This is a genomic window from Pediococcus acidilactici DSM 20284 (assembly GCF_000146325.1).
GTDB classification, from domain to species: domain Bacteria; phylum Bacillota; class Bacilli; order Lactobacillales; family Lactobacillaceae; genus Pediococcus; species Pediococcus acidilactici.
Genome location: NZ_GL397067.1, coordinates 1,691,874 through 1,749,544 on the forward strand (window position 1 = coordinate 1,691,874; position 57,671 = coordinate 1,749,544).

Genomic DNA, 57,671 nt, shown 5'->3' on the forward strand with positions numbered 1-57,671 from the left:
TTTTTGTGCAACAAGAGCTTCCGATTTCGCAACGGATCGTGATTAAACTGATTACCTTGCAAGTATTCACTAATTTGCACGTTCATCAAAATTGCTTCACCATGGCGAATTTGCACAAACCCGTCTCTGAGGGTGATCCGGCGTTCCCGAACTGATTTGATTTCCGTGCCGGTTAACGCAATTCCCGCTTCCATCGTGCTTAAAATGGAATAATCATGGCGAGCCTTTTTATTTTGGGCTAAAGCTTGATCCTTTACCTGTGGTTTTTTAGCCATACGAAACCCTCCTCTTTATTTTTTGTGAGAAGTATTCTTAGAAAAGCGTTTGACGTTTTTATCTTTGTAGAATGGTTTGTTGTTGGAATTATTCGAACGCTGCCCGTTTTGTCGGCGATTTCGGTTACCATTCCGTTGACCGCCCTTGTTACGGTTAAAGGATTGGCGTGGTGGCAACTTAATTTCGCTAGTTGGCGTCTTTTCCGGATGCAACAACTCGAAGTCCACTTCAGCCTGGTCCTTTTCTACCCGCATTAACTTCACCGCAACTGGTAAACCAATTTGGAAGGTCCGGTGGGTGTTACGGCCCACTAGCGCCATTTGATTTTCCACGTATTCGTAGTAATCGTCCTTCATGGTACTAATATGGATTAAGCCTTCAATGGTGTTTTCCAATTCAACAAAAAGTCCGAACTTCATTACGGAACTAACCATGGCGTTAAATTGTTCACCAATGTGGTCGCCCATGTATTCAGCCTTCTTCATACTGTCAACATCGCGTTCCGTATCGATTGCGCGTCGTTCAAGTTGGGAAGTATGTTCCGCAATTTCCGGAATAATGTCCGCGTACTTTTTTTGAGCGTCTTTTCCAGTACCATCTTCCGCATAATGGCGAATCAGCCGGTGAACAAACAAGTCGGGATACCGCCGAATTGGCGAAGTAAAGTGGGTATAGTACTTAGCTGCTAACCCAAAGTGACCTAATGATCTAGCATCGTACTTCGCTTGGCGCATGCTCCGCAGTAACATAACCGAAATCATGGCTTCTTCGCGAGTTCCCGCAACTTTCTTGAGGACGCTTTGCAACATCTTTGGTTTAAGATCCTTAGTGCTTCCCTTAACCACGTGGCCAAAGGTTGATAAGAATTCGAAGAAGGTTAACATCCGTTCGCTATCTGGGGTTTCATGAACCCGGTATAGGAACGGTACGTGGGCGTCGTAGTAATGCTCTGCCACCGTTTCATTAGCAGCCAACATGAAGGATTCAATCATCCGTTCTGAGGTTCCGCGTTCCCGCACCTTAATATCAATTGGGTGCCCATTTTCGTCGACAATGATTTGTGCTTCGTTGTCGTCAAATTCAATGGCTCCGCGTTGTTTACGGCGCTTCAACAGCAGCTTGTGCAACTTGCCCATCATTTCAAACATTGGCACTAAATCTTGGTAACGCTCGATGGTTTTCTTATCGCGTGCTTCCAAGATTTTGTTAACGTCGTTATAAGTCATCCGGGCGTTAGACTCAATGACACTTGGGTAGATTTTATGGCTTAACACTTCGCCATCCGGACTGATTTCCATTTCACAAGTCATCGCTAGCCGTTCTACGTTAGGGTTTAAGGAACAAATCCCGTTAGAAAGCTTCCGCGGTAACATTGGAATTACCCGGTCCGTCAAATAAACACTGGTACTGCGCCGGTATGCTTCCTTATCAAGCGGGGAGCCTTCCTTAACGTAGTGGGAAACGTCCGCGATGTTAACTAGCAAGCGGTAGTTACCGTTGTCTAACTTTTGTAAGCCAACCGCATCGTCAAAGTCTTTTGAATCGTCGCCGTCAATGGTAACCACTACTTCGTTAGTTAAGTCCACGCGACCTTGTTTTTCGGCTTCAGTAACGTAGTCTGGAATTTGAGCAATTTCTTCTTTAACGTCATCCGGAAATTCAGTTGGTAACTCATGTTGGTAAACAACTTCCAGAATATCTACTCCCGGATCGTCGCGGTACCCAATCGTCTTTTCCGCAACCCCTGCAATTAACTTAGGGGCGTTGGGTTTTGGATACTGGGTAACCTGAGCAGTAATCACCGCTCCGTCTTCAGGGTGAATACCGCCTTCTAGCACGTCAAACTCGTAGTTAGACATCTTTTTATCTTTTAGATTAATGTGCCCGAGCACGTTATGAGCAGGGTCTGGAGCAAATTCAAACACTCCCACTGCTTGGGTGAGATGCCGTTTGGTAATTTTCTTAACAATTCCTTCCGGACCCCGGTCGTCGCCTTTTTTAGACGGACGCACGATTTTTACATCGACTTCGTCCAAATTAAGTGCGTAGGCGGTGTGTTCTTCACTGATATAAATATCAGGAATTTCATCGTCTTCTACCGCTACAAAACCAAAGCCGCGATCATTTGCCCGAAAGGTTCCATGAACGAGCAATTGGTTTTGGGGGCGGGCAATTTTAAACTTGTCATCCGCCGTGATTTCTACTTTGTGGGACCGTTCCAACGAAGTTAATTCTTTGACCAATTCGTTGAATACGGACGCCTTTTCTAAACTAAGACCCTTAAACAATTCTTCCGCGGTGAATTTTTGTGTAGGCCGTCGCTCCAAATAATTAATAATTGAAGCTTGAAGTTTACTTGATTCCATTACTTACCTCTATAAATTCATAGTATTAAATAAAAAAGCTAAAGACAAAACCATGCTCGATTTTGTCTTTAGCCATTCCTAATCCGTCCCAAAAATGCCTTAGGACTTCGCTAAATGCAATTTTTTTGTTAGATACGATCGCTTTTAATGGGCCGATACGTAAACCATTGCAATGGTGATAGCAAAAAACAAGAAAAGCAAGACTGCCGTTACTCTTTGCATGAACGCTTCAAATCCACGTGACTTTTGCTTTGAGAATAGGTCACCAGCCCCACCTGTCAATGAAGACATCGCATTATCAGTCTTTGCCGGTTGCATCATAACCGCAATGATTATGACCACTGACAGAATCAATAGAATTGTCATCAGAAGTGAGTACACAAGATGACCTCCTTTGTATTCTAAATAAGTTCTAGTATTAATTTAACATACTTACGGGTGAATTCCAATTTAAACAATAAAAAAAGGATGGACAAAATGTCCATCCTTCTTTTAGATCACTCGAAATGAATTACTTGTTTGTAATATCTTCGCGTGCTTGTGCACTAAGGTTGTAGAATGAGTGGATACCCTTGTATTCTGCAACACCTTCGAGTTGGTCTTCGATCCGCATTAATTGGTTGTACTTAGCAATGCGGTCTGTACGACTCATTGAACCAGTCTTAATTTGACCAGCGTTTGTAGCAACAACCAAGTCAGCGATTGTTGTATCTTCTGTTTCGCCTGAACGGTGAGATACGATAGCTGTGTAACCAGCTTCCTTAGCCATTTCGATAGCTTCCATTGTTTCTGTAAGTGTACCGATTTGGTTAACCTTGATAAGGATTGAGTTAGCAGCACCCATCTTGATACCTTTTGCAAGGTATTCAGTGTTTGTAACGAAGAAGTCGTCACCAACAAGTTGAACTTTCTTGCCAAGTTCTTTTGTGATGCTTGCCCAGTCTTCCCAGTTGTTTTCATCAATTGGGTCTTCAATTGAAATGATTGGGTATTTGTTTACTAAGCCTTCAAGGTACTTAACGAATTCTTCAGTAGTGAATTCTTCACCAGTTGACCAGCGAAGCTTGTACTTCTTGTCATCGTCGTTCCAAAGTTCTGAAGCAGCAACGTCAACAGCGATTGCTACGTCTTTACCTGGCTTGTAACCAGCTTTTTCGATCGCTTTGATCAAGTATTGAAGAGGTTCTTCGTTGTTAGCAAAGTCAGGAGCGAAACCACCTTCGTCACCAACTGAAGTAGCTTTGCCGTCAGCAGCTAAAAGACTCTTCAATGCGTGGAATGTTTCTGAACCCATCCGGATAGCTTCCTTAACAGAAGGAGCACCAACAGGCATAATCATGAATTCTTGGAAGTCCACTTTGTTATCTGAGTGAGCGCCACCGTTGATAACGTTCATCATTGGTGTAGGAAGAACGTGTGCGTTTGATCCGCCAATGTAGTTGTAAAGTGGAATTTGGAGTTCGTCAGCAGCAGCACGAGCAACCGCTAAAGAAACACCTAAGATAGCGTTAGCACCTAACTTACCTTTGTTAGGAGTACCGTCTAACTTGATCATTGCCTTGTCAATTGCGATTTGGTCAGTTACTTCAAAACCAACAATTTCCTTAGCAATTGGGCCGTTAACGTTAGCAACAGCCTTTTCAACACCCTTGCCTTCGTAACGGTTCTTGTCGCCGTCACGAAGTTCAACAGCTTCGTGTTCACCAGTTGAAGCACCTGAAGGAACGATTCCGCGTCCAAAGCCGCCGTCTTCTGTGTAAACTTCAACTTCAACAGTTGGGTTACCACGTGAGTCTAAGACTTCGCGTGCATAAATATCAGTAATAAGTGACATTTTAATATCTCCTCACATTTTATAATCTGCTTATGCAGTTACCATTATATTATATTTCTAGAATTAAATTAACCCTGGTAGTTAACTAATTGTAGGAATGATTCTGGATCGAGTGAAGCACCACCAACAAGGCCACCATCGATGTCTTCTTTGCTCATCAATTCAGCGATGTTTGCAGGCTTAACACTACCACCATATTGGATACGAACTTTGTCAGCAACGGTTTGGTCGTATAACTTAGCAACCGTTTCACGGATTACGTGGCAAACTTCTTGTGCTTGGTCACTTGAAGCAGTCTTACCAGTACCGATTGCCCAGATTGGTTCGTAAGCAATTACGGTATTAGCAACTTGTTCAGCAGACAAGTCTTTAAGAGCGTTAGTAACTTGGCCAGCAACCCATTCGTTAGTTTCGCCAGCTTCGCGTTGTTCAAGCGTTTCACCACAGCAGATGATTGGCTTCATGTTGTTCTTGAAGATTGCCTTAGCCTTCTTGTTGATGTCTTCGTCAGTTTCTTTGAAGTATTGACGACGTTCTGAGTGACCGATAACTACGTAGTTAACGCCCATTTCAGACAATGCTTTTGGACTAGTTTCACCAGTAAAAGCACCTTCATCTTCGAAGTAGCAGTTTTCAGCAGCAGTCTTTAGTTGTTCATCTTTAGAGAATTGTACTAAAGTGTTTAAATCAATTGCAGGAGCAGCGATTACTGATTCTACAACTGAAGCATCTGGTAATTTGCCCTTGATACCTTCCAAGAATTCTTGTGTTTCTTGGGGGTTCTTATTCATTTTCCAGTTTCCAGCAATAATTGGAGTACGCAAAATAAAACATCCTTTCTTAATCACAAAATATGTAACCGAACGGGATTAGCAATCTCCGTGGATTTCCGACCCCATTCAAGTTAATTATTTGTTAGAAATTGCAGCGATACCTGGAAGTTCTTTACCTTCAAGGTATTCAAGTGATGCGCCACCACCAGTTGAGATGTGTGTCAATTGGTCGCCAACGCCTAATTGCTTAACAGCGGCAGTTGAGTCACCACCACCAACGATGGTTGTTGCGTCTGATAGAGTTCCTAAGAACTTACCAACTTCAAGAGTACCCTTAGCGTAGTTGCTCATTTCGAATACACCCATTGGTCCGTTCCATACAACGGTCTTAGCGTCTTTAAGAACGTCCTTGAATTCAGCAACTGACTTAGGTCCAATATCAAGGGCCATGTAACCGTCAGGAATGTCACCTTCAACAACTTTGTGAGGAACATCGTTGTCAAATTTTTCAGCAACAACACTGTCTACAGGAAGAACGATCTTGTCGCCACCCTTAGCAAGGATTTCTTTAGCAACGTCAATCTTGTCAGCTTCAACAAGGGAGTTACCAATGCTCATGCCTTTTGCAGCGTAGAATGTGTATGTCATACCACCGCCGATGATAACTTTGTCAGCTTTGTCAAGTAAGTGGTCGATAACACCAATCTTGTCAGAAACCTTAGCACCACCTAAGATTGCAACGAATGGGTGCTTAGGATCGTCAACAGCTTCACCTAAGAACTTGATTTCCTTTTCCATTAAGAAACCAGCAGCAACTTTCTTGCCTTCTGCCTTCATTGCTGTAGCAACACCAACGTTTGATGCGTGTGAACGGTGTGCTGTACCAAATGCATCGTTAACGAACATGTCGCCAAGTGATGCCCAGTACTTACCTAATTCAGGATCGTTGCCACTTTCCTTCTTGCCGTCAAGGTCTTCGAAACGAGTGTTTTCGAATAACAATACGTCGCCGTCGTTCAAGCCGTTAACTGCGTCTTCTAATTGTGCACCGCGAGTTACGGGAACAAAAGTAACTGGCTTGCCAAGCAAGTCTGAAAGACGTTGAGCAACTGGACGAAGAGTCAATTCTTTCTTGTCTTCTTCCTTCTTGATCCGACCTAAGTGAGAGAAGAGGATTGCCTTTCCACCATTTTCAATGATGTATTTGATGGTTGGTAGTGCGGCTACGATACGGTTATCGTCACCGATCACACCATTTTTAACTGGCACGTTGAAGTCAACGCGCATCAAAACTTTCTTGCCTTTAACATCTAAATCTGAAACTGTTAATTTAGCCAAGATAATTCCTCCTTTTAAGTGAGCAATAAATTATTTTTTCTTAAAAAAAGAGACGGAGGAAGTGACCTCCCTCCGTCTCCAAGACCGATTAGACGGTTTGAAATCTACAAATATTTAAGAATTTAATCTTAAAGAGTAGCAAATTTCAATAAAGTACGTACCATTTGGCAAGTGAAGCCGTATTCGTTGTCGTACCAAGCAACAGTCTTAACTAATTGCTTGTCGCCAGCCTTTGTAACTTCTGTTTGTGTTGGGTCGAAGATTGAACCGTAAGTTGTACCAATGATGTCGCTTGATACAATTTCGTCTTCGTTCCAACCAAATGATTCGTTGCCTTCTGTATGCTTCTTGATTGCAGCATTAACTTCTTCAGCTGTAACATCCTTGTCAAGAATTGAAACAAGTTCTGTTAATGAACCGTCAACAACAGGAACACGTTGTGCATGTCCTTGTAATTTACCGTTCAATTCTGGGATAACAAGGCCGATAGCCTTAGCAGCACCAGTTGAGTGAGGAATTGTGTTAGCAGCAGCAGTACGTGCAGCACGGAAGTTTCCACCACGAACAGGGCCGTCAAGGATCATTTGTGTACTTGTGTAAGCATGGATAGTTGTCATTGTACCAACTTCAACACCAAATTCTTTGTTCAAGAAGTATGCCATTGGTGCCAAGCAGTTTGTTGTACATGAACCAGCTGAAACGATGCGGTCGTCAGCAGTTAAAACATCATCGTTTACGTTGTAAACAACTGTCTTAAGGTCTGAACCAGCAGGAGCTGAGATCAATACACGTTTTGCACCAGCGTCTAAGTGAGCTTGTGACTTTTCTTTTGATGTGTAGAAACCTGTACATTCAAGTACGAAGTCTACGCCGTCTTCCTTAACCCAAGGAATGTTTTGAGCTTGAGGTTCTGCGTAAACGTGGTACTTCTTACCATCAACAACGATAGCGTCATCTGTTGCGCTAACTTCGCCAGGGAAAGTACCATGTGTTGAATCATATTTGAGCAAGTGTGCTAATAATGCAGGACTTGTCAAATCGTTGATAGCAACTACTTCGATATCATTTGACTTTGCACCCAATTCGTGGATACGACGGAATGCCAAACGACCGATACGTCCAAAACCATTAATACCAATCTTTACAGTCATACTAAGATTTCCTCCTTTAGGAATCTAAAAAAATAATTTATTTTAAAAAGTTCAGTCACAATTGGCCTCACTTTTTTAAAATCACGTTTGCGGCACCTTCATCAGTAATTAAAATTGTCTGATGCGGTGCAATTTTCATGTACGACTCAATCGCTTGAGCCTTGTCATGACCACCGGCCACGGCAAATACATGATTGAAATGCTGGACATCCTGTAATTGGAGTCCAATGCGATGAACCTGATATAAGATCCGACCTTCCTTATTATAGAAAGAGCCGAACGCTTCTCCCACGGCCCGCGCCTTCCGCAAATAACTCTTGATTTCGGAGTTAACTCCTCGTCTTTGAGCCATCGCATCTGCTCGGCCAATCCCGTGGATGGCAACCCCGGCATGCACGATTAGGTCCAACACCGGTCTCACCGTTGGTTCATTTAGTAGCGGGTGATATGTGCTTTCACTGAGTTGCTCCGGAATATATAATGACTTAGCTTCCCCTGCGGTCTGCTTGGCCATCGTAGCGGCAACTGAATTAGCTTGCTTAGAAACTGATTCGCCAATGCCGCCCCTTCCAGGAACAAAAATCAACTGGCGGTGCTGTGAGAGCTCTGGTTTAAGCCTCGTCGCTACCGACGCCATCGTCGATCCGCCCATCACCACTATAGTATTATTACCCTCCGGCAATAATTTTGCAAGTGCGTCATTTAAGACAATTCCTAGTTGCTTGGAAACGACCGGGCTCTCCGCTTGATCACCGCGAACAATGAAGCACCGTTCGATATTTAACCGTTCCGCTAATTGCTTTTCTTGGCTAGTTAAGCCCAAGAATCTATTAGCCACCGGTTCCAATCCGTTCATAACCCGACGACCTTCATCCGATAACGACATCCCCGCTGGCGAAGTCTTTAGCAACCCTTGAGACTTTAACACGTCCGTCTGGGACCGTAAAACCCGCTCGCTTAGATGTAGGTGTTCGGATAAAACTCGTCTACCAACTGGAGCCAACAAGTCGATTGATTTTAAAATATCAAATCTTTGTAGAAACTCGCTGATTAAACCCGGGACAACAGACTCTAATAAATCCATTTCATTATCATCCATGTTATCTCCTATATGGGACCTTATTTGTCCAGCTGTGTCATAAAACGACCCAACAACTTAAAAATAAATGGCACACAACCATAAGAACTACTTCTTGTTGCATACCTCACTTACAAATCAAATTATAACAAGCTCCCCATTATTTTGCAAATTTGCCTGCCTAAATATTCTATTTAATTTTAAGCTTATTTTTCCAGATAGCGTTTTCGTTTTGATGACGACGGGATTCCCAACGCTTCCCGATACTTAGCGACCGTTCTGCGGGAGATCGTGACCCCCTGCGCCTTTAGCTGCTTTTCAATTTTAGCGTCTGAAATGGGTTTTTCCTTATCTTCTTGATCGATAATTTCCTTAATCTTTAGCTTGGCCGCATCGGCGGAGACGTCACTAGTCTGGTTAACCGCATTGCTGAAGAAAGAACGTAATTCGAAGGTTCCAAAGGGCGTTGCAATATACTTGCCATTAACTGCACGTGAAACCGTCGATTCGTGTAAATGTAATTTATTGGCCACGTCTCGTAGCATCAACGGACTTAATTCTTTACTCTTCTGAAGGAAAAAGTCTTGTTGCCGCTCAAAAATTATCTTGCCCACCCTTAAAATGGTATCTTGGCGTTGCGTCAAGCTTTTGGCAATCCAATCGTATTCGCGTTTTTTCTCATTTACGTAGCTGCTTACTTCATCGTCAGCCTTTTTACGTAATTGTTCAAAGTATTCCTGTGAAAAACTGACCCGTGGTCGCGAAGCTTTCGATTGGATTAGTCGGGGTTCGCCATTTTCCAACTTAAAAATTAAATCTGGCGTAATGTATCCGCGATCTTGCTTACCAAAGCCCGCTCCTGGATTCGGGGTTAAAGTGCGCACGTAGTCGAAAACTTCTTGAACCTCAGCCAATGTAATGTCGTACCGCTGAGCAATCTTTTCCCAATTACGGTCAACTAAGTCGTCAAACGACTCTTCTAAGACCATATAAGCGATCTCAGGCGAACCCTCGTCATTTTCAGTTTGGAGCATTAATGATTCTTGCAGAGTTCGGGCACCGACCCCGGGCGGATCCAATTGCTGCAAAAGCGTGATCGCATCCATGATGGCAATGTCATCAGCCTGCGTTTTTTGCTTAATTTCGTCTTTCGTGATCCGTAAATAACCATTCTGGTCAACGTAATCCAATAGGAAAAGAACCAACTTCCTTAGTGGCGTATCCCGCATGGTTAGATGGACTTGATCCAGTAAATAATCAAATAATGATTGTTCCGTATCGCTAGCAATTTGATTCATAAAGGTCTCATGCGTGTCGGAATTTTTCGATACCTTGCTTAAAGGCCGTTCTTCAGCTACTTCAACGGTAATTAAGGGGTTGTCCATTTCCTTTTGTTTCAAGAAATTTTGCAACTCTTCAGCATTGTATTGCAGCATTTGAATTGACTGCTGTAGTGTTTGCGTCATTGCCAAACGTTGCACTTGCTTCTGCTGTTGCGTTTGGTTTTGCGTAAATCCTTGCTTCATTACCATAAAATTTTTCTCCATAATTCTATTATTTTTAGCTTGTTTTTTTTGCCAACATAATGTAAAATTTATTTTGTTAAGCGCCGTTAGTGTAATGGATAGCACGTGAGATTCCGGTTCTCAAGATCGGGGTTCGACTCCCCGATGGCGCATTTTTTTATATTCTGAAACGTGAAAGTACTGAGATGGCGAGTAATCGTCATCATCAGTTCCTGATATCTGTTATTAGTAATTTAATAATTGCTGATGACAGATATTTTTTTATAAACAACTTACCATTTTGATAAGCCCTTCTTTAACGTCGATTATATACTAGTAATAGCGCTTTATCCATGATAAACCCGTATTTAGTGTTCCAGCACAGGTTTTAACAAGTATTTTAATTTCTTTCCCCCATCCTTCCTTCCCTATCAGAGCTAGATCGTGCTTTTGAAGCATTAATTTTAATGAATGAGCAAAAACATTTGACCTTTTTTGACCAATGAGATAAACTAAAGCCATGGTTAGTAATTAATACTAAATCTTTATCCGAAAAGGAGGCTACTAAGTTATGAACTTGGTTCCAACCGTTATTGAACAATCATCACGTGGCGAACGTGCTTATGATATTTACTCACGACTATTAAAAGATCGGATTATTATGTTATCAGGTCCAATTGACGATGATTTGGCTAACTCAATCATTTCTCAATTACTATTCCTTGATGCACAAGACTCTGAAAAAGACATTTACCTTTACATCAACTCTCCAGGTGGCGTAGTTACTGCTGGATTGGCAATCTACGACACGATGAACTTTATTAAAGCTGACGTACAAACCATCGTAATGGGAATGGCTGCTTCGATGGCCAGTGTTTTAGCTTCTTCTGGTACAAAGGGCAAACGTTTTGCATTGCCTCATTCAGAAGTTATGATTCATCAACCTTCTGGTGGTGCTCAAGGTCAACAAACCGAAATTGAAATTGCTGCTGAACAAATTTTGAAGACTCGGAAAGAGTTAAACAAAATTTTGGCAGAAAATTCTGGTCAACCGCTAGAAAAAATCAATCTTGATACGGAACGGGATAACTACCTCTCTGCGCAAGACGCAGTTGATTATGGTTTGATCGACGGTATCATGGAAAAGAACGCAAGCCTTAAGTAAGCAATCTTACTGATACTTGCAAAGCAAAAGAGCTTGGAAATCGTTTTTGATTTCCAAGCTCTTTTTTATCTATAGTTTAATTTCCTAAACCGCTAACCATCACTTTGTACCGAAATTCATACCATTCTTCGGCCATTCGGGCTTCCCCTTCAATTTCTTCTTCCAAAGCAGAGAAGCGCCGTTCTACATCGGCATTTGGGAAAATGTAATGTTCGGGATCTTCCTTGCTTTTCATTTCTAGCCAACCCCAGAAATTATCTTCAATTAAATAGCCGCCACTGGACAGCGTCTTAATAATTGTACCCATCCGGCCATCCCATAGCTGAACAAATTGATATTCTTTATACTTCACTTTTGCTCATCCCCCATCACTCACTTATTAAAGAAGAGACTGTAACATTACGTTCCAGCCTCTTCTGCTTATACACCTATATTAAATTTTATCTACAGAAATTACAACGAAATTGCTGAGTTCAAGCCATCTAATTTGTAGAATCCATAGTTATTAATGCAATTAACAATGCTGCTTACGTAAGTAGGTGCCGTTGCGTAACCGCCAGCTTTGATTGCTTTAACTGATTCAACGTAGTTGTGCGCATGGTTAGAAAATGCATTTGCGTATTGTGGACGTGATTCTAATTTCTTAGCGTAGTCCGCAATCGAATCCTTGAATGAATCGTATTTTCTGAACGCAGCTGAAATAGTTACTACCCGACCGTTAATAACTTCTTGAGTATTCTTGGTATAGGTTGCACCATGCCATGTGCTGTCTGCCTTAATTCCAAAGAGGTTGTGTGCTTCTTGAGCCAAAGTTGAAGCACCATAAGCACTTTCTACAACGGCTTGTGCCATTGCAACGGAAGCGTATAAATGATTGTTTTGGCAAACGTTCATTACGTCTGCTGCAATGCTGTTAACAAAGTTAGTTTGAGCAGCCGTCCAGTTTTGGTTGGTAAAGTGGTAATTGATACCGTTGTTGTTGTGGTTATTATTGCTGTTGCTATTGTTATTATTGGATGAACCTGGAACGTATACGTCACCCTTATTAATCCAACTAATAACCTTATCTAACAAGAGGCGGTTACCGTTCATTTGGATAACTTTGTAAGTCTTACCCTTTACACCGTAGTAGATGTTTTGGCCGGTTGCCCAACGTTTAGCAGACGGCTTGATGGTTACGTTTGTACCAACCCGGATCGTACCATCGTTATTATTAGCGTGGTTATTATTGTTGTTATTGTTATTTTGCGAACCGTTTGAACCAGGAAGGTGAACATCACCCTTGTTGATCCAGCTGATTACCTTATCCAACAATAGCCGGCTACCGTTCATTTGAATAACCGTGTAAGTCTTACCCTTTACACCGCTATAAATATTTTGACCAGTTGCCCAACGCTTAGCATTGTTATTGATGGTAACTTTTGAGCCAACGTGGATTGATTCTGTATTACCGTTATTATTGTGGTTATTGCCATTATTATGGTTTTGGTTGCCAGAGTTATTGTTATTCGAGTTCGAACCAGGAACGTGAACGTCGCCCTTGTTAATCCAGCTAATTACCTTATCCAATAAAAGACGATTTCCGTTAGTTTGGATAACCTTGTAGCTCTTGCCCTTTACACCACTGTAGATGCTTTGACCAGTTGCCCAGTGGCTAGCATTGTTGTTAATGGTAACCACGGTACCAACCTTAATGTCCGCATTGTTAGTAGTGTGATTATTATTATGATTGTTTGACGAACCGGAATTAGAACCCGCCTTGTAAACATCACCGTCGTTAATCCAGCTGATTACTTGATCTAACAACAACTTGTGACCATTAGTTTGGATAATCTTGTAAGTATGACCCTTAACCCCATTGTAAATGGATTGACCAGTTGCCCAGTGAGAAGCACTGTTCTTGATGGTAACCTTGTCGCCTACATGGTAGCTTTGGTTATTTTGGTTGCCATGGTTATTTGAAGAGTCATTTTGGTGGTTATTATTTTGGTTGTTTTGATTATCATTTTGGTGATTATCATTTTGATTATTGTTTTGGTTGTCGTTAGCAGCATCATTATCGAAACCATATGCCAAATCATGCGCAAACTGTTCCTTGGTAATTCCATGAGTACCTAAGTAACCGTATGGGTCAACGTGATTTCCCCAAACATGTTCGGTAACCCAAACATGTGACTTGATTCCAGTGTATTCATCACTATCCAAAGTTGTTGGAATATTCCACTTCTTTGCGGAATCACGGAGTAAGTTAACGTAAGTTTGGTAGTCCTTCTTGAATTGGCTATCCGAGTAAGTTTGTGCTAATTCAACTTGAACGGGAGCATTTTCGTTAGCCCATTTACCAGCACCCCAAGCAACGTACCCTTCTTCTCCAACGGCGTATACCCGTCCACCATCTCCAACGATGTATTGAACGTAGGTTTCACTACTATCCCATTCCCGCTTTTCGTAGATAGCAACGTCGCGAGCAGATGAGTATTGTCCAACGGCATGGGCAACGATAATTTTATTGTTAGTCTTTTGATCGCTACCTTCGTTATCAGCTAACCGATATGTATTATCAATCGTGTAGTCCTTCGATGAGTTATCGGTCTTCTTTTCTGCAGTTTTTTCCGCTTTAGCGTCTTTTTGGGCAGCTTCAGAAACCGCACTTGAATTAACCGAAGTTTTAGCTGCGGCTGAACTTGATTTCACGTTAGCTGCTGAAGATACGGCTTCCTTAGCTACGCTGTCCTTAACGGCTGCTGAAGTAACCGTCTTGCTTGCTGCCGAGCTTGGAGCTGCAGGACTAGCTACACTAGTACTTACCTTTTTAGCTGCACTAGAAGCTGGGGCTGCTTTAACTGCATTAGCTGAAGCGGCTTCCTTAGCTGGTTTTACTGCTGAAGAAGTAGTTGCTTTGGTTCCAACTTTTGCTGCAGCAGAATGTTGGTCAGCCTTTGCAGTACTATCCGCGTTAACCTTTGCTGCAGATTGAGCAGCACTAGGAGCTGGGGCTGCAGATTGTGCTGTAACGGCAGCTGAACTAGCTTTGACAGTCGCTGGCTTAGCTAACGTAACTTGCTTTTCGTTAACCGGAGCCGTCTTGGTCTGTTGATCAAGTTGACTTGCAGAATTAGTGTTAGCTTGCGCATCGCTATCCGCATGTGCTTTTTCAGCATTAGTATTGAGTGCTACCAAACCCAAACTAGCTGTAGCGATACTTGCGAATGCCCACTTCTTCCCTGACTTAAACATTTTGTAATGCTTTTTGATTTCCATATATTAACTACTCTCCTATATCCAAACCTTTTCGGCGTTGATTTATATATCCCCTTAAGGATAGCACATCTGTTTATTAAAACGTTTTACATTATAGTTACAAAGTCCGTAGTGTAGCGCTTTTGGCACATTTTACTTGCAAAATAAAAATACGCGAAGTTAACAGCATTCCTGTCCATCCCCGCGTATTTTAGATAAATTTATATTCATTGCTCTTATATTAACTAATGCAAAAGTTTTTAAGAAATATTTTTTATCGTAAAAACCTTTAAGCGCGCAACTTCTCTGCATACTGATTAATCTTTCTTAACCGGTGGTTAACCCCCGATTTAGAAATTGGCCCACCCGGCACTAGTTCGCCAAGCTCTTTCAAACTAACTTCCCGGTGTGCTAACCGTGTCTTCGCGATGTCGCGTAGCTTAGGCGGCAACTCGTCGAGTCCCACCACTTCATCAATGTACTGGATGTTATTAATCTGCTTCATCGAAGCGTTGGCAACTTTATTCATATTAGCATTTTCGCAATTTACCAACCGATTAACCGAATTACGCATATCCCGCATAATTCGAACATCTTCGAATTTTAACATTGAATTGGTTGCACCAATTAGTTGAAGAAAATCTGCGATGTGTTCGGCTTCCTTCAGGTAAACAATATAGCCGCTTCGGCGCTCCGTTGTCCGGGCGTTGAGGTGGTACTGATTGATCCAATCCGCAATCATTTGATTATGGGCTTCGTAAAGCGAATAGATTTCCAAATGATAGCGACTAGTTTCGGGATTATTAACTGAACCTCCCGCTAAGAAGGCCCCCCTTAAATACGAGCGTAGCTCCGATTCAGTTGATAGGAGCCCCTCCGGAACGGTTTCGTTAATTTGAAAATCGTCCTTTAAAATTGATAAATCGTTAAGTAGTTGCTGAGCGCCCGTCCGCAAACGCACAATGTAAAGGTTGTTTTTCTTCAGCTTCATCTTACGACGCACACTTAACTCTGCTTCTAAGTGGTAGAAGTTTTTTAGTAGCGAGTAAATTCGCCGTGCAATCGCCGGATTTTCCGTCTGAGTATTTAACACTAACTGCCGATTATTAATTCCAATTGAACCGTTCATCCGGATCAACGCCATCAATTCGGCCTTTGCGTTATGTTCGTGGACTTCCAAGTTAGTCAGCTCTTTTTTTACTTCACTGGCATAAGACACGACCACACCTCCTATGCTTGTTTCTTAATTGGGTTGCTACAGATGTGCATTAGCTCATCGACCACTTTTTCACCATCATGGAAAGCACCGCCGTCACGCAGTTTCAAAAAGTTGTCCGAAATTACTCGTACCCCTTGCTCGCGGAGTCCTTTAAAATTATGAATTACTTGTTTGGAAACTTCGTCATAACGGTTAAAATCCATGTACGATTCAGGAACTTTTTCGGTATTAACCAGCACGGTATCCACAAAGTTCCGACCTAGATGTTGGTTTAAAACGTGCACGTGGTCGGCATCGGTAAAGCCGATTGTTTCGCCTTTTTGAGTCATAATGTTGCAAATGTAAACAATTTCCGCTTGGGTCGCTAAAACGGCCTTGCGAATGTCTTCAATCATTAGGTTTGGCAAAATACTAGTGAATAGACTTCCTGGGCCTAAGATAATTTCGTCAGCTGCTTCAATAGCTTCTAGGGCTTCTGGAACGGCCCGCGGCTTTTTATGCTCACTCCAGGGATTGTTTTCGACCCACACCTGTTTAACATCCTTGTGGGCCGCGGTAATTTCTGATTCACCTGCTAAGCTCGTGCCATCCGTAAACTTAGCGTGCAACACTAGCGGTTCAGCACTTGCCGGATAAATATGTCCTTCAATTTGAAGCATTCGCGATAATTCTCGGATTGCAGGGTCAATTCCGCCCCGCATTTCAGAAAGTGCGGCGATAATTAAATTACCAATCGCATGTCCGGCAAGAAAGTTATCTTCACTTTTAAAGCGGTATTGGAAAATGTCCTTGAGTTCGGGCGGCATGTCCGACAAAGCCACCATGACGTTCCGAATATCCCCTGGCGGAACCACGTTAACGTAGTCTCGAATGATTCCCGAAGAACCTCCGTCATCTGCCACCGTAACGATGGCGGTCACGTCTGCATTGCGTTTGTGTAGCTCGTTTAAGATAACTGGAAGGCCGGTCCCGCCCCCGATTACCACAATTTTAGGTCCCTTGATTTTACTCATGAGCGATTTACCGTTTCCTTTCGCTTATTTACATCTCGGTGAGAAATGTGAGTAACGTAGTGCTTAGCTAAATCATTTCCTAACCGCTCCGCAATCGCTACTGAACGATGTTGCCCACCGGTACAGCCAATCGCGATCGTCAAATTCGACTTTCCCTCTTGTTGGTACCCCGGCATAATATCCATCAACAGCTTTAAATAAGCTTGGTAAAATTTTTCCGTAGCCGGCTGGTTCATTACGTAATCGTACACCGGTTGATCGGTTCCCACCTGATTTTTTAGTTCCGGCACGTAGTATGGGTTAGGCAAAAAACGCACGTCCATAGTGATGTCTGCGTCAATCGGTAACCCGTATTTGTAGCCAAACGAAACTACTTCAATATGGAATTTAGGAACCGTTTTGTTGGTTGAAAATTGGTTAAAAATTTTACTTCTTAATTCGCGAGGCGTTAAATTGCTAGTGTCAATCACCAGCTGGGCCTCCGACTTGATTGGGGCAAGCAGTTCGCGTTCTTTGCGAATTCCGTCCGCTACCCGACCGTCCATCGCTAGCGGATGTGCCCGTCGAGTTTCCTTGTAACGCGCAATTAATTCCTCATTAGTTGCATCCAGGAACAAGATGTCACGATTAATTCCCGAAAGTGCTTGGGTATCAGTCAGCATCGTGACGACTTGTTCGTAAAATGCATCCGAACGTAAATCAACTGCTAAGGCAACTTTGGTGATGTTGCCATTTTCTTTAATTAATTCCCAAAATTTTGGTAACAGTGCTAACGGCATGTTATCAACGCAAAAGAAGCCCATGTCTTCGAAACTTTGCATTGCGACAGTTTTTCCGGCACCGCTCATTCCCGTTACCACTACCAATTTCAATGATTCGTTCATAATGATTCCCCCATTCCAAGGTAACAACTTCTCCAGTATAACACATCCGGGCGTGTCATTTTTTAAATGATACCACGAAAACTTGGCGACCACCAAAAGTCATCGCCAAAAATCCCCGCGGTACTACAAAAAAGCGGAAATCTAACCAATCTAATGGTCTAATTTCCGCTTAAGATTTGATAAAATTACTTTTTCTGTAGCTTGCGATCTCGTTCTAAAACAGGTTTCAAATATTGACCCGTATAGCTTTCGGCCACTTCCGCAATTTCTTCGGGGGTTCCGGTAGCCACGATTTGTCCGCCACCGTCGCCGCCTTCTGGTCCTAAATCAATTAGGTGATCTGCTGTTTTAATAACGTCTAAATTATGTTCAATTACCAAAACAGTGTTGCCATTATCCACTAGGCGTTGTAAAACATCTAACAACCGCTTAATGTCATCAGTATGCAACCCGGTAGTTGGTTCGTCTAAAATATAGAAGTTTTTTCCGTTAGCTTTTTTATGCAATTCAGCAGCTAACTTCATCCGTTGCGCTTCGCCTCCGGATAGGGTAGTTGCGGATTGCCCTAAATGCACGTATCCTAACCCAACGTCAATGATGGTTTGAAGCTTGCGGGCAATTTTAGGAATTGGCGCAAAGAACTTAGCAGCTTCTTCAACGGTCATATCCAAAACTTCCGCGATGTTCTTCCCCTTATACTTAACTTCTAAAGTTTCAGAATTGTACCGGGTGCCATGACACACTTCACAAGGAACGTAAACGTCCGGCAGGAAATTCATTTCAATCTTCAGAATTCCGTCACCCTTACATGCTTCACAACGACCGCCCTTTACGTTAAAGCTAAAGCGGCCCTTTGTGTATCCACGTAGCTTAGCTTCGTTAGTTTGCGCAAACAGTCCGCGAATATCATCAAACACGCTCGTGTAAGTTGCCGGATTACTCCGGGGGGTTCGTCCAATTGGGGTTTGGTCAATGTTAATAACCTTTTCAATGTTCTTGATTCCGCTGACCGACTTATACTTACCAGGCTTTTCCGAATTCCGGTTAAGCTTTTGTGCCAAAACTCGTTTCAACACCATGTTTACCAGGGTAGACTTGCCAGATCCCGAAACCCCGGTAACGGCAATAAACTTTCCTAATGGGAACTTCACGTCAATGTTTTTCAAGTTGTTTTCTTGAACGCCCTTTAGTTGGATTGCCAAGCCGTTACCATCCCGCCGTTCAGTAGGGACTGGAATCGACTTCTTACCAGCTAAATATTGTCCGGTAAGCGATTTACGACTGCGTTCAACCTGTTTGGGAGTCCCCGCGGCCATTACTTCGCCACCATTTTCTCCGGCGCCTGGACCAATATCAATCAAATAGTCTGCTGCCCGCATGGTATCCTCGTCATGTTCTACGACAATCAAGGTGTTGCCGAGATCACGCATCTTTTTCAAGGAACTAATCAAGCGATCGTTATCCCGTTGATGCAACCCAATCGAAGGTTCATCCAGGATATATAGTACTCCAGATAAGTTCGAACCAATTTGGGTAGCTAACCGAATCCGTTGCGCTTCGCCTCCGGAGAGGGTCCGTGCCGACCGACTTAAGGTCAGGTATTCCAACCCCACGTTCCGTAAGAAGTTCAACCGGTCCCGGATTTCCTTCAAAATTGGCGTTGCAATGACGGTGTCTTGTTCCGAAAAATTAAGTTTTTCAAAAAAGGCCGTACAACGATCGATCGGTAATTCAGAAACCTCACCAATGTGTTGACCAGCAATCTTAACCGCCCGCGCCTTCCGATTAAGGCGATAACCGTGACAAGTTTGACAAGTTAACTCCCGCATGTATGACCGCATTTGGTCACGCGTGAAGTCACTGTTAGTTTCTTGATAACGGCGGTTGACATTATTAATGACCCCTTCAAATTCGGTATCGACATCCCGCACTCCTCCAAAGTCATTTTCGTAATGAAAATGGAATTGCTTTCCCTTGGATCCGTATAAAATTAGTTGCCGTGCATCCTTCGATAGGTCCTTGAACGGCGTGTCCATATCGATGCCAAAACTTTCCGCCGCCTGTTCCAGTAATTTTGGATAATACTGGGAGCTAATTGGATTCCAAGGAGCCAAAGCCCCTTCCCGCAACGTTTTATCCTGATCAGGAACTACTAAGTCCATATCAACTTCCAGTTTAACCCCGAGCCCGTCACAATCTGGGCAGGCACCAAATGGAGCGTTAAATGAAAACAACCGGGGTTCCAACTCTCCCACCGTAAATCCACAAATTGGGCAAGCATAGTGTTCTGAAAATAGAATGGGGTCTCCGCCAATCACATCGGCGGTCGCGTATCCTTTACTTAATCGTAAAGCCGCTTCAAATGAGTCAAAGAGTCGGGAATGAATCCCCTCCTTAACCACAATGCGGTCAATGACAACGTCGATGGAATGGGCCTTGCTCTTTTCTAATTCCGGAACTTCTTCAACATCCATGGTTTCACCATCAACCCGAACCCGCACAAAACCTTCCCGCTTGATGCTGGCAAACACCTTTTTATGTTGCCCTTTTTTAGCGCGCACGATTGGGGAGATAATTTGTACTTTAGTTCGTTCGGGAAGTTCCATAACCCGATCCACCATTTGTTCAACCGTTTGGCTAGTAATGATCGTTCCATCGTTTGGACAGACGGGAGTTCCCACCCGCGCCCAGAGTAAGCGCAGGTAATCGTTAATTTCCGTAACGGTTCCCACCGTGGACCGGGGGTTCTTCGAAGTAGTTTTTTGGTCAATTGAAATTGCCGGGCTCAACCCGTCAATCGAGTCCACGTCGGGTTTGTCCATCTGGCCTAAAAATTGCCGAGCGTATGCCGATAAACTTTCCACGTAACGACGTTGCCCCTCCGCGTATAGCGTATCGAAAGCAAGCGAACTTTTCCCTGAACCAGATAAACCAGTTACCACCACTAATTTATTTTTCGGAATGGTAACGTCAATATTTTTTAAGTTATGTGCTCGCGCACCGTGAATGATAATCTTATCATTTACCAAACGGAATTCCTCCTAATCAATCTGGGCTTTTAATTCCAATACCGTATCACGCAGATTAGCAGCCCTTTCGAAATCAAGTTCTTTAGCTGCCGCGCGCATTTGGTCTTCCAGACTTTCAATCATTTCTTTTTGGTCTTTACGATCCATATCCGCGAAGTCCACATCCAAAAAGTCGTCCTTTTCACCAGTGTCTTCCGTCTCCGTGGTAGCTGAGATTAGCGAACGGATATCTTTCTTAATCGTGTGCGGGGTAATCCCGTGTTCCTTATTGTATGCTTCCTGAATCGAGCGCCGCCGCGCGGTTTCATCGATGGTTTCCTTCATGGATTGGGTAACGTGGTCGGCATACATAATTACGTGTCCGTGTTCGTTACGCGCCGCCCGTCCAGCCACCTGAATCATGGAACGGGTGTTACGTAAGAAGCCTTCCTTATCGGCATCTAAAATTGCCACCAGCGAAACTTCCGGAACGTCAATTCCTTCCCTAAGCAGGTTAATTCCGACCAAGACGTCGTACTTGCCCAGTCGTAAATCACGAATAATGCGAGTTCGCTCCAGCGTCTTTACGTCACTATGCAGGTAGGCCACTTTAATCCCCATATCCTTTAGATAATCGGTTAAGTCTTCGGCCATCTTCTTCGTCAAGGTAGTTACAAAGACCCGTTCGTCTTTTTCTACCCGTTGGTTAATTTCGCCAAGCAAATCATCCATTTGGCCCATAATTGGCCGCACTTCAATAGTCGGATCCAATAATCCCGTTGGCCGAATGATTTGTTGTACCACGTGGTCCGTCCTAGCAGTCTCGTAGTCCCCGGGAGTTGCGGACATGTAAACCACTTGATGAACGTGTTTTTCAAACTCCTCAAGCTTCAACGGCCGGTTATCTAACGCACTTGGTAACCGGAACCCGTAGTCAATTAATTGTTGCTTCCGGGCCCGGTCCCCGTTATACATCCCGCGAACTTGCGGCATGGTAACGTGGGATTCGTCAACTACCAGTAGGAAATCGTCTGGGAAGAAGTCCAGCAGCGTGTACGGCGGTTCGCCGGGTTTGCGCCCGTCCATGTGCCGGGAATAGTTTTCAATTCCGTTGGTATAACCCATTTCTCGCAACATTTCGATATCGTAAGTGGTCCGTTGCTTCAGTCGTTGGGCTTCCAATAACTTACCCTGGCCTTCTAACTCTGCAAGCCGGTCCTTTAATTCCGCTTCAATTCCTTCGATAGCGTGTTCCATCCGGTCTTCGTTAGTCATAAAGTGGGTTGCCGGGAAAATGGTGATGTGATCGCGATCACCAATAATTTCTCCAGTTAAAGCGTCCATCTCACGCATCCGGTCAATCTCATCGCCAAAGAATTCCACCCGGATCGAGTGGGCTTCGTTAGCGGCCGGGAAGATTTCCACCACGTCGCCGTGCACTCGGAAACGCCCCCGTTGAAAATCAATGTCATTTCTTTCATATTGAATGTCGACTAATTCTCGGAGTAATTGATTACGGTCAATCTCTTGCCCCACGCGTAGTGATAAGGCTTGGTCGCGATATTCGCGCGGGTCCCCTAAACCAAAGATACTCGAAACTGAGGCCACCACAATCACGTCGTTCCGTTCCAATAGCGAGCTCGTCGCCGAATGCCGCAGCTCATCGATTTCGTCGTTAATGGACGAATCTTTTTCAATATAAGTGTCACTAGAAGGCACGTATGCTTCGGGTTGGTAATAGTCGTAATAACTAACAAAATACTCAACTGCGTTATTTGGGAAAAATTGTTTGAATTCACCATACAATTGTCCAGCGAGCGTCTTGTTATGTGATAAAATCAGCGTCGGCTTGTTGACCTGCTGAATTACGTTTGAAATGGTAAAAGTCTTTCCAGTTCCGGTCGCACCCAAAAGAATCTGTTCTTTTTCACCCTTCTGGATCCCATCAACTAGTTGTTTAATCGCCGTCGGTTGGTCTCCGGTAGGCTGGTACTTAGAAACTAGTTCGAACTGCCGATTTTCCTCGCGTTCAATCATTATTTTTCCCCCATTCACACAAAAAAACTGAGATGAACCCCGTTAGGTTCTGGCTCTCAGCCATTTGATTATTAACGTTTGAGTTACTGCCACTATTCTATCACACCGAACATACTTTCGCTATTTTTTTGCTATTGAATAATTGTGCGACTAATTTTTTCTAATTTTAGTTGGTCCGTAAACTCTTCATTTAACAATTCGGGTAAAACTTTTTCGAGGAAGTATTGCACACTCGGCATGTCCTTATATTTAACAATCGTGGTTAAGCTCTCCTTATAAATGTCAGTATAAACGTCTTCCGGATTTCCCTTTTGGATTTCACCAAACGATTCGTAAAGCAAGTCAATCTTATCCGCTACCGCTAAAATTTGGCCTTCGATCGTGTCATCCTTGCCCTCTGACAAACGCCGTTCGTAAGCAGCTTGGAATTCAGCAGGAATTTCATTTTTAATGAAGTTATCCTTCATTGAATCTTCTACATTCGCCAGCATCTTCCGCAAGTCGGCCGTGGCATACTTAACCGGCGTCTTGATGTCGCCGATAAACCGTTCGTTATAGTCGTGATTAAGGGATTTTTCATAAAGTAAACGCCAATTAATTTGGTTTCCTGCATGTTCTTCCACGTCGCCTAAAAATTGAGCGATTTCCGCCACTTTGAAGGAATGTTCCGCGACCGAGTGCTTTTGGTACTTAAAAAAGCCCGGTGCCCGATAGATCGTTTCTAAATTGCTTAAACTCTTAAAAAATTGATGCATCCCCATAAAAAATTCCCCCTAAATAAATTTAAATTGTTAACATACTATCACAAATAAACTGGAATGTGAAAGTTTTCCGCCGAGGAACAAACTTGGCTTAGCACCCCCTTTTAAAACAGCTGGAAACTAAAAAAGATCCGGCCGTTAGCCGAATCTTTGCTTATTGAGTTATCAAATTGATGGATAAGTTTAAACGTGCTCCGGTACCTAGCTTTCTCCGGTTAACCAAATTTTAGGTTCGATCGCTCAAACCGCGATCAAACCTAACATCTAGTTAAACTTGCGCTTCACTGCTATATAGCCGAAACGTGCTCCGGTACCCAGTTTTCTCCGGTTAACCAAATATCGGGACCAATCGCTCAAACCGCGATTAGTCCCGATATTCAGTTAATCCTCAAAATCTACCCGGGTCCCTGCGCACTCTAGTTTATCAACCCATCAATTGCCTTTTCATAGTTTTCGATCTTCTTCAAGGTTGCTTCTTCACTTTCGCCTACCGCTCCGATATAGAACTTAATCTTTGGTTCCGTTCCGGATGGGCGGATCGCAATCCATGAGCCATCTGCCAACTTAAACTTCAAAACGTCCGCCTTTGGCAATTCGATTGGCGAAGTTTCGCCATTATCTGCGTACTTAGTTTGACTTAAGAAGTCTTGGGTTTCAACCACCGCAACGTCGTCAAAATGGTCTGGGCGTTCTTCACGAACCTTTTCCATGATTGCTGCCATCTTCGCTTTACCATCCACACCAGGGAAATCTTTTGAAATGGTTTTTTCTTCATGGTAGCCATACGTTGTGAAGAGGTTTTGCACCCCATCATAAAGGGTTTGACCCTTACTCCGGTAATAAGCGGCAATTTCCGCCAATAGTACAATCCCTTGAATGGCATCCTTATCCCGAACAAATGGCCGAACAAGGTAGCCGTAACTTTCTTCAAAGCCAAACATAAAGGTGTGTTCGTTGGTTTCTTCATAATGTTTGATTTGATCGGCAATGTACTTGAATCCGGTCAAAACGTCAATCATTTCTACGCCGTGAGCTTCCGCAATCCGGGTTGCTAATTCACTAGAAACGATTGATTTTACGGCTGCAGCGTTCTTTGGTAAGTCTCCAGCTTCATCGTGGGCGGTTAAAATGTACTCTAACATTACCGCCGCAATTTGGTTTCCGGTCAATAACTTGTAATCGCCATTTGGTAAACGAACGGCCGCACCTAGCCGATCCGCGTCAGGGTCCGTCGCAATCAAGAGGTCTGCTTGCTGCTTTTTACCTAACTCAATCGCCAAATCAAAAGTTTGGGCAAATTCCGGATTGGGGAATGGTGTTGTGCCAAACTCAGGATCCGCAATGGCTTGCTTTGGTACCATCGTGTAATCTTTGAAACCGGCATTTTCAAGGGCACGGCCGCCGACTACCTTTCCGGTTCCGTGAAGTGGCGAATAGATCAACTTCATATCTGCGCCATATTTTTTAATAAGGTCGTGGTTGATGGAAACCGTCTTTACTTGTGCAAGATATTTCTGGTCAATATCTTCGCCGATCAAGGTCATTAAGCCCTTTTCACGGAGTTGGCCTTGCGTCAAAGCTTTTACGCCAAAAATATCGGTGACCTTCCGAATGTATTCAGTAATCCGGTCCGATTCCATTGGTGGCATTTGTCCGCCATCCGGACCGTAAATTTTATACCCGTTATATTGTTTAGGGTTGTGGCTAGCCGTAATCATAATACCAGCGTAGGTATCGAGTTCACGAACCGTAAAAGAAAGTTCGGGAGTAGGCCGCATACTATCAAACACGAACGTTGGAATGTTGTGGTTGCCTAAAACACCCGCAGCTTCTAAAGCAAATTCTTGCGAATGGTAACGGGAGTCAAAACTAATTGCTACTCCCCGTTGCTTGTCTTCGGGAGTTAGCGTGTCCATGAAGTTAGCTAAACCTTCCGTTGCCTGACGAACCGTGTAAATGTTCATCCGGTTGATTCCCGGACCCATTACCCCCCGCATTCCTGCAGTTCCAAATTCCATCGGTGCATAAAAAGCTTCTTTTAGCGCTTGTGGATCCTTTGCTAATTCTTTTAATTCTTGCTTTAAGTTAAAATCTAAATCGGCAAAATCTTGCCATTCTTTAACTGAATCTTCCCAGTTCATTAAAAAATTCCTCCTCGGTGTGAGTAACTTAATTTTTATTATACAATACGATTAGTCACTCAGAAAGCGTTTTACCCAAAAATCACACTCTGCCATTACCTATAATTATAAAGTACAGCTAATCCATAAAAAAGTTTTTAATTATTAAACCACTCCAGTTCACCAAAAAAGCCTCCAGAAACCAAGGTCTTCCCTGGCTTCTGGAGGCTTCATAATTTTCTTAAATGGTTAATGACTTCACACTTTTAGGATAACGATTGAATGTACTCGTAAGCTTGTTGTCCCGCCGTGCCGCCTTCTCCAACTGCCGTAGCAACCTGGCGAAGGTTTTTCTTCCGTACGTCACCGACTGCAAAAATTCCCGGAACCTTGGTGTGCATTAGGTTATCGGTTGGAATCCAGCCGTTTTCATCTAAAATGCCCAAGTCCTTAAACGGAGCGGTCATTGGCTTTACCCCAACGTAGATAAATACTCCCGCAGCTTCAATAAAAGAATCTTCGCCAGTTTGGTTATTTTTAACCTTTACGCCGGTAACTTTATCATCGCCCACAATCTCGGTTACGTTGCTGTTCCAAATAAATTCCATCTTGGGGTTAGCAAACGCCCGGTCTTGGCTGATTTTTTGTGCCCGAAGTTGGTCCCGCCGGTGAATAACAGTAACTTTCGATGCCAATTGAGTCAGGTAAATACCTTCTTCAATCGCTGAGTCACCACCGCCGACCACGATTAAGTGCATTCCCTTAAAGAAAGCACCATCACATACCGCACAGTAGGAAACTCCCCGGCCACTAAAGTCTTCTTCACCAGGCACGCCCAGCTTCTTGTATTCTGAGCCGGTCCCAATGATGATGGCCTTGCCGATAAATTCTTCACCCATATCGGTCTTCACTAACTTAGTGGTTCCATCGTCACGAATTGATTCGACGCTTCCGTAAGCGTACTCTGCGCCAAACTGAGTGGAGCTTTCATACATTTCTTTTGCTAAATCTGGTCCCAGGATGGACTTAAATCCCGGATAATTTTCGATGGCTGCCGTATTATTCATCTGACCGCCATAAATTCCGCGATCAAGCATCAGCACCGACAAATTAGCACGCGATGCATACAAAGCCGCAGTCATTCCAGCCGGCCCCGCACCGATTACTATCACATCATATTGCTTTGCCATAATAATCCTCCATATCTGATAATGAATCCACTATACACTTACTTTTAATAACTGTCCATGATTCTGTATTATAATCACTAATTTAAAAATTGCATTTTTAATGCTTAGCAAGTTACCAAGTAACTTAGAAAATAAATAAGGGAGCCCGGGACCAAAAGTCCGAGTCTCCCTTAAATAGCTATCGTTAATTTTTATTTGAGCGTTTTAGCCAATTCCTTGATGTAGGCCTTAAGTTCATCCTTCGTTTCTGGATGTTTCAAACCATATTCAATGTTGGTCTTTAAGAAACCAAACTTGTTACCCACGTCGTAACGTTCACCGTTAAATACTTTCGCAAACACCCGTTGCTTCTTGTTTAACGTATCGATTGCGTCAGTTAATTGGATTTCGTTACCTTCACCAGGTTTTTGATTTTCGAGAATGTTAAAGATTTCTGGAGTAAGTACGTAACGACCAATGATTGCTAAGTTACTTGGTGCTTCATCAACTGCTGGTTTTTCCACAAACTTAGAAACGTTGTACAAGCCTTTTTCCACTTCTTCAGATGGATCAATAACCCCGTACTTCGAAACTTCTTCGTGAGGAACCGGTAAAACAGCTAATGTAGAAGCACCAGTATCTTCGAACGAATCAACCAGTTGCTTAGTTAGGGGAACCTTGTCTTCCATCAAATCGTCACCTAACATAACGACAAATGGTTCGTTACCAACGAATGTCTTCGCAGTTAAAACCGCGTCCCCTAAACCACGGGGATGACTTTGCCGCTTGAAGTACATGTTCAGACCGGTGGTTTCTTCAACCATCTTTAACATTTGCTTCTTGCCCTTTGCCTTTAAGTTAGCTTCCAATTCAGGAACCGCGTCAAAATGGTCTTCAATTGCCCGCTTACCTTTTCCGGTAATGATCAAAATATCTTCAATTCCAGACTTCCGTGCTTCTTCGACGATATATTGAATCGTAGGCTTGTCCACGATTGGTAACATTTCCTTAGGCGAAGCCTTAGTTACTGGTAAGAATCGGGTTCCTAATCCCGCTGCTGGTATGATTGCTTTACGTACTTTTGTCATAAAAACTCAAACCTCCAAATATTTACTCTAATTCTGATTTTCCATCCCGGTGCATAAGGTCATCAATGACTTCTTTAACACCTTTATCATTATACAACACATCGTAGATGGCTTCAGTAATTGGCATCTCGATATGTTTTTGTTGGGCTAATTCGTAAGCTGCCTTGGTAGAAGGAATCCCTTCGATGACCATCCCCATCGTATCGATAACTTCTTGCAGCTGCATCCCTTGGCCAAGTTCGTTACCAGCCCGCCAGTTTCGAGAATGAACACTAGTGGCCGTAACAATTAAATCACCAACCCCGGATAAACCAATAAAGGTCAGTGGTTTGGCGCCAAAGGCAACTCCTAAACGAGATATTTCAGCTAATCCCCGGGTAATGAGGGCTGCTTTAGCATCGTCCCCGTATCCCAGGCCGTGTAAAGCACCGGCGCCAATCGCAATGACGTTCTTCAACGCCGCTCCCATCTCTACGCCGATGATGTCGTCATTGGTGTAAACGCGGAAATAGTGGTTCATAAATAATTTTTGGACCATTTCAGCACTTGCTAAATCCGTGCTTGCCGCCGTTACCAACGTCAAGTCTTGTTTAGCAACTTCTTCAGCATGACTTGGGCCAGACAAGACTACGATAGCCTTTCGGTACTGGCTTGGAATTTCTTCTTCCAATACTTCAGAAAGGCGTTTGTGCGTTCCTAACTCAAGTCCCTTACTTGCATGAATAATCACTGGTTGTTGCTTTGTTTTTTCTAAAACGGCAACCATTTGTTGAGCAACTAAGCGCATTACCTTAGTAGGAACAACGAATAACACCGCATCAACGTCTTTCAACGCAAATTCTAGATCCGTCGTTGCTACTAAACGTTCATCATATTTGAAACCTGGCACGTAATGCTCGTTAGTGTGTTGGTCGTTAAGCTCTTGAGCTTGCGCCTCCATGTTTGTCCAAGCAACTACATCATTGCCATTTTGAACCAACATGTTTGCTAAAATACTGCCCCATGAACCGGCTCCTAACACTGCAACTTTTTTTGCCATTATTAATCCCCTTACAATCTATAAAATATAATTATTTAAAAATATGTACCCTCTCATTATCATATATAAAGGTACTTTACTCAAGGTCTTTTGGTGCGAACTGGTTTCCATCCAGGTAGTCGGGAACCGGATTTTGGACCCGTGTCCGGCGCCAAATCAACAGGCCAATCGCGCCCATAAATAACACTACCGACAACCATTGGGAGACCCGAATCCCCAATAACATAAGGCTATCCGTTCGCATTCCTTCCACGAAGAACCGGCCGAAAGAATACCAAATCACGTAGCTCAAAAAGATTTCACCTTGTTTAAAAAGTTTCGGTACGTGACGTAAACTCATTAACACAATAAAGCCTAAAATGTCCCATACGGATTCATACAGGAAGGTTGGTTGACGAAATGCACCGTTGATCCACATCTGCTGAATAATAAAATGCGGCAGGTGTAAACTTTGCAGAAAAGCTAGGCTGGTCACCCGCCCAAAGGCTTCCTGATTCATAAAGTTACCCCACCGGCCAATTCCTTGAGCCATGATCAGCACCGGAGCAATGATATCCAACATCAACCAAACCGGAATCCAGTAGTATCGACAAAATAGGTAAACTACGATTCCTGCACCAATCAACGCACCGTAAATCGCAATTCCACCGTCCCAAACCCGAATGATTTCGGAAAGGTGGTTTTGGTAGTAACCCCATTCAAAAATCACGTAGTAGGCGCGAGCACTAATAATGGCCACCGGCAGCGACCATAAAATCAAATCATAGATGCGATCGGGATCCACGCGCCGGCGTCGCGCTTCCCGAACCGCTAGAATGGTTGCCAGGACCACGGCAGAGGCAATGATAATTCCATACCAGTGCACCTGGAGGCTCCCCCACGAAAATGCAATCGGATTTAAAGCTCCGACACTAAAATTCACTAAATCCACTTCCTATGCTTGTGAGTTATCTTTAATCAACGCGTTAAGGTTTTGGTCAAAAACCTTTGTAGCGTCGTAACCCATATTTTTAGCCCTAAAGTTCATTGCGGCGGCTTCGATGATGTCCCCGAGGTTCCGTCCAACACGAACCGGAATTGTAATTTTGGGGATGTCTAAATCAAAGAAATGCCGGGTTTGTTCACCATTACCGAGCCGATCAAAATGGGTTTCCTTATCCCAATTTTGTAAGTGGACGATTAGGTTAATATCGGTACTGTTCTTAACCGAACTAGCCCCGAATAAATTCATCACGTCGATAATTCCGACTCCCCGGATCTCTAACAAATGCCGGAGAATTTGGGGAGCTTCCCCAATTAAGGTCTGTTCATCTTGTTGGTAAATATCGACTCGGTCATCCGCAATCAGCCGGTGCCCGCGTTTAATAAGGTCTAGAGCAGTTTCACTCTTCCCGATTCCGGAATCACCGGTGATCAGTACCCCTAGTCCGTAAATTTCCACAAGTTCCCCGTGAACCGAATCCCGTTCAGCTAAACGGTCTTCTAGGTAGTTAGTCATGTTACTTAATAACCGGGAAGTCGGGAGGGTCGACGTTAAAATCGGCACTCCGTTATCCTTTGCCGCCTTAATTAACTCCTTAGGCACCGGAAGTCCACGTGAAATTACGAAGGCGGGCGTTTGCTTATCTGCCATTTGACTGTAGACAACCGTGCGATCCGCGCTCGTCATGCTATCCTTTGCGTACGAAATTTCGGTTTGACCAAACAACTGAATTCGCTCGCGGGGGTAAAATTTAAAGTAATTGGTTAATTCTAATCCCGGCCGGGAAATGTCACTAACCGTAACCTGCTTTTTATCTAACAGGTCTTCCCCATAAAATACGTCGAGCCTAATTTTTTTAACTAATTCTGTAATTGAAACACTATCGGCCATTACGATGGGCCTCCTTTAATAACGATTGGAAAAATGATTCGAAATAATCATGTTACAAATCGACAAAATCACCGAGATCAACATCGTCATCCCGAATGACGAAAAATAGAAGTTAGCGGGACCAACCAGCGCCGACGTGAACGTCAGCATTAACGCGTTAATCACGATGCTGAAAAATCCTAAGGTCAATAACGTGATTGGTAGCGAAATAATTTGTAAAACTGGTCGCACGCTAGCATTTAAAATCGCCAAGACGAGGCTCGCCGCTAACGCAATCCAAATGTTAGAAACGTAGAAATTTCCGCTATTTTGGAAAAATCCCGTTAAAGCGACAAATAAAATTCCATTCACTAATACTCGTTGCCAAAAGCGCATTTGCATTCTCCTAATCTTTTATTCATCGACGTCGTGTACTTCGGCGTCCTTAATTTCTTTTCTTTGCCGTGATTGCTTTTGTCCGGGAGCTTTTCCCGAAAAACCAGTCCAGTTGGCAAATTGCTGAAAGAATCCCGTATTTTGACTTGGCATGTACCAAGCTAAAATAAAATATGGAATCAACAACAACCCGTGTGATAGTAAAATTAGTACTAACGCAATGATTCGGGTAAGGGACTTATCCCAGCCAAAATGTTCTGCAATGCCACCGCATACTCCAGCAACAAAACGGTCGTTAGACTTTGTAAACTTTGATTTGGAACCTGATTTCAAACATTTCACCTCTAAGCTTTTTAATTATCTGTAATTTTACAGCTTTTCACTTTCGATTAGCAAACTTTATCCCCATAAAAAGTACGGGTATTACCAAAATTTTAAATTAATCCCCTAAAAGGCAGCAAACATTGCGCTATTTTCCATAATAAAAATAAACGGGTGGAAATTCCTAGCGCAAAATTCCCCCCGTTTATTTTTAATTGTCTCCGGATAACTCCGTAATCTTTCCAGTCTGGTTGTACATGATCCACTCCACCACGTTAATTACGTGGTCGCCAATCCGTTCCAAATAGCTAGCAACCATTAAATATCCAGTTCCTCCAGTAACCACTTTGGCATCGTTTTTCATTTTACTGGCAATGCTTTGTCGAATTTTTTTAAAACTGGTTTCGATTTGGTGGTTGGCATCGATAATTTCTTTTGCAAGCCGGCCGTCATCCTTGACGTAAGCGTCAATCGTTGCGTCGAGCATTCCCCGAATCAAATGAGTCATTTCAGCAATTTCTGCTTCAATTATCGCATCCCGCTGGTGCCCCTTAATTCGGATCGTTTCCTTGGCAATCCCCACCGCGTGGTCACCGATCCGTTCCAGTTCCGAACTCGCCTTTAAAACTACGATCACCTGTCGAAAATCATTAGCCACTGGTTGTTGCAGCGCCATCAAATTAATTGCCTGATCTTCTAACCGCACTTCGGCAACGTTGACCTTTTCATCATGTTCGATCACGGACTGAGCTAGCTCACGATCGTGGTCAATAAAAGATTTGGTTGCCTGATAAATTTGTTCCCCCACGTCCAGTCCCATTTCCGTGAACCGTTCTAATAGCCGTTTAAGCTCTTCCTTAAAAATTCCTTGCATACCAATTCCCCCTTAACCAAATTTACCATTCAAGTAATCACTCGTTGCCGTCTGATCCGGATTTAAAAATAGTTTAGCAGTTGGACCCGCTTCTATTAACTGACCATTTAAAAAGAACGCCGTCTGATCCGAAATTCGAGAGGCCTGTTGCATATTGTGAGTCACTACCGCTAATGTGTAATTCTCTTTCAAAGCCACCAAACTTTCTTCCACCTTCCCCGCCGAGATCGGGTCTAGCGCACTAGTTGGTTCATCTAAAAGAATAATTTCCGGTTGAACCGCTAACACCCGGGCAATGCAGATCCGCTGTTGCTGCCCGCCCGAAAAAGAAAGGGCGTTGCTTTTTAAATGATCTTTAGTTTCTTGCCAAACCGCGGCCTGTTTCAGACTCGTTTCCACCCGTTCTGCTAAGACTTGGGGGTCGGTGATTCCCGCAAGGCGGAGTCCGTAGGTGACGTTGTCATAAACCGAAAACGGAAAGGGGTTGGGTTGTTGGAAAACCATGCCGACCCGCCGTCTTAAATCCGCTTCGTCAGTTTGAGCATCGTAAATGTCCTGCCCCGCAACCCGAATCGTTCCGGTCACCCGCACTTCCGGAATTAAATCGTTCATCCGGTTCAAACAACGCAAAAAGGTTGATTTACCACTACCCGAAGGTCCAATCAAAGCCGTAATTTGGTTTTGTGGCAAGTTAAGGTTAATCCCGTGTAAAGCCTCCGTTTCCCCATAAGATAAGCGCACGTCTTCTGCAGTTACCACGTTATTACTCATTACCCTTCTCCTTTAACCAAAGTTTCCTGAAATATAGTCTTCCGTCAATTTTTCACGGGGATTGGTAAAAATATTCTTGGTTGTATCAAATTCTACAATCTTCCCTAAATGCATGAACGCCGTATAATCGCTTAATCGTGACGCCTGCTCCATACTATGCGTAACGATAATGATCGTATACCGTTTTTTTAATTCCCGCAGCGTGGTTTCAATCTTAGCAGTCGACACCGGATCCAACGCACTGGCCGGCTCATCTAACAGTAGAATGTCGGGATTCATCGCTAACGCCCGGGCAATGCACAAGCGCTGTTGCTGTCCGCCCGAAAGTGCTAAGGCACTCGCATTTAGGCGGTCATGCACTTCATCCCACAGGGCAGCTTGTCGTAAACTCGTCTCGGTCACTTCAGCTAGTTGCGCGGAATCCTTTACCCCATGCTCGCGTAATGGAAAGGTGATGTTACGTTCGATTGACTTAGCAAACGGGTTTGGGCGTTGAAAAACCATCCCGATCCGGCGCCGCATTTGGTAAATATCAACGTTATTCGTATTAATATCTAACCCCCGGTACGTAATGCTACCGGTCACTCGCGCGATGCCATCGTTCATCCGGTTCAAGCTGCGTAAGTAGGTCGATTTCCCCGATCCCGAGGCACCAATTAACGCAGTAATTGAATACCGGGGAAACTGTAACGAGGCGTCAAAAAGGGCTTGCTTTTCCCCATAGAATACCTGTAAATCGTGAGTTTCCAGTGCAATTTCACGGTTAGTTGGAAACCTTAAGATTGAACTTTCATTAACGTTGGTTTGCATTGCATCCATCCCCCTATCGGCTCGCGGTAATTCGCCGGTATACCCAGTTACCTAAGCGCCGAGCGCTGAAATTAAATATTAAAATTACAATAATTAAAACTGCGGAAGCCCCTGCAGATACCTGGCTAGCATCGGGCATGATTCCCTCCGTGTTAATCTTCCAAATGTGGACGGCAAGGGTTTCTGCCGGTCGAAAAATATTCAGTGGACTAGTGCTGCTAAGCGGGTTCCAATCGGCGTAATTTAAACTTGGTGCGCTTTGTCCCGCGGTAAAAATCAGTGCAGCGGCTTCCCCGAATACCCGTCCCGCACTCAGAATTACTCCGGTTAAAATTCCGGGCAAGGCAGCTGGCAGAATCACCTTGGTAATCGTGTGCCACCGGGAAATCCCTAACGCTAATCCCGCTTCTCGTTGTAAATTAGGCACCCCTGCCAGAGCGTTTTCAATGCTGCGGGTTAACAGTGGTAAATTGAACAGCGTTAGGGCAATTGCACCTGAAAGAATGGAAAATCCTAGTTGAAACTGCACCACGAAAAGTAAGAAGCCAAACAACCCGACCACTACCGAAGGCAACGAACTCAACACTTCAATCATGATTCGCATAATTTCAGTAATTTTATTTTGGGGCGCATACTCGTTTAAATAAATTGCTGCTCCTAACGCAATCGGTAAGGATAGTATCAGGGTTAGCACCAATAAATAAAACGAGTTAAACAATTGATCCCCAATGCCGCCCCCTGCACTAAAGGCGGCCGCCGAAGATGTCAGAAATCGCCACGACACGTGTGGTAATCCGGTCGCTAAGATAAAACCTAACAACCCAATTAGGATCAAAACGACCAATCCCACCATTGCGTAAATCACCCCGGTTGCAATCCGGTCAATTCGTTTCGCCTTCATTTAAACGCCCCCTTTTTGCCAATCATCCGAATTAATAGGTTGAAAAATAGTGACATTATCAGCAGCACCAGAGCTAAGGACCACAGGGCGTTATTTGGTAAAGTGTCCAACACCGTATTCCCAATTCCAGTCGTTAAAACACTGGTCAACGTAGCCGCCGGAGTCAAAACGTCTTTTGGCAAAACCGCTGCGTTTCCGATTACCATTTGTACCGCGAGTGCTTCGCCAAAGGCACGGGCCATCCCAAAAATAATCGCCGTTAACAACCCGGGTAAGGAAGCACGCACCACTACTTTAGAAATTGTCTGCCAACGGGTTGCCCCTAACGCTAAGGAAGCTTCCCGATAGTGACGGGGAACTGCTTGTAAACTATCCACGTACATTGCGGTTACGGTTGGCAAAATCATTACCAATAGCACCAGGGCGCCGGCTAAGATTCCAAAACCGGTTCCACCGAAAATACTACGGAGAGCGGGGACCACCACCGTTAAGCCGACGAACCCGTAAACTACCGATGGGATTCCCACTAGTAACTCAATTACCGCTTGAAGAAGGCCCCGACGCCGTTTGTTTGCAATTTCCACCATGAAGATGGCCGTTGCCATTGCCAAAGGCGCTGCCAAAAGTGCCGAGCCCAGGGTTACTGCAAAAGAACCGACAATCATCGGTAATGCGCCCACTAACGGGGTCGGTTTAGCGGTCGGATTCCAGATTGTTTTGGTGAAAAAATCGCCTGCACTGATTTTGTTTTCTGAAAAAGTTGCTAAGCCTTTGGAAGTAATCATGAATAAGATTGCTAGAACCACTAGCATAATTACTCCCACACAAATCCGGGCGATTAATTTGCCCAATTGATCTTGCCGCGCGGCTGGTGACTTTTGGGTTAATTCCTTTTGAATTTCATCAATCATTTTGCTCCCCCCTGATTGGAATCACTTTTCCGTTCATGGTCCGTTTCACTTGCATATCATGAATGGAAATGTATCCTAAATCACTCACTAAATTTTTTTGTACCGTCTGGGACGTCATGTACTTAAGGAAGTCGCGGGTTGCTGAGTTAGTTTTCAGCTGGGTGTACATGTGCTCGTACGACCAAATTTTCCACCGGTTAGTTTGCACGTTTTCCGCGGTGGGTTGTACTCCGTCGATTGCGATTGGCTGTAACTGCTTATTGAAGTATGAAAAGGATAGATAACTGATTGCTCCGGGAGTTGCCTGTACTACCTTTTGCACCGTTCCGTTAGCATCCTGTTCCTGAGCATTTACCGCCCCACCATGCGGTAAAACCGTCTGTTCAAACGTTTTCCGGATTCCGCTGCCTTGGGCCCGATTGATTATCACAATTTTTTCATCTGGGCCGCCCACCTGTTTCCAATTGGTGATCTTTCCCGTGAAAATTTTTTGCAGCTCGGTCATGGACAAATTCTTAATCCCCACGTCTTTATTGATTACTGGTGCAATGCCGACTACCGCCACTTGATGATCCTTTAATTGGCTAGCTCGAATTCCATCTTGTTGCCCAGCATATACATCAGAGTTTCCGATTTGTACCGCTCCTTGTTGAACTTGACCAAGTCCGGTACCCGACCCGCCTCCCTGCACAGTGATCTGTGCTTGCGGGTGATTTACCTGATAATCTGCCGCCGCTTTTTCTACCAAGGGTTGCAATGCGGTCGAACCGACAATGGTTACTTTTTGGGTGGCGTCTTTATTCTGGCAACCCGCAAGTAACCCAATTCCCAAAATTAATCCGCAACTAAGCAGCAACTTAAGCCATTTATTCATTAGCGAACCTCCCGTTTTTCCTGTTCCTTACTTACATATTTAGCTTATGAAAGCTAGGTAAAGGTTCCATATGGGTAATGTAAAGATTATGTAAAGATGTCGAAACTAACGCCAAGATTAGCTAAGTTATCCACATCCCCATGAGTAAAAACTTACTTTTACATCGTCAAAGTCAACAAAAAAAAGGCGTCGGAATTTTCCGACACCTTAATTATGTGAATTATTATTTTAAACCCGGCGCTTAAACCGAACTACGACGGTGGTTCCACTATCGTCATCGTCCGATTCAATCCGAACGCTACCGCCCATATCCACGACGGCTTCCTTAACAATGGCTAACCCCAGGCCGGTTCCGCCCTTCACCGCATTGTTAACCCGGTAAAAGCGCTCGAAAACTCGTTCAGACTGATCTAACGGAATTCCGATTCCAGTATCACTAACTGACAATTCCCAACTATCGTGATGCGAAGCGTATTCGACCTTAATCTTTCCACCATGGCGATTGTAACTAATCGCGTTAGTAATCAAATTCTTAGTGATTTGGAAAAGGTCGTTTTCTACCACAGTTTCCATGGCCGTTTCCGGAATTTTATTTTCCACCGTCAACTGCATTTCTTGTAAATTGTTTTGTAACATGTGAAATTGCTGTTCCACGTAAGCGTACAAGTTAACTTTCTTCCAATTCTTTGGTTCATTTTTGACCTGGGACATGGTCAAAATATCGTCCGCCAGGCGTACTAACTTGTCACTTTCTGACTTAATAATATTTAAAAAGTTATCCAGCGTTTCGGGATCGTCTTTGGCGCCCTCCAACAATGTTTCCGCAAATCCAGCAATTGAAGTAATCGGGGTTCGCAACTCATGAGAGGCATTGTTAACAAAATCCTGTTCAATTCGTTTCGACCGTACGCTTTCAGTTACGTCGTAAAGCAACACGATAATTTCAAACTTGTGGTGCACTTTGGGACTGTAAACTACGTTGGTTTCAAAAATATGAGATTGCCCGCCGTCTTCCAGTTCGAGTGTTTTAGTGACACTTTGGCGACTTTGGAAAACTTGGTCAACTAAGTTCCTGAGCTCCTGATTTCGCACGTCTAACGTGTAAGGGTGCGGAATATCGAGCGCCGTGATTCCTAACCGGTTAATGGCGTAAGTATTCGCCACCTGTAACTCCCGGTGTCGATTGATTACTAATACTCCCACCGGTAAGTTATCCATAATCGCTTTTAATTCATTTTGTTGGTTGGTCAACTCGTGAATTTGGTGACGCTCGTGTTTACTAATTTCATTAACGGCCTTAGATAATTTATAAAAGGGGTCGTCTGGATCCAGGTAAATTTTAGGAACCTTATTCCCTTTAATGGTCTCTTCCAGGTTAATTCGGAACTGGTGTTGCCGCTCAATGATGTTCTTTTGGTTACTCCAAAAAACAATCACTTCAATCACGGTAATCAATAAAATTACCGCAATCATTAAGGTCATGTCGACCCGGGTGACCCGCGGGTTTTCCTTAACAATTAATTTATAAACCAGAAAGGCCATAAACGCGTTCCCAATCAAACTTGCTAGTCCAAACTGGATGGTTTTTCTAATGCCCTTCTTTTGTGAAGAACTCATAACCGAACCCCCTAATAGTTTTAATCAACCGTGGATGTTTTGGATCGTCTTCCAGCTTGTCGCGTAAATGGCTGATGTGCATATCCACAATGCGCGTCTGCCCGCCATACTCGTATCCCCAAACCTGTTCGAGGATTTGATCCCGTGATAAAACTTGGTTACTATTTTGAAACAAAAACTTTAGCAGCCGAAATTCATTTGGTGTTAAAGCCACCGGTTGCCCATTTTTTTGTACCGTTAGCCGCTTAAAGTCAATCGTAACCCCCGTAACAGGTAATTCAGGGACAATCTTCTTTAAGTCGACCACTCGGTTAGTCCGCCGCAAAATGGCCTTAATCCGTGAAATTAATTCTTGTGGGCTAAACGGTTTGGTTAAGTAATCGTCCGCCCCTAATTCTAGTCCTAAAATCTTATCCACTTCGCTAGATTTAGCCGTCAACATAATAATCGGAATTTGCTCGTTGAACTTACGGATTTGTTTCGTAGCTTCCACCCCGTCAAGCTGGGGCAGCATCAAGTCCATAATCACAAAATCGACTCTCCCGCGTTGCACTTCTTTAACGGCGTCCACCCCGTTGTCTACGCTAATCACTTGGTAATTAGCTTGTTTTAAATTGTACGTTAAGAGTGTAACGATTGCCGGTTCATCATCGACCACTAAAATTGTCATTGCCATGAAAAAATCTCCTATTTAGGATTACGTTTCTGCAACTTCCATTGTAAATAAGCGTTAATAAAGTCATCTAGATCGCCATCCATCACACCTTGCACATTCGCAGTTTCTAGATTAGTCCGGTGATCCTTGACCATTGAATACGGATGAAAAACGTAAGAGCGAATTTGGGATCCCCAGCCGATTTCTAGCTGGGTTCCCTCTAACTTAGCCTTTTCTTCAGCCTTTTTCTGCTCTTCTAACTCGAACAACTTAGCCTTTAACATATTCATCGCGGTAACCCGATTTTGCAATTGGGACCGTTCCGCTTGGCTAGCAACTACGATTCCGGTTGGCAAATGGGTAATCCGAACGGCCGAAGAAGTTTTGTTAATATGCTGCCCGCCGGCCCCGCTAGAGCGGTAAACGTCCACCCGTAAATCGTCCGGGTTAATGTTAACTTCTACCGAGTCGTCTAATTCCGGCATTACGTCTACCGAAGCAAACGAGGTGTGCCGCCGGCCGGCTGAATCGAAAGGCGATAACCGCACGAGGCGGTGAACCCCTTTTTCCGAACGTAGGTATCCGTAGGCGTTATGGCCCATCACCCGTATTGTAACACTACTAATTCCGGCAACTTCGCCGGCTTGGTAATCTTCAATTTGGACTTTGAATTGGTGCTGCTCCGCCCAGCGGGTATACATCCGCAATAACATCGAGCCCCAGTCTTGGGATTCGGTTCCGCCAGCCCCCGGGTGAATTTCCAAAATGGCGTTATTGGCATCGTACTTGCCGTTCAGCAACAGTCCTAACCGGTAGTCACGCAGCAGTTTGGCCGTTTGGGAAAGTTCGTCTTCAAACTCCGCCTGCACGTCGGGGTCTGCTTCCATTTCTAAGAGTTCTAGGGTGACCTCTAAGTTTTCCACATGGTCAGTTAAATTTTTAAAATTGTCATATTTAGCTTTTAATACATTAGTTTCGTTAATTATTTTTTGGGCTTTTTCCTGATCATTCCAGAAATCAGGTTCCGCCATCTTAGCCTCGTTAACACTGATGCTTTCATTCAACGCATCTAAGTCAAAGAGACCTCCCGAAGTCAGCGACCTCTTTTTGCATATCTTCAATTTGATGTTTTGCGTCCGTTAGCTCCATTTCATCTACTCCTTTTTTCTTTTAACTAAAAAAACTGGGTCAGCTTTGCCGCCTCCCCAGTTTATATTATAAAGCTACTAACGTTCAAGGTTTTGTCGAATTTCCGACTTCATGAAGAGTCGGGTAGTTTCGTACTCAATGTCCGTAACCATTTCGTTGAACATCCGGTAGCCTTCTTGTTGGTATTCAACTAGTGGGTTTAATTGACCATAACCCCGTAGCCCAACTGATTGACGTAATTGATCCATCGCGTCAATGTGGTCAGTCCAGTGTTGGTCAACCACTCGTAAGATAACTACTTTTTCAAATTCGAGAATTTGTTCAGGCGCGTACAACGCATCTTCCTTTTGCTTGTACATTTGGTCTGCTAGCTGCTTCAAGTAATCCTTGATTTCGTTAGCCGACTTGCCTTCTAAGTCCTCAATGTTAATATCATTTTCGTTTACCAAGGTGGTCCGGGCAAATTCCACAATCGTATCTAGATCGTAACTCTTCTTCGTCTTGGCTGTATGCGCGTCTACCACCCGGTCAATCGTCCGGTAAACCATCGGCATTAGCACATCTTTTAGACTGTGTTCTTCCATAATTACTTGTTGCCGTTCCGCGTAGATAACTTCCCGTTGCGCCCGCATTACGTCATCGTATTGTAAGACGTTCTTCCGCGCGTCGTAGTTGTTACCTTCAACCCTTTTTTGGGCAGATTCCACTTGGCGGCTAATCAAACGGCTTTGGATTACCGCGTCTTCATCCGCAACCTTCATCCGGGAAAGCAAGTCCTTAATTCGTTCGGAACCAAAGCGAATCATCAAGTCGTCTTCTAGTGAAAGGTAGAATTGCGACATCCCGACGTCACCTTGCCGTCCAGAGCGTCCCCGCAACTGGTTATCAATCCGCCGAGATTCGTGACGTTCGGTACCGATTACGGCTAACCCGCCTAGTTCGACTACGCCAGGTCCCAATTTAATATCGGTTCCCCGTCCAGCCATGTTAGTCGCGATGGTTACGGCACCCTTTTGGCCTGCGTTAGCAACAATTTCAGCTTCGCGAGCGTGGTTTTTCGCGTTCAAAACTACGTGCGGAATCCGTTCACGGTCTAATAACCGGGATAGGTATTCGGAAGTTTCAACCGCCACGGTACCAACCAGCACCGGTTGTCCCTTAGTATGCAACTTTTTAATTTCCTTAACTACCGCTTTAAACTTACTTTCCAAAGTTGGGTATAGTAAATCAGGGCGGTCGTCCCGGACTACTGGCCGATTAGTTGGTACACTAACCACTTCCATGTTATAAATTTCGCGGAATTCTTCCGCTTCCGTTTGCGCCGTACCGGTCATCCCGGATAATTTCTTATACATCCGGAACAAGTTTTGGTAGGTGATATTAGCCATGGTCTTGGAACCATCTTGAATTTCAACGTGTTCCTTAGCTTCAATTGCTTGGTGAAGACCGTCAGAAAAACGCCGACCTTCCATGACCCGTCCGGTAAACGAATCAACAATTAGTACTTCACCATCATCAGAAACTACGTAGTCCTTATCCTTAGTCATGATGTAGTTGGCCCGGAGTGCTTGGTCAATATGGTGATTCAAGGCACTGTTTTCTACATCGTATAAATTATCCGTGTTGAAATACTTTTCACCACGCCGAATTCCGTTTTCGGTCAACGAAATTGACTTAGATTCCCAATCAATCGTGTAATCGCCATCGGTAAGGGTCTTCACAAAGCGGTCCGCACGTTGGTATAAGGTAACCGAGGGTTCAGTTTGTCCAGAAATAATCAACGGAGTCCGGGCTTCATCAATTAATACCGAGTCAACCTCATCAATTAACGCGAAGTTCAATGGTCGTTGTACCATATCTTCCTTGTACACAACCATGTTATCCCGCAAATAATCGAACCCGATTTCACTATTGGTGGAGTAGGTAATGTCACAATTGTAGGCTTCCCGTTTTTCGTCAGGCGACATTTCTGCCGTGTTAACCCCAACCGTCAAACCGAGCCACTTGTATAACTCACCCATTTCAGTAGAGTCTCGTTCCGCTAAGTATTCGTTAACGGTAACTACGTGAACCCCTTCGCCGCCTAGGGCGTTAAGGTACACTGGTAGCGTAGCGGTCAAAGTCTTTCCTTCACCAGTCTTCATTTCGGCAATATTTCCGCCATGAAGAACCATTCCACCAATTAATTGCACCCGAAAAGGGAATAGTCCTAACACGCGCTTAGCACCTTCCCGGGCAACCGCGAAGGCTTCAATTAAAATATCATCGAGGGTTTCCCCATTCTTTAAACGTTCCTTAAATTCTGGCGTTTTTGCCTTTAATTCTTCGTCACTTAATTGTGCCATCTCATCCTTAAGGGCATCAATTTTGTCGGCTTTTTTTCCTAGCCGTTTAATTTCACGGGCATCACTTTCAACCCATTTTTTTAAAATGTTTGCCATGTATAATTCCTTCCGTACTCTTCTAAATCGTGTCCACGATAAACTTGTCTAAGTTTATCATTTTTTTCTATATTATCAAAGTTCATCAAAAAAAGCTTAACAAACCTTGTGTGGTTTATTAAGCAATCCTTATTTTTTACATTTACAATTATTCGTTAGCGGATTCAATTAAACCATAGCGACCGTCGTGACGCCGATAAACAATATCAACCGATCCCGTATCAGCGTCTTCGTAAATAAAGAAGTTATGGCCTAACATGTCCATCTGCAAGATTGCTTCTTCAGCTCCCATCGGCTTCAAGGATACTTGCTTAGTCCGCACAATATCAAATTCACTGGCTTCTTCTTCGTCTTCACGGGCGTCTTCTTGTGGGATTTCAACTCCCTTATAACCCGTTTCCCGTGATTTACGATTAATTTTAGTTTTGTATTTACGAATTTGTCGTTCTAATTTGTCCGTTACTAAATCCACGCTTGCGTACAAATCAGGCGATGTCTCTTCTGCTCGTAATACCAAGTATGGTAATGGTATGGTAACTTCTACTTTAGCTGTCCGATCTTGGTATACCTTCAAATTTACGTGTGCCTTTGGGTTAGCACCTTGATCAAAGTACTTTTCGATTTTACCAATTCTTTTTTCAACGTAATCTCGAATTGATTCTGTTACTTCAATATTTTCACCACGTACATTAAAATCAAGCATAAGACTCTCTCCTTTCAACTGTGAACAAAGTGCGTCCACGTGCAGAAATATAAGTTTTACTTCATGTATTTCTGTACACTTATATTATAAATGAAAACGCTATAATAAACAATTAATACACTCAAAAACTATCGGCAAAGCGTAATTGAACGAACTTGACGCGCACCATGCTTGCTAAGCTCCCGTCCGGCTTGGCGAACGGTTACCCCAGTGGTGTAAATATCATCAATAATTACCCATTTGGCTCCGGCGACTTTATTAGGTTCAACAACCCGGAAAGGATTTTCACGTTGCAACCGTTCCCGACGGCTACGTTGAAACTGATGGCGAGCTTGTTTAGAGCGTTGGCTAATTAAAACGGGCTCAAATTCCAAACCTTCTATTAACCCCGCCACCTGATTAAATCCTCGTACCTTTATTGTACCTTGATCGACCGGAATTGGAACTAAATGTTCATCTTCTTTAACTAAACTTTGAATAAAATTGATAAAATCGTTGCAAAAAGCTTTACGCAACCAGTAGTCTCCTTGAAATTTATAGCGCTGAAAAAATTCCTTCATGAACGCGTTGTATTGGAAAAGTGCTTGATTGTTAAATTGGTCATTCCATTTTTGGCAGTCTGGGCATTGTAACTGGTTAACTAGTCGTCCGCAGCTTACACAAACTTTACGCTCCTGCAAATTAACTAACTGGTTTCGACAATGGTGACAAAGCAGCTGCGGTTGTGCCCGCTGAAAGCTAAGGATAAAGGATAGGTCAACTCGTCTATTCAGCATTCGATTGCATAATAAACAGCGGTTCATTGCTTAAAGGCCTGCTGGTTCATAAATTTAATCTGGCGTTGGGCCCTTTTAATCCGGCGGGTTAACATTTGGCCAATAAATAAAACGGTTCCGGTTGGTCGTTTAGGACTGCGCCCGACCCTTCCAGCAATTTGTACGAGGGCAGCCATGGAAAAGATTTCATCATCCGCACCTAAAACTGCTACGTCAATTCCCGGAAAGGTAACCCCGCGTTCCAGAATGGTGGTCGTAATTAAACCGGTAAGCTGACCTTCCCGCATTGCTGAAACCTTCTCAATCCGGTCCGGGTCTTCCGCGTACACCGTTGCTAAATTAAGCTCCGGAAATTGCTTTTGAATGGCCTGCAAAACCGAAGACAACTGATCAATTCGCGGAACAAAGACTAAAAACTGCCGCTGGGCCTTTACTTGAGCCATTAGAAATTGGCGTAGTCGTTCCGGAAGCCGCTGGCGGTGAATTAATTTTTGCCAATTGCACCCACTGACCACTTTAATTTCTGGTAGCGGGTACCCGTGAAATCGGCGGGTTAAATAGCTAGTAGACAGCCGGTGCGCCCGACTCTCCTTTAACAATTGACCGTCTGGCGTGGCCGTCAAGTAAATGGTCGTACCGCACTCCTTACGCGCCTGGTGCGCCGCGTAGTGTAATGCCGAATTCATTGCAAAGGGAAACGAATCCACTTCGTCAATGATTAAAACGTCAAAGGCGTGGTAAAATCGAAGTAGCTGGTGCGTAGTGCACAAAACTAACTGCGTATACGTATAGGGAGTGGAAGTGTGTCCATGTAATAATGCGATCGCAATTTCCGGAAACGCCGCTTGAATCCGGGGGTGCAGTTCTAAAACCACGTCAATTCGCGGAGAGGCAATTGCAACCCGGAGCGCCTTTTTTAACGCAAAGTTAATTCCCGGAAAAAGCATTTCGGTTTTTCCCGCTCCCGTAACGGCCCACAATAGCCGGTCCGTTTGCTGTTTAATTGACGAAATAATTTCGTTGGCGCAACGCTGTTGGTCCGGGGTTAGTTGCCCTTGCCATTTTAAATATGAACGGCCCACAGGAAAGTGATTCGGTTCAGGCAAGTTTCCTAACTTAACCAATGTGGACATTCGACCGAGATTTATACAGTGTCGACAATAATACTGCTGGTTGGGTAAGCTGCCCTCCTTTAATTTGGTAGTCGCTCCGCAGCGCTGACATTGGATCCGCCGTTTTTTTACGATAACGGCTGGAAAATAATTAACCGTTGGATCAGTAGCTTCCGCCTGATTAACCGGTACTAGCCGGCCGTAATATTTTTCTTTAACCTTTGCTTCCATACTAATAAGATACTTAAAAAGGAGACCTTTTCTTGAAATTAATTTTATCCGTCAAAGAACCGGTTACCACTGAACAAGACATTAAGAAATCCCGTTTCATTAGCCGGATTATTCCGGTACAAACCGAAGAAGAAGCCCAAACTAAACTGCAAGATATCCGTGAAATCGAAGTTAAAGCTACCCATAATTGTTTTGCTTACGTGCTTGGAGACCACCAAGATATTCAACGCGCTTCGGACGATGGCGAACCTTCTGGCACGGCGGGCGCGCCCATCCTTGAAGTTTTAAAACGCGAAAATCTCACAAACGTTTTAGTAGTGGTCACCCGGTACTTCGGCGGCATCAAATTAGGTGCCGGCGGGTTGATCCGGGCTTACGGATCGAGTACTTCCCTTGCTGTGCAATCTGCTACCCTAATGGAATCGGTAGACCAAGAATTGCTAGCAATCACCATTGATTACCAAAATAACGATCAGTTAACCTACTACCTCGAACAACACCAAATCACCCAGGTGAATCACGAGTATACCACCCAGGTAATCACCACCGTGGCCGTTGACCAAGACCAAGTGGCCGATTTAAAGGCAGAACTAACCGGACTTTTTAGTGGCAACGTTAGCTTTAAAGACGGCGGACAACAACGCGTTCAAGTTCCGTACCACCCTCAGTAATTATTTAACAAAAAAGCATCGCGCCTTACATAGTATCTCCAAAATCTAACTTTTAGGGATTACTACATCAGTCGTGATGCTTTTTTTGTTGGTGCCGTTCACTACGCGAACGCACCCGATCTTTTAAAGTATCTTCTTCTTTAAATTCATTGCTAGCAGTTTTAGAAGTAGTGGTCCGAACTAATCGTTTAATCCAGCTTAGCATCGGGGTCCGATTTTCCCCTACTAGCCCGATTGCTTCCACAAACAACTCAATTCCCACTAAAATTCCGATCGTCAACAATACCGAGCCCCACAATGTAGAAAGCGGGTAGAGCAACGCGATAAAGGAAAAAATCATTGAAATACCATAAATTACCAACACGGTTTGTCGATGCGTCAATCCCATCTGCATTAAACGGTGGTGCAAATGGCGCTTATCGGCGTGCGCAATTGATTGTTTATTTAGCAGTCGTCTCAAAATGGCGTAAATTGTGTCGGTTAACGGCACTCCTAAAATCATTACCGGGATCAAGACGGAAATGAAGGTGGCGTTTTTCAATCCTGAAAGCGAAAAGACCGCAATCATAAATCCAATAAATAACGCCCCGGTATCCCCCAAATAAATGCGGGCCGGGAAGAAATTATATGGCAAAAAGCCCACTTCTGCAGCCACTAACGTAAAAATCATAATTACAATGTAAATATTAGTGGACGGTAAAAAGAACAATCCGGTAAACCCGGTCGTAAATAGCGCAATGATGGTGACCCCGGTAGCCAACCCGTCTAGACCGTCCAATAGGTTAATCGCGTTAGTAATCGCGGCAATCCATAGCAAGGTAATTGGAAGCGACAACCATCCTAAATGGACAATCCCGATAAATGGTAAGGTTAAGGTCGTCATTTGCACTTCCGCAAACCAATACACCGCTAAAGCCGCAAGTAAGATTCCAATCATTTTCTGCGAAGGTTTTAATTCAAAAATATCATCAATAATTCCGGTTAACATAATTATACATTCGCCGAAGAAGATTCCGTAAAATTGCGGGTTAGGAATTTGATTTCTTAATAAGAAAAAAAGTGAGAAATTAAATGCCAAGAAGATTGCTAACCCGCCCATCGTCGGCATCGGCACCTTATTAACCCGCCGAGCGTTCGGCTTATCAACCGCTCCAATTTTAAAAGCAATTCTTCGGACAAATGGTGTTAAAATCGCCGAAATGATCATGGTTGCAAATAAACTGACAACTATTTCAAATCGCATAATTTGTCCTCTTTTATGTTTATAATAAGCTCATTATACCGAAATTTGCATGCCTTATACAGTAACTTCAACGAAAACTCACATAATTTAACGATAATTTTCATTTTAAAACGACAACGTTTCCACAGAAAAATAACATCTATTCACTTCAACGAAGCTTTTCCCGGAGTCTTTGCACAAAAAACGGGTTAAGGAAGCTCACTTCCTTAACCCGTTTACTTTTATTTCAAATGATAATTATACGTGGAAACAATAATGTTTTCGCGTGAATTTAATGCCGCCCGTAATCGTAAACCAGTTTGGTTATGCAAAATGTTTTGCCATGGTTTGCGGGGAACGAATTGCGGAACCAATACCGTCGTGGTGTAATTCCGTTCTGCCGCCCGTTTAGCAATTACGTCACAGAACCGAAGCGTCGGATTGGTAATCGAACGGTACGACGAGTGAATGTCGATAAACCGTACGTCCGGATATTCCGCTTTAAATTCCATCGCCGTCTTATGCTCTTTTTCTGGGTTAGCATCAAACGAAACGTGCATGGCGATTACGTAGTCCCCGATTGACCGAGCGTAGTTAATCGCACCAGAAGTTACTTGGGTAACGTTGCTAACCAACACAATTACGGTTGAACCGTCATAGTCGTGCAAGTTAACCTTGCCCTTTTCCACAACCCGCAGTTGGTCAGCGACTTCGTCATAGTGCTTACGAATCTTGTAGAACATCCGCAATAACAGTGGCATGACCACAAAGTATGGCCAAACGTTGCTAAAGTGTAGGAATAGCAAGCAGACTACTAAGACTGCCGACAGTAACGCTCCTAGTAAGTTAGCAGAAGCATTTATCCACCAATGAGCGCCGCCCTCTCGTTTCCAATGCACGATCATTCCGGATTGTGACAACGTGAACGGTACGAAAACCCCAATAGCATAAAGCGGGATTAAGAGACCGGTTTGTCCACCGAAAATCAAAATCAGCACGATTGCGCCCGCAGCTAACGAAATAATTCCGTTAGAGTAGCCGAGTCGGTCGCCCCGATCCATGTAAGCATGGGGCATGAACTTATCCTTGGCCAAGTTGTAGGCCAACATTGGAAAGGCTGAGAACCCGGTGTTTGCGGCTACCGCCAAAATCAACGCGGTTGACAATTGTAGGATATAGTAGAAAATCCCGTGGCCGAAGACCGTAACCCCGATTTGGGAAAGCACGGTCTGCGAACTCATCGGCGTAATTCCACTGTAGTAAGCTAAGAACGTGATTCCCGCGAAGAACGAAGCCAAAATCAACGACATGATTGCCAAAGTAGCTGCCGCATTTTTCCGCCGCGGTTTCTTGAAATTAGGCACCGCGTTACTAATCGCTTCTACCCCAGTTAGGGAAGAAGATCCAGAAGATAACGCCCGCATGAAGAGCACGAAGGTCATTCCCGGCACGGTCGAGCCAATTGCTGCCGCCGCATGATAAGTAACTTGTCCGGTAACGATGTTATATAACCCTACAATAATCATTATCGAGATTACCACTACGAACAGGTAAACCGGGATGGTAAGGAAACTTGCCGATTCCCGCAACCCTCGCAAGTTCAGGGCCATAATTCCGAGCACAATCAGCACCGCAATGGCCACGTGATACTTCTGTAACGCCGGAATCGCCGAGGTAATCGCTTCGGTCCCGGAAGTCACACTTACGGCCACCGTCAGCATGTAATCAACTAACAGCGACCCCCCGGCAACTAGCCCGGCCGAAGTCCCCCAGTTCTTGCTAGCAACTACGTAAGCACCGCCTCCTGAAGGATACGCCTTAATAATCTGACGATATGACACCGTAATTGCAAATAATAGCACTAACACGATTACTGCGATCGGGATCGAATACCAAGTTGCCGCAGCTGATAAAACAATTAAAACCGAAAGAATTTCTTCGGTACCATATGCGATAGATGATAAAGCATCTGAAGATAGCAGAGCGAGCGCCTTAAATTTCGTTAACGCTTGGCCACTTTCGTCTAACGTCTTCAGTGGTTTACCAATTAAAATACGTTTCAAATACGAAAACATTTTTTACTCTCCGTTTTTAAAAATATGCAAGTGAAATTCTACTCCAAAACCAGTAAATTAGCTAGCATATTTTTGGATTCTCACTCATATACTGATAATAACAGAATTTAGGCAAATAAAACAAAATTCCTGATTAACTTTTAAAGAGATTTTGCGATAACCCTTTGCCCCGGCATTTGGACACAAAAAAAGACGCGCAATGCGCGTCTTTTCCTGGATTATTCAGTTGCCTTCAGTGATTAATTGCGGGGGTGGTTTACCATTTTCGGTAAGCATCTCCATCAGTCACGAAAGTTTGATTACATCATTCCGCCCATACCTGGGTTTGGAGCTGCTGGAGCTGCCGGCTTTTCTTCTGGTAAGTCAGCAACTACTGCTTCCGTTGTTAATAACAATGCGGATACACTAGCAGCGTTTTGAAGTGCTGAACGAGTAACCTTAGTTGGGTCAACGATACCAGCTTCAATCATATCAACCCATTCGTCAGTTGCAGCGTTGTAACCAACACCATCTTTTTGTGTCTTAAGTTTTGTAACGATGACAGAACCTTCTTCACCAGCGTTTTCAGCAATTTGGCGAACTGGTTCTTCAAGAGCACGACGAACGATGTTGATACCTGTTAATTCGTCGCCTTCTGCGTCAAGGTCTTCCAAGGAAGCAATCACGTTAACAAGTGCTGTACCACCACCAGGAACGAATCCTTCTTCAACAGCAGCACGAGTAGCGTTCAAAGCATCTTCGATACGGTACTTCTTTTCCTTCAATTCGGTTTCAGTAGCAGCACCAACACGGATAACTGCAACCCCACCAGCTAACTTAGCAAGACGTTCTTGAAGTTTTTCCTTGTCAAAGTCAGAAGTTGTTTCACTGATTTGTTGCTTGATCATTGCAACCCGTTCAGCGATTTGTTCTTGGCTACCAGAACCTTCAACGATGGTTGTGTCGTCCTTAGTAACCGTAACCTTGTTTGCTTGACCTAATTGTTCGATTGTAACGTCCTTCAAGTTCAAGCCAAGATCGTCAGTGATAACTGTACCACCAGTTAAGATGGCAATATCTTCAAGTTGTTCCTTACGACGGTCACCAAAGCCAGGTGCCTTAACAGCAACCACGTTGAAAGTACCACGCATCTTGTTCAATACCAAGGTTGGCAATGCTTCACCTGTGATGTCATCAGCAATGATCAAAAGTGAACGGCTTTGTTCAACCACTGATTGAAGTAATGGCAAGATGTCTTGGATGTTAGCAATCTTCTTGTCAGTAATTAAGATGTATGGGTTGTCAAGGTTAGCTTCCATCTTGTCGTTGTCAGTAACCATGTATTGTGACATGTAACCACGATCGAATTGCATACCTTCAACAACGTCGAGGGTTGTGTCAACTCCACGAGATTCTTCAATAGTGATAACTCCGTCGTTACCAACTTTTTCCATTGCGTCCGCAATCAACTTACCAACTTCTGGGTTAGCAGAAGAAATTGAAGCGATTTGTGCGATGTCATCCTTTGTCTTTACTTCGTGTGACATGTTGTGCAATGCGGCAACTGCTTTTTCAGTAGCCTTTTCAATACCACGACGAATACCAACTGGGTTAGCACCAGCAGTAACGTTCTTCATACCTTCGTTAACAATTGCTTGGGTAAGTACTGTCGCAGTTGTAGTACCGTCACCAGCAATGTCGTTTGTCTTAGAAGCAACTTCGGATACTAACTTAGCACCCATGTTTTCAAAGTGATCTTCTAATTCAATTGACTTAGCGATTGTTACACCATCGTTAGTGATTGTTGGTGAACCGTATGATTGTTCCAAAACAACGTTACGTCCCTTTGGTCCAATAGTCGACTTAACGGTATCTGCTAATTTGTCGACCCCTTTTAGCATCTTTGTGCGTGCATCTTCTGAAAACTTAATTTCTTTAGCCATGATCAACACTCCTTTAAATTAATTATTCAACAACTGCAACTAAGTCCTTTTCATGGACAACTAAATATTTTTGATCTTCGTATGTTACTTCTGTTCCTGCATATTTATCGTAAACTACTGTGTCGCCTACTTTAACGTTCATTGGTAACGTCTTTCCGTCATCTAAAACGCGACCATTACCTACAGCGACAACTTTACCGGTTTGGGACTTTTCTTTAGCATTACTTGCCAGAACGATGCCTCCGACAGTTTGTTCTTCTTCGTCTTTAGCTTCTAAAATAACGCGATCTCCTAAAGGTTTTAACACGTGAATCCCTCCAAATTTCTGATAATTAAATGCATGATTTATTTAGCACTCGTTATACCTAAGTGCTAACTACACTGATAACTATATCATGTTTTTAATAGAATGCAAGTGTTTTTGACCAATATTAACCAATCAAATATAACAACCGTTCAAATATGCTATACTTACAGGAAATAAAGGAGTGTCATGATGAAAATTAGTAAAAGTTCTTTATTAACTTTAATCACTTATTTAGCAATTTTCTTGCTACCGAGCGTTATCAACCTTTTCGTTCGGTTGGGTGCATCATTTATCTGGGTGGAAACTATCGATTACCTAGTCGGAGCTGCCCTGCTGGTGGTTATTAACCTGAAAAATAACGAAATCAACCAAATTGAAACTCGGCGAATCCCCTTCTTCCGAGCAATTGCGTGGGGGATTATTGGAACCGCGTTAGTAATCGTGCTCCAGTTTGTGGTTAGCTACGTCACTTTTATTCTGGGGCAAAACCCTGCTTCCGCGAACACGGCTACGTTAGTTACCCTAGCGAAAATCAACCCGTTTTTTGTGTTGGCAATCACCGTTGGGGCGCCCATTATGGAAGAATTAGTTTTTCGAAAAGTTTTGTTTGGCAATTTAAGCACGCTGTTCGGGATGCGCTCGAACTTAGGTTTGACGATCATGGCGATCATTTCCAGCTTAGCGTTCGCCTTTATGCATAACGACAGCCACATCTTTTTATACGCCGCAATTGGGCTGCTATTTTGCTGGCTGTACCATAAAACGGGACGCATCCAAACTTCAATGATTGCGCACATTTTGATGAACGGCCTGGTGGTATTGCCGCTGGTGATGTAGGTAATTTAAGACAGTCTGACTGGATTGGGATTCGGTTGGGCTGTTTTTATTACTAAAAAACAACAAGCTGCTTAAAAGTTGTCACACTTTATCAAGTAGCTCGTTGCTTTGCTAGCGGGAATTTAAGGATTGCAATATTAAAATAAATAATCGTATCTATTTTTGATTATCCTTATTGATTTGGCATTCTTTTGAAACTCTTTTGATTACAATGAGATTCTTTAAATGACTTTTTAACCATTTAATAAATGGTATAAAAAATGTGGGGCATTCCCAAAATACCTCTGCGGTTCCAATAAAAAAGAGGTAGTACCGACTAAAATTAGACAAAATAAAACCGTTCGATTGATTTCGAACGGTTTTATTTTGCAAAACATCTAATTTCTGTGCAACTTGTTCAACTGTTTTTCCATTGAGCAGGCTAGAGATCTTATCAATCTAAAGGACAGAGAATCAAGGCCTTCGTTAGAAAACGTCAATTTCACCACCCTACTTTAGTAAATTTATTAGCGACAATATCAGAGCAACGACACTGATAGTCAAAGTTAAATATTGTAGTTTTTCTATGTTTTTCATTTTAATGCCTCCATTTTAAAATTGATGAACAGAAGAGAGACGTATCGCCTCTTTTACCTATTTTTTAAGCATTGTGATGAGTTGTACAATAGCTGTAATCGTCTGAATGATTAGTGTCACTATTGTCATTTGCTTATTGCGATGCCTTTTTATTCTTCATCATCCAGTTTTTATCACTTTCTTAACTTTATGCATTTACTATATCAATATATTGGTATACTTTTACAAACTGAAAACCACCCGATCATTTCGAGCGGATTTTATTTCCAACCACCACTAAAACGTCGTCTTCGAGTAATAATGCTAAACCTATAAATTCATTTGAACCTTAGTAGTTTATCATTCTCCGTAACTAGTAGTTTCATTAAAATTCCATTCTTCAAAGTTCACTACTAATACTATTGATAACTTCCTTAAAACGTTAACTCTTATTAATTTCAGTCAGTTCTTAACCTTATTGATCTAACATCCTTCTGAAACCATGGTTGTAGGCTTTTTGTCTCTTTGCAAGATCTTAACCTTATTGATTTAACATCCTTCTGAAACAGTATTGCAGTAGGGATGCAGTGAATAGTAGATCTTAACCTTATTGATTTAACATCCTTCTGAAACTCTGGTTTAAAAATATGGCTGCGTCAACAAGATCTTAACCTTATTGATTTAACATCCTTCTGAAACAGAAATTCTGAAAACATAGCCAAACGAATGGATCTTAACCTTATTGATTTAACATCCTTCTGAAACAAATAACGCTACTAACATCAGTTACCCTACGATCTTAACCTTATTGATTTAACATCCTTCTGAAACGACTGGTTAGCTCAGTATCGTGCTTATCGAGATCTTAACCTTATTGATTTAACATCCTTCTGAAACGTTGGAATTAGATAACACTGAAAGTGATTAGATCTTAACCTTATTGATTTAACATCCTTCTGAAACGAATCGGAGATATTTCGTTCGCATTAGTCCGATCTTAACCTTATTGATTTAACATCCTTCTGAAACATTCCCATGCCAAGACATCAGCGTCGCTGGGATCTTAACCTTATTGATTTAACATCCTTCTGAAACAATTTCTTCAACAGTAACTTTCTTAATTAAGATCTTAACCTTATTGATTTAACATCCTTCTGAAACAAGCGACAGGGGACATACCATATTTATTAAGATCTTAACCTTATTGATTTAACATCCTTCTGAAACCGTTATTTTCTAACTAAAATTTCATCAATTACTGATGCCAATCAACAAAGTCATTGTCAATGTAGTAGAATTCGCTATTTCCATAGGCCTCCTGATTACCTATTTCTGTGAATTCGATTAGTAAGAGTGCTTGATTCGTTTGACTTACTAGCTGGGTAAGCTCTTCAATTTGGGTCGCTGTCAAATAATGTGCAACATTAGTTAACACGACACACGAATTAATCGCGCACTCCTCGTGAATCTTCAAAACCGCTTCAATTATACCATACGGGTTACCCACACTTAGCGGATCAAAGTGCACTCCACAATACTTCAATAACTTTTTCAAATCAAAATCATAATTGACGCTAATCGGTAAATCTAGCATAAATAATTGTTCAGCAATCGTATTAAATAGTTGGTTGACCTGATCGTGAATTTGGTTACGCTGCTCATCCACCAATCCTTCGGCAAAAACCCGTTCAATCTTAGTTAAATACTTTTGAATAACTAAATCTTGGGTTCCTACGTCACCAATCCAATCGAAAACTTTACTAATTTCGAGTTCTTTGTAGTTTTCATCAAAAGCTAAAATCAATTCGTTACGTTCCTGCATACCATTTACTAAATCGGTATAAACCGTAGAATTATTGGTTCCCAAAACCGTAATTGCGTGAGGTTTAATTTCCACCGGTTCATGAGTTCGATACGTTAGTTTCATAGGATCACCGTCCGATCAGAGGTGTTGCGCACGTCTTTTACCCGTTCACCAACCAAAAAATGCATGTCGTTATACTGCTTCTCAGTTAACGTAAGGGCCTGAATTGTACCATTTTCGGGTAAATAAGTTTTAATGCGGTTTTCCATGAACGTCGGCGATTTTTTATTCACGCATACGCGAACATAAACAGAATATTGAATCATCAAAAAGCCTTCGTTAATTAGCGCTTTTCTAAATTGTCGGTACTGTTTTCTTTGTACCGCCGTCTCAACTGGTAAATCAAACATTATCATTAATCGCATTATTCGGTACCTCATCGCTTAACTCCATTTCAATCGTAAAACTATTAGCTTTCCCCGCTAAATACTTCAAACAATTCCGTACGTGATCAGTAATCGCGTTACGTAAAATCGTCTTCTTGCCGTTATACTTAAGTTCCAAACTCAAGAGTTCCACCAGCCCGTACTTAATGTCAGGCGTAAGTTGATTAAATTTTTGATTTGCCACCCAGCAATCCACAACCGGCCGAAAGGGTTCCATCAAGTCTGAAGCCAAGTTAAACTGGTTTTCCTCGCTATCATGATGAATCCCTAAATATGTAACGTAGCCATTCGCCACGATTTCTTGGTTTACGGCCGACAACAAAATTGAGTAACCATAGTTCAACGCCGCGTTAATTACCGAACCATCCCTCCTTGTAAAACCGTTTTCAAACAATAACGGAAAATATTTGTGCGCTACCACCGCTTCCCGATTGGTTAAATCATTCAATTCCAATTTTTCCAATTCCAATACAAGTTCATCAGTCGAATGATCTAGTAAATTCAAAACGTTAATTTGATTGATGATTTTATTAGCCACTAATTTCGTCCACAATATTTGTTGTAACTGTAAGTCCCAATTAACTTGCTCTCGCAGCAGCTGGGCGGTCCGGTTAGCGGGATAATAGCCGTAAATTTCGCTAATCGGTTCACGCGCTTCATCGGTAAATACAATTTTGACGTTTTTCTTTGATAGCTCACTAATTAACGCCGTCGTAATTACCGCTTGCGTCGTCGAAATTAGCAACAAACTAATGTCATCAACCGGAATTTGATTAATTCCGTCATTGGTCAGCACAATCATCGCATGTGCCGAATACGATAATTTAGCGTGCTGGGTGATGATTACTGATCTCCATCCCATATTTTTAAAACCTCCTTGATTTTACCAGTGTACTGGTTTATATTAATGGTGTTGGGTAGCTCCCAACTTTTAACCTTATTGATTTAACATCCTGATTTGAAATCAAACAATGCACTTTGTGCGGAGTTTATCCACTTGTCCCAGCTATCTGGGCAATACATAGTGAAAGAGGAACCGACCCTTAATGGGACGGCTCCTCTTTTTTGATGCTCTCATTAAAGATCGCTTAATTTAATTTTACGTTCGAATAATCCTGATGGCGATTGGTGGATTAAGATTGCGTTTTTAGATAAAATAATTCCATTTGGTACTTGTAATTGTCCAAATGCTGTTGAAAAACCAATTGGTTTCAAATTTCCAAAAGCCGCATTAGCATGCAATCCCTTCAAAATCTCTAAAATCATTTCACGCTTACCGTGGGCAACTACTTTTCGTCCTTCATACTTGGTTTCAGCTGGCAAATCAATAAATTGATCCCGATTATCATTTAATTTCTTCCGGAAACCGTTGATATCGTATAAATCAAAAGATTGATTAACAATTGATAAGATTTCATCGTAAACTGCGATTAAATTATCGTCTTTCTGCGTCTCATCAAATTTTCGGTCATCCGCAATTACTTGTAGAGCTTTTTCTGACAAAACTAGTTGCTTAGCATTATATTTATATGTCGAACTGCCTAGCATCATTTTAACGGGACCATCTTGAACTAATTGCCGGTAGTGCACTTTATCTAGAACAATCTCGAATTCTGTTTTCTTGATTCCCTTTTTAGTGCTCTTTGTAAATTGTGGCGCGATAACTTTATGAAGCGCCTGTAAATACTGCTGTGAATCTTGTTGCTTTAACTTCTCTAATTTGGCAGCCACCCGAGTTGGAATTCCGACCACCTTGAAATATTTGCCCTTCTTTTTATCTTCTAAGGCAACGATTGCAAGATAGGCGTCCGTATTTCCACTATAACCACCATATAAATCCGTAGGCCGATCTTCTTTAATCGGAATTAGTTTCCCATGATAATTCTTTGGATAAACAGTTTGGTTAAATAGTTCCGCTCTTCGAGTGGTGATTTCCCGAGAAACAATCATAAATTTATAATCATAAACCTTCTTAATCTGCTTGATGGTCTCATTCGGCGCCACGTTTGACCACAAGATTTCACCAGTTTCGGGAGCAACCACTTTCTTTTCTCGCTCAATTTTTCCTAAAAAGTTAAAACGTTTATGTCCTATGTCTTCCTTGTTACCAAACTTTTTAAAATTATCATAAACAAAGTATGGCTGTAATTTTGGATAACATTTATACAAATAGTTTCCAATAAAGATGGTTAAATAAGCGTCAAAGGCATGGTGGTAGTCGTTAACTTCCCGCACCTTAACCAAATCAAACATTTTCCGCATTTGAGAATTCATTTTCGCTGGAACTTCGATAATTTCGGTGTCCTTATCGTAAATTCCATTTAAAATGTTAGCTGTCAGTTTGATGACTTGACTGGTCTCCACGAGTTGCCGG

Annotated in this window: 49 protein-coding genes, 1 tRNA gene and 1 CRISPR repeat array (2 of these 51 cut by a window edge); of the genes, 4 read left to right on the forward strand and 46 right to left on the reverse strand. The window is 43.1% G+C overall.

Annotated features, from left to right (window positions below):
* The 9 genes from smpB to rpoN all read right to left on the reverse strand — a co-directional run.
* Positions 1-275: the 5' portion of an SsrA-binding protein SmpB gene (gene smpB / locus HMPREF0623_RS08115; protein ID WP_002829908.1), read on the reverse strand. 193 nt of this gene lie to the left of the window's left edge; the window shows 275 of its 468 coding nt (coding positions 1-275); its start codon is at positions 273-275; its stop codon lies off the left edge, out of view.
* 15 nt (positions 276-290) lie between these two features.
* Positions 291-2,642, reverse strand: a complete 2,352-nt coding sequence (gene rnr, locus HMPREF0623_RS08120) for a ribonuclease R (protein WP_004166674.1) — start codon at positions 2,640-2,642, stop codon at positions 291-293.
* A gap of 144 nt (positions 2,643-2,786) precedes the next feature.
* A complete protein-coding gene (gene secG, locus HMPREF0623_RS08125) occupies positions 2,787-3,023 on the reverse strand; it encodes a preprotein translocase subunit SecG (RefSeq protein WP_002829910.1) in 237 nt (78 codons plus the stop codon).
* Between the two features lie 130 nt (positions 3,024-3,153).
* Positions 3,154-4,476 (reverse strand): phosphopyruvate hydratase, encoded by a 1,323-nt coding sequence (gene eno, locus HMPREF0623_RS08130; protein ID WP_002829911.1) that lies wholly within the window; start codon positions 4,474-4,476, stop codon positions 3,154-3,156.
* Positions 4,477-4,544: 68 nt separating this feature from the next.
* On the reverse strand, positions 4,545-5,300 hold the full coding sequence (gene tpiA, locus HMPREF0623_RS08135) for a triose-phosphate isomerase (protein ID WP_002831135.1): 756 nt from the start codon (positions 5,298-5,300) through the stop codon (positions 4,545-4,547).
* 84 nt (positions 5,301-5,384) lie between these two features.
* Positions 5,385-6,587, reverse strand: a complete 1,203-nt coding sequence (locus tag HMPREF0623_RS08140; protein WP_002829915.1) for a phosphoglycerate kinase — start codon at positions 6,585-6,587, stop codon at positions 5,385-5,387.
* Between the two features lie 128 nt (positions 6,588-6,715).
* Complete coding sequence (gap, locus tag HMPREF0623_RS08145) at positions 6,716-7,738, reverse strand: type I glyceraldehyde-3-phosphate dehydrogenase (protein WP_002829916.1); 1,023 nt, start codon at positions 7,736-7,738, stop codon at positions 6,716-6,718.
* A 67-nt stretch (positions 7,739-7,805) separates the two neighbouring features.
* Positions 7,806-8,837, reverse strand: a complete 1,032-nt coding sequence (locus HMPREF0623_RS08150) for a sugar-binding transcriptional regulator (RefSeq protein ID WP_002829917.1) — start codon at positions 8,835-8,837, stop codon at positions 7,806-7,808.
* Between the two features lie 185 nt (positions 8,838-9,022).
* Positions 9,023-10,348, reverse strand: a complete 1,326-nt coding sequence (gene rpoN, locus HMPREF0623_RS08155) for an RNA polymerase factor sigma-54 (protein WP_002829918.1) — start codon at positions 10,346-10,348, stop codon at positions 9,023-9,025.
* Between the two features lie 74 nt (positions 10,349-10,422).
* On the opposite strand from rpoN, the gene HMPREF0623_RS08160 reads away from it, so the two are divergent.
* Positions 10,423-10,494 (forward strand) — tRNA-Arg (locus HMPREF0623_RS08160).
* A gap of 398 nt (positions 10,495-10,892) precedes the next feature.
* Entirely contained in the window at positions 10,893-11,486 is a 594-nt protein-coding gene (gene clpP, locus HMPREF0623_RS08165) for an ATP-dependent Clp endopeptidase proteolytic subunit ClpP (RefSeq protein WP_002829919.1), read from the forward strand.
* 76 nt (positions 11,487-11,562) lie between these two features.
* Here clpP and HMPREF0623_RS08170 read toward each other — a convergent pair whose 3' ends face one another.
* From HMPREF0623_RS08170 to HMPREF0623_RS08310, 29 genes are all read right to left on the reverse strand, one after another.
* Positions 11,563-11,838: a hypothetical protein gene (locus tag HMPREF0623_RS08170; protein WP_002829920.1), complete on the reverse strand. Its 276-nt coding sequence runs from the start codon at positions 11,836-11,838 to the stop codon at positions 11,563-11,565.
* A 101-nt stretch (positions 11,839-11,939) separates the two neighbouring features.
* Positions 11,940-14,747 carry a glucosaminidase domain-containing protein gene (locus HMPREF0623_RS08175; RefSeq protein WP_004166676.1) on the reverse strand — a complete coding sequence of 936 codons (2,808 nt, stop codon included), beginning with the start codon at positions 14,745-14,747 and terminating at the stop codon, positions 11,940-11,942.
* Between the two features lie 268 nt (positions 14,748-15,015).
* The gene (gene whiA / locus HMPREF0623_RS08180; protein WP_036671435.1) at positions 15,016-15,945 is read right to left on the reverse strand and encodes a DNA-binding protein WhiA; all 930 of its coding nucleotides are present in this window, start codon (positions 15,943-15,945) and stop codon (positions 15,016-15,018) included.
* Between the two features lie 11 nt (positions 15,946-15,956).
* Positions 15,957-16,958 (reverse strand): gluconeogenesis factor YvcK family protein, encoded by a 1,002-nt coding sequence (locus tag HMPREF0623_RS08185; protein ID WP_004166678.1) that lies wholly within the window; start codon positions 16,956-16,958, stop codon positions 15,957-15,959.
* The gene (gene rapZ / locus HMPREF0623_RS08190; protein WP_002829924.1) at positions 16,955-17,842 is read right to left on the reverse strand and encodes an RNase adapter RapZ; all 888 of its coding nucleotides are present in this window, start codon (positions 17,840-17,842) and stop codon (positions 16,955-16,957) included. Before rapZ ends, HMPREF0623_RS08185 begins: the two co-directional genes overlap by 4 nt.
* A 185-nt stretch (positions 17,843-18,027) precedes the next feature.
* Complete coding sequence (uvrA, locus tag HMPREF0623_RS08195; RefSeq protein WP_004166680.1) at positions 18,028-20,871, reverse strand: excinuclease ABC subunit UvrA; 2,844 nt, start codon at positions 20,869-20,871, stop codon at positions 18,028-18,030.
* A 12-nt stretch (positions 20,872-20,883) separates the two neighbouring features.
* Positions 20,884-22,887: an excinuclease ABC subunit UvrB gene (gene uvrB / locus HMPREF0623_RS08200; protein ID WP_036671436.1), complete on the reverse strand. Its 2,004-nt coding sequence runs from the start codon at positions 22,885-22,887 to the stop codon at positions 20,884-20,886.
* Between the two features lie 131 nt (positions 22,888-23,018).
* Positions 23,019-23,648 carry an HD domain-containing protein gene (locus tag HMPREF0623_RS08205; RefSeq protein ID WP_002829927.1) on the reverse strand — a complete coding sequence of 210 codons (630 nt, stop codon included), beginning with the start codon at positions 23,646-23,648 and terminating at the stop codon, positions 23,019-23,021.
* 416 nt (positions 23,649-24,064) lie between these two features.
* Positions 24,065-25,789: a phospho-sugar mutase gene (locus HMPREF0623_RS08210; RefSeq protein WP_004166682.1), complete on the reverse strand. Its 1,725-nt coding sequence runs from the start codon at positions 25,787-25,789 to the stop codon at positions 24,065-24,067.
* Positions 25,790-26,034: 245 nt separating this feature from the next.
* Positions 26,035-26,958 carry a thioredoxin-disulfide reductase gene (gene trxB / locus HMPREF0623_RS08215; protein ID WP_002831123.1) on the reverse strand — a complete coding sequence of 308 codons (924 nt, stop codon included), beginning with the start codon at positions 26,956-26,958 and terminating at the stop codon, positions 26,035-26,037.
* A gap of 191 nt (positions 26,959-27,149) precedes the next feature.
* Positions 27,150-28,025 (reverse strand): UTP--glucose-1-phosphate uridylyltransferase GalU, encoded by an 876-nt coding sequence (gene galU, locus HMPREF0623_RS08220; RefSeq protein WP_004166683.1) that lies wholly within the window; start codon positions 28,023-28,025, stop codon positions 27,150-27,152.
* A 22-nt stretch (positions 28,026-28,047) separates the two neighbouring features.
* A complete protein-coding gene (locus tag HMPREF0623_RS08225; protein ID WP_004166684.1) occupies positions 28,048-29,064 on the reverse strand; it encodes an NAD(P)H-dependent glycerol-3-phosphate dehydrogenase in 1,017 nt (338 codons plus the stop codon).
* Between the two features lie 76 nt (positions 29,065-29,140).
* Positions 29,141-29,986, reverse strand: coding sequence for a prolipoprotein diacylglyceryl transferase (lgt, locus tag HMPREF0623_RS08230; protein ID WP_036671438.1), 846 nt, complete (start codon positions 29,984-29,986; stop codon positions 29,141-29,143).
* 12 nt (positions 29,987-29,998) lie between these two features.
* On the reverse strand, positions 29,999-30,937 hold the full coding sequence (gene hprK / locus HMPREF0623_RS08235) for an HPr(Ser) kinase/phosphatase (protein ID WP_002829936.1): 939 nt from the start codon (positions 30,935-30,937) through the stop codon (positions 29,999-30,001).
* Between the two features lie 15 nt (positions 30,938-30,952).
* The gene (locus HMPREF0623_RS08240; RefSeq protein ID WP_002829937.1) at positions 30,953-31,312 is read right to left on the reverse strand and encodes a phage holin family protein; all 360 of its coding nucleotides are present in this window, start codon (positions 31,310-31,312) and stop codon (positions 30,953-30,955) included.
* An 18-nt stretch (positions 31,313-31,330) separates the two neighbouring features.
* Positions 31,331-31,654, reverse strand: a complete 324-nt coding sequence (locus HMPREF0623_RS08245; protein WP_004166686.1) for a PspC domain-containing protein — start codon at positions 31,652-31,654, stop codon at positions 31,331-31,333.
* Between the two features lie 190 nt (positions 31,655-31,844).
* The gene (gene phoU / locus HMPREF0623_RS08250; RefSeq protein ID WP_002829939.1) at positions 31,845-32,507 is read right to left on the reverse strand and encodes a phosphate signaling complex protein PhoU; all 663 of its coding nucleotides are present in this window, start codon (positions 32,505-32,507) and stop codon (positions 31,845-31,847) included.
* Between the two features lie 12 nt (positions 32,508-32,519).
* On the reverse strand, positions 32,520-33,278 hold the full coding sequence (gene pstB, locus HMPREF0623_RS08255; RefSeq protein ID WP_004166687.1) for a phosphate ABC transporter ATP-binding protein PstB: 759 nt from the start codon (positions 33,276-33,278) through the stop codon (positions 32,520-32,522).
* A 12-nt stretch (positions 33,279-33,290) separates the two neighbouring features.
* Positions 33,291-34,088: a phosphate ABC transporter ATP-binding protein PstB gene (gene pstB / locus HMPREF0623_RS08260; RefSeq protein ID WP_002831118.1), complete on the reverse strand. Its 798-nt coding sequence runs from the start codon at positions 34,086-34,088 to the stop codon at positions 33,291-33,293.
* A 13-nt stretch (positions 34,089-34,101) separates the two neighbouring features.
* Positions 34,102-34,989, reverse strand: a complete 888-nt coding sequence (gene pstA / locus HMPREF0623_RS08265; protein ID WP_002831117.1) for a phosphate ABC transporter permease PstA — start codon at positions 34,987-34,989, stop codon at positions 34,102-34,104.
* Positions 34,986-35,897 (reverse strand): phosphate ABC transporter permease subunit PstC, encoded by a 912-nt coding sequence (gene pstC / locus HMPREF0623_RS08270; RefSeq protein WP_036671515.1) that lies wholly within the window; start codon positions 35,895-35,897, stop codon positions 34,986-34,988. The genes pstA and pstC overlap by 4 nt, the downstream gene beginning before the upstream one ends.
* Complete coding sequence (locus HMPREF0623_RS08275; RefSeq protein WP_002829945.1) at positions 35,893-36,774, reverse strand: phosphate ABC transporter substrate-binding protein PstS family protein; 882 nt, start codon at positions 36,772-36,774, stop codon at positions 35,893-35,895. Before HMPREF0623_RS08275 ends, pstC begins: the two co-directional genes overlap by 5 nt.
* Before the next feature lie 228 nt (positions 36,775-37,002).
* Complete coding sequence (locus HMPREF0623_RS08280) at positions 37,003-38,391, reverse strand: sensor histidine kinase (protein ID WP_004166689.1); 1,389 nt, start codon at positions 38,389-38,391, stop codon at positions 37,003-37,005.
* Positions 38,363-39,067 (reverse strand): response regulator transcription factor, encoded by a 705-nt coding sequence (locus tag HMPREF0623_RS08285; RefSeq protein ID WP_002831115.1) that lies wholly within the window; start codon positions 39,065-39,067, stop codon positions 38,363-38,365. Before HMPREF0623_RS08285 ends, HMPREF0623_RS08280 begins: the two co-directional genes overlap by 29 nt.
* A gap of 11 nt (positions 39,068-39,078) precedes the next feature.
* A protein-coding gene (gene prfB, locus HMPREF0623_RS08290; protein ID WP_126130458.1) for a peptide chain release factor 2 occupies positions 39,079-40,195 on the reverse strand; the annotation gives its coding sequence in 2 pieces (ribosomal slippage) (positions 39,079-40,122 and positions 40,124-40,195; 1,116 coding nt in all).
* A 77-nt stretch (positions 40,196-40,272) separates the two neighbouring features.
* Positions 40,273-42,636: a preprotein translocase subunit SecA gene (gene secA, locus HMPREF0623_RS08295; RefSeq protein WP_002829950.1), complete on the reverse strand. Its 2,364-nt coding sequence runs from the start codon at positions 42,634-42,636 to the stop codon at positions 40,273-40,275.
* Positions 42,637-42,784: 148 nt separating this feature from the next.
* Positions 42,785-43,339: a ribosome hibernation-promoting factor, HPF/YfiA family gene (gene hpf / locus HMPREF0623_RS08300; protein ID WP_002829951.1), complete on the reverse strand. Its 555-nt coding sequence runs from the start codon at positions 43,337-43,339 to the stop codon at positions 42,785-42,787.
* A 128-nt stretch (positions 43,340-43,467) separates the two neighbouring features.
* The gene (locus HMPREF0623_RS09745; protein WP_004166692.1) at positions 43,468-44,115 is read right to left on the reverse strand and encodes a ComF family protein; all 648 of its coding nucleotides are present in this window, start codon (positions 44,113-44,115) and stop codon (positions 43,468-43,470) included.
* A 23-nt stretch (positions 44,116-44,138) separates the two neighbouring features.
* Positions 44,139-45,458, reverse strand: coding sequence for a DEAD/DEAH box helicase (locus tag HMPREF0623_RS08310; protein ID WP_004166693.1), 1,320 nt, complete (start codon positions 45,456-45,458; stop codon positions 44,139-44,141).
* A gap of 32 nt (positions 45,459-45,490) precedes the next feature.
* Between HMPREF0623_RS08310 and HMPREF0623_RS08315 the strand changes: the two genes are divergently transcribed.
* Positions 45,491-46,129, forward strand: a complete 639-nt coding sequence (locus tag HMPREF0623_RS08315; protein WP_004166694.1) for a YigZ family protein — start codon at positions 45,491-45,493, stop codon at positions 46,127-46,129.
* Positions 46,130-46,196: 67 nt separating this feature from the next.
* Here HMPREF0623_RS08315 and HMPREF0623_RS08320 read toward each other — a convergent pair whose 3' ends face one another.
* The 4 genes from HMPREF0623_RS08320 to groES form a co-directional block, all read right to left on the reverse strand.
* Positions 46,197-47,372 (reverse strand): glycosyltransferase family 4 protein, encoded by a 1,176-nt coding sequence (locus HMPREF0623_RS08320; protein ID WP_002829956.1) that lies wholly within the window; start codon positions 47,370-47,372, stop codon positions 46,197-46,199.
* A gap of 221 nt (positions 47,373-47,593) precedes the next feature.
* On the reverse strand, positions 47,594-49,426 hold the full coding sequence (locus tag HMPREF0623_RS08325; protein ID WP_004166695.1) for an APC family permease: 1,833 nt from the start codon (positions 49,424-49,426) through the stop codon (positions 47,594-47,596).
* A gap of 299 nt (positions 49,427-49,725) precedes the next feature.
* Positions 49,726-51,348 carry a chaperonin GroEL gene (groL, locus tag HMPREF0623_RS08330; RefSeq protein ID WP_002829959.1) on the reverse strand — a complete coding sequence of 541 codons (1,623 nt, stop codon included), beginning with the start codon at positions 51,346-51,348 and terminating at the stop codon, positions 49,726-49,728.
* A 22-nt stretch (positions 51,349-51,370) separates the two neighbouring features.
* Positions 51,371-51,655, reverse strand: a complete 285-nt coding sequence (groES, locus tag HMPREF0623_RS08335; protein WP_002829962.1) for a co-chaperone GroES — start codon at positions 51,653-51,655, stop codon at positions 51,371-51,373.
* A 189-nt stretch (positions 51,656-51,844) separates the two neighbouring features.
* Between groES and HMPREF0623_RS08340 the strand changes: the two genes are divergently transcribed.
* Complete coding sequence (locus tag HMPREF0623_RS08340) at positions 51,845-52,492, forward strand: CPBP family intramembrane glutamic endopeptidase (RefSeq protein ID WP_002829963.1); 648 nt, start codon at positions 51,845-51,847, stop codon at positions 52,490-52,492.
* A gap of 1,020 nt (positions 52,493-53,512) precedes the next feature.
* A CRISPR array of direct repeats spans positions 53,513-54,274; the repeat unit is 36 nt; unit sequence GATCTTAACCTTATTGATTTAACATCCTTCTGAAAC.
* 28 nt (positions 54,275-54,302) lie between these two features.
* Here HMPREF0623_RS08340 and csn2 read toward each other — a convergent pair.
* The 4 genes from csn2 to cas9 form a co-directional block, all read right to left on the reverse strand.
* On the reverse strand, positions 54,303-54,974 hold the full coding sequence (gene csn2 / locus HMPREF0623_RS08345; RefSeq protein ID WP_004166697.1) for a type II-A CRISPR-associated protein Csn2: 672 nt from the start codon (positions 54,972-54,974) through the stop codon (positions 54,303-54,305).
* The gene (cas2, locus tag HMPREF0623_RS08350) at positions 54,971-55,276 is read right to left on the reverse strand and encodes a CRISPR-associated endonuclease Cas2 (protein ID WP_004166698.1); all 306 of its coding nucleotides are present in this window, start codon (positions 55,274-55,276) and stop codon (positions 54,971-54,973) included. Before cas2 ends, csn2 begins: the two co-directional genes overlap by 4 nt.
* Complete coding sequence (gene cas1 / locus HMPREF0623_RS08355) at positions 55,254-56,159, reverse strand: type II CRISPR-associated endonuclease Cas1 (RefSeq protein WP_004166699.1); 906 nt, start codon at positions 56,157-56,159, stop codon at positions 55,254-55,256. Before cas1 ends, cas2 begins: the two co-directional genes overlap by 23 nt.
* 215 nt (positions 56,160-56,374) lie before the next feature.
* Positions 56,375-57,671: the end of a type II CRISPR RNA-guided endonuclease Cas9 gene (gene cas9, locus HMPREF0623_RS08360; RefSeq protein ID WP_004166700.1), read on the reverse strand. 2,798 nt of this gene lie beyond the right edge of the window; the window shows 1,297 of its 4,095 coding nt (coding positions 2,799-4,095); the start codon falls outside the window, past its right edge; it ends in the stop codon at positions 56,375-56,377.

Bases quoted from the DNA above. Each gene is read 5' to 3' on its own strand.
- rnr (WP_004166674.1), bottom strand. From the start codon at position 2,642: ATGGAATCAAGTAAACTTCAAGCTTCAATTATTAATTATTTGGAGCGA.
- eno (WP_002829911.1), bottom strand. From the start codon at position 4,476: ATGTCACTTATTACTGATATTTATGCACGCGAAGTCTTAGACTCACGT.
- gap (WP_002829916.1), bottom strand. From the start codon at position 7,738: ATGACTGTAAAGATTGGTATTAATGGTTTTGGACGTATCGGTCGTTTG.
- HMPREF0623_RS08150 (WP_002829917.1), bottom strand. From the start codon at position 8,837: ATGGATGATAATGAAATGGATTTATTAGAGTCTGTTGTCCCGGGTTTA.
- rpoN (WP_002829918.1), bottom strand. From the start codon at position 10,348: ATGGTAATGAAGCAAGGATTTACGCAAAACCAAACGCAACAGCAGAAG.
- clpP (WP_002829919.1), top strand. From the start codon at position 10,893: ATGAACTTGGTTCCAACCGTTATTGAACAATCATCACGTGGCGAACGT.
- HMPREF0623_RS08175 (WP_004166676.1), bottom strand. From the start codon at position 14,747: ATGGAAATCAAAAAGCATTACAAAATGTTTAAGTCAGGGAAGAAGTGG.
- HMPREF0623_RS08185 (WP_004166678.1), bottom strand. From the start codon at position 16,958: ATGAGTAAAATCAAGGGACCTAAAATTGTGGTAATCGGGGGCGGGACC.
- rapZ (WP_002829924.1), bottom strand. From the start codon at position 17,842: ATGAACGAATCATTGAAATTGGTAGTGGTAACGGGAATGAGCGGTGCC.
- uvrB (WP_036671436.1), bottom strand. From the start codon at position 22,887: ATGATTGAACGCGAGGAAAATCGGCAGTTCGAACTAGTTTCTAAGTAC.
- HMPREF0623_RS08205 (WP_002829927.1), bottom strand. From the start codon at position 23,648: ATGGGGATGCATCAATTTTTTAAGAGTTTAAGCAATTTAGAAACGATC.
- HMPREF0623_RS08210 (WP_004166682.1), bottom strand. From the start codon at position 25,789: ATGAACTGGGAAGATTCAGTTAAAGAATGGCAAGATTTTGCCGATTTA.
- trxB (WP_002831123.1), bottom strand. From the start codon at position 26,958: ATGGCAAAGCAATATGATGTGATAGTAATCGGTGCGGGGCCGGCTGGA.
- galU (WP_004166683.1), bottom strand. From the start codon at position 28,025: ATGACAAAAGTACGTAAAGCAATCATACCAGCAGCGGGATTAGGAACC.
- HMPREF0623_RS08225 (WP_004166684.1), bottom strand. From the start codon at position 29,064: ATGGCAAAAAAAGTTGCAGTGTTAGGAGCCGGTTCATGGGGCAGTATT.
- hprK (WP_002829936.1), bottom strand. From the start codon at position 30,937: ATGGCCGATAGTGTTTCAATTACAGAATTAGTTAAAAAAATTAGGCTC.
- HMPREF0623_RS08240 (WP_002829937.1), bottom strand. From the start codon at position 31,312: ATGCGCTTTTGGCAACGAGTATTAGTGAATGGAATTTTATTTGTCGCT.
- phoU (WP_002829939.1), bottom strand. From the start codon at position 32,507: ATGCAAGGAATTTTTAAGGAAGAGCTTAAACGGCTATTAGAACGGTTC.
- pstB (WP_004166687.1), bottom strand. From the start codon at position 33,278: ATGAGTAATAACGTGGTAACTGCAGAAGACGTGCGCTTATCTTATGGG.
- pstB (WP_002831118.1), bottom strand. From the start codon at position 34,088: ATGCAAACCAACGTTAATGAAAGTTCAATCTTAAGGTTTCCAACTAAC.
- pstA (WP_002831117.1), bottom strand. From the start codon at position 34,989: ATGAAGGCGAAACGAATTGACCGGATTGCAACCGGGGTGATTTACGCA.
- HMPREF0623_RS08275 (WP_002829945.1), bottom strand. From the start codon at position 36,774: ATGAATAAATGGCTTAAGTTGCTGCTTAGTTGCGGATTAATTTTGGGA.
- HMPREF0623_RS08280 (WP_004166689.1), bottom strand. From the start codon at position 38,391: ATGAGTTCTTCACAAAAGAAGGGCATTAGAAAAACCATCCAGTTTGGA.
- HMPREF0623_RS08285 (WP_002831115.1), bottom strand. From the start codon at position 39,067: ATGGCAATGACAATTTTAGTGGTCGATGATGAACCGGCAATCGTTACA.
- secA (WP_002829950.1), bottom strand. From the start codon at position 42,636: ATGGCAAACATTTTAAAAAAATGGGTTGAAAGTGATGCCCGTGAAATT.
- hpf (WP_002829951.1), bottom strand. From the start codon at position 43,339: ATGCTTGATTTTAATGTACGTGGTGAAAATATTGAAGTAACAGAATCA.
- HMPREF0623_RS09745 (WP_004166692.1), bottom strand. From the start codon at position 44,115: ATGCTGAATAGACGAGTTGACCTATCCTTTATCCTTAGCTTTCAGCGG.
- HMPREF0623_RS08310 (WP_004166693.1), bottom strand. From the start codon at position 45,458: ATGGAAGCAAAGGTTAAAGAAAAATATTACGGCCGGCTAGTACCGGTT.
- HMPREF0623_RS08320 (WP_002829956.1), bottom strand. From the start codon at position 47,372: ATGCGATTTGAAATAGTTGTCAGTTTATTTGCAACCATGATCATTTCG.
- HMPREF0623_RS08325 (WP_004166695.1), bottom strand. From the start codon at position 49,426: ATGTTTTCGTATTTGAAACGTATTTTAATTGGTAAACCACTGAAGACG.
- groL (WP_002829959.1), bottom strand. From the start codon at position 51,348: ATGGCTAAAGAAATTAAGTTTTCAGAAGATGCACGCACAAAGATGCTA.
- HMPREF0623_RS08340 (WP_002829963.1), top strand. From the start codon at position 51,845: ATGAAAATTAGTAAAAGTTCTTTATTAACTTTAATCACTTATTTAGCA.
- csn2 (WP_004166697.1), bottom strand. From the start codon at position 54,974: ATGAAACTAACGTATCGAACTCATGAACCGGTGGAAATTAAACCTCAC.
- cas2 (WP_004166698.1), bottom strand. From the start codon at position 55,276: ATGCGATTAATGATAATGTTTGATTTACCAGTTGAGACGGCGGTACAA.
- cas1 (WP_004166699.1), bottom strand. From the start codon at position 56,159: ATGGGATGGAGATCAGTAATCATCACCCAGCACGCTAAATTATCGTAT.